Origin of the sequence: Caproicibacterium lactatifermentans, from assembly GCF_013315815.1 — a bacterium.
Taxonomy (GTDB): domain Bacteria; phylum Bacillota; class Clostridia; order Oscillospirales; family Acutalibacteraceae; genus Caproicibacterium; species Caproicibacterium lactatifermentans.
The window spans coordinates 461,374-518,733 of sequence record NZ_CP046051.1 but is presented as its reverse complement, the minus strand read 5'-3'; the positions used below and the strand labels follow the sequence as shown (position 1 = coordinate 518,733).

Here is a 57,360-nt window from a genome sequence, read left to right as displayed (position 1 = left end):
GCCGGCCGAAACACGGGAGGCCAGCAGCCCCACCAAAATGGCGGCGGCAACACTGCCCAGCGTAAAGAGCAGCATATACAGCCCTTCCCGTATGATATAGTTTTGTTCGATTTGCGCTGTGTCAACACCCAGTTCCTGGTAGAAAGCCTTAACCAACACAGCGCCGCTCTGCAGCTTCATACTGTCCTGCACACCGGCGGCCTTTTTACGGGCGTCCGCAAAGGTCTGCTGTGGCACACGCGCCAGCATCGGCTCCATCTGGTACAGCTTGGAAAAATCGATATTGCTGACATCTGTCTGTGTGGAGCTGTCCTGCGTGGTGGAAGCCTTGCTGCCCATTTTGCTTTGCAGGAACTTCATTGTATTGATAAAAGTCCATGTCGTTTCACCGAACAGGTTACTGACCGCCTGACGGTCGGCGCTGTCCTTTAGTTCATAAATATCCTCGGTTTTGTTCTGCGGATAGCTGGAAGTATCCGTGCCCTTTTGAACCAGCTGATAACTGTTGTCAATCAGCGTTTTCTGATCCTGCGACATAAAATTTTTGAAAAACTGCAGTCCTTTTGTGCTGACAGCACTGGGGGCAGCATTGGTAATGCCGCCCTGCTGAATGCCGGTATTGACGATATTGCTCATGTAGTTTGGCAGAGACAAATCGCACATTGCCTGCGCAAACAGCAGCAGTACTGCCAGCAGAATCGGGCCGAAATAGGTTTTGAAATAGCGGGAAATTCGGCGCATAGTTTCCTTCCTTTCTGCGTGAAAAACGGTATACAGCACTGCCGTGGTTATGTCAGCTCGTCCTGCATGGCATCGGCCAGCTCGTTCAGCAGTGAAGTCAGCTGTTCTTCTTTTTCTTCGCCAAGGCTGCCCAGCACACGGTCCATTTTCTCTGCCATAACCGCGGTGAGCTCCTGGTAGCGGTCACGGCCGCTGTCCGTCATGCGAACATACACCACACGGCGGTCACGTTCGCTGTTTGTGCGCTCTATTAGACCCTTTTGTTCCAGCGAACGCAGCATTTGGCTGATGGCCGAGCGACTCATGTGTATCTGGCGGCCAAGGTCGCTGGCACGCACATCATGCTCCTGCTGTAAATGCAACAGATGGCACAATACAAACCACTCGCCGGGTGTAATGCCGGACAGTCGATGCATCCGCCCGCTGGTTTTGCGTACTCTGCTGGCCGCCGCAAACAGTCTGCTGTGTTTGGCATTCATCACGTTCTCGCCCCCTCTCCTGAAAATGACAGCACCGCAACTGTAAAGTAGCTTTAATAATTGCAGTACATGAATAATTAAGTATTATAAACAATTTTAAAACAAATGTCAACTGCTTTTTTCGGCATAGCGCATTTGCCGTACGTCCACGGTATTCATTTCGTCTGCAGCGAAATGCTATGTACTGAATCGTGTATAATGCATAGTGTTTCGGGAAATGCGCACTGTCAAGTCCCGTGTGGAACTTTTCCTGGGAGCACTCGTGTGTTAAGATAGAAGAAAAGGAGCGAAAGCGATGGAAAATGCCGTTGTCCGTGGCAGTATTCGCTGCGGCGAAATACAAATGCCTTATTTATTGGTACGGAAACCTGTCAAAAATATCAATATCCACGTCCGCACCGACGGCACCGCTGTTGTTTCCGCCGCAGAATGGGTGCCGGCGGCCGAAGTGGAACATATTTTGCAGAAAAAAAGCCGCTTCCTGCTTTCTGCACGGGAGCGGATAAAACAATGTGCGGTTCTGCAGCCTCCGGTCCATCAATATGAAAGCGGCGAGCAGTTTCGTGTACTGGGACAAATGTTGACACTACAGGTTCAAACCGGTTTTCCTGCCAGTGTACAGCGGCAGGGCGCGGCACTTTTCCTGCGGGTGCCGGCGGAGTCAACCGCCAAAAAGCGGAAAGCGCAAATGGACCGCTGGCTGCGGGATACCTGCCAAGCCATTTTTACACAGGCTGCCCTGCAGGCACAGGACCTGCTGGCAGACCGCTGTCTCCCACAAAACATTACCCTGCGGGTACGCCGCATGATTTCCCGCTGGGGCAGCTGCATTCCGACAAAGCATGTAGTCACATTCAGCACCCACCTGTTGGAAACACCTGCTTTCTGTGTGCAGGCAGTTGTCCTGCATGAATATGTCCATTTTCTGCATCCGGACCATTCCCGCGCGTTTTACGCGGAACTGGAACGCGTTATACCAGATTACCGGCAGCAGACACAGCTGCTGAAAAGTCCAGCTTACGCTGTTTTTTATAATGAATAGCTGCATTTTTGGCAAAAAGGCAACAAAAAAGCCCCGGCATACAGGAATGTAAAAACAGTTCCTCTGCCCGGAGCTTATTTCAGTTCGGAATAAGGACTTTTCCCGCCGCATAAATTGCCGCGAAACGGAAAAGTCTTTTCGTCAACAGCCAGATTGTCAGGTCGGCACAATCCGTCAGTGCTATACAGTTCTGCTATAATCAAATGTCCTGAAAACCCGCATAAACCAAAACCGCAGTACCTGCCGCCGCACTTTTTCGGGGAAAATCCAAGCTGCTGGTCTCCCCTTTCGGGGACCGTGCAAAAAGCCGGACTCTGCCGCAAAAGATGTGCAGGCAGGACACGTTTCGGCTGCCTACGAGCAGGACCTCTACAGCATTCGCTGTGTACCGAGGTGGGACGTACCGCCATTGGACAAGCCTTTCATGCTGCCGGCGTCCTGTACGGAAACCGTACCAGCGTTCGTCGTCTTTCCGTCTCTGCAGGGAAAAGCACCGCTGCCCGGGCCGACGATGGACAAGGCGGCCTAAAAACCTGCGCACGGAAAAAGGAAACCAAGTCCTTTATCTCCGTTCGCAAAAGGTCTGCCGCACTGTTGTCCGCCGCCGCAGCCCGCTGGAAACGTGCTTTTTGTAAAAGCCCGGACCGGACGATTCTGTAAAAGGAAAGGCGCCCATGTACAATATCTGTCATGAACGTCCCTGTCCTGCACTATAGTATAACCATATCTTTTTAAAAATGCAAGACGTAAATGTGCAATATTCGCTTTCAACAATAGGAGGAAAAACTGTATACATTGGGGAAAGCATTCTCTGCTTTTCTTTCAAAACAGCAAAAGCTGCCTTGGCATAGCTGATTCCCTACTTTTTACGGTAAAAATACGGAATTTTCGGTCTGATTTTTCGCTGAAAGCAGTGCCATGCTGAATGCCCGTATCAGGCTTTCATGGAAATTCCTTCTGCTTTTTTTGGTATTCCGCATTTTCACACAGCTATTTATGCATATTCCTTTTCTTTCCTGCAAAAGGATGACAACACTATTCTGTCCTTTAAAAAGCCGAACACAGCAGGAAAGACTCGCCGTTTCCAGAGCTATCCGAACGCTGTGGCTGACTCCGTCGCATCCGCTGTTCGCTGTTTTTTGTATGCCGGTTGTTATTCCCGTGTGTCGTTTCTGCGCTTTCCCCCGTTCCGGAATGCAAATTTCCTTCGGATTATTTGTATCCGCTTTGCATCGGCCGCTGATTTATTAAACTGTTTCTGTTGTTGGTTCATGCACCGAAAATACAGTCGCCAGCCTTACATTCATCCTGCTTCCATACTATAGTATGAGAGTGTAAAGAAATAGATACCAAAAAATCTCTGCTTCTTTTTTTATCTACCGCACCGAAAAAGGACATACACGGCGAAGGTTTAATGCTTACAATACAATTTGTGGAAAGTGAAGTCGGCTGTCCGGTTGCCAAGGGCCTGTTCGGTTGTTCACCGAAATTACAATTTTTGCATTTTTATCCGCCGAGTTATATAATAGGATAGGTATATTATAATATGGAAGAAGGAACAAGTATGGTCGACGGAAGAATTCACGTAGCGATTGGGTTCGCTACAGGACGCATTGGCTTTCAAAATGTTCTGCGCGCATATATCTATCATTTGCAGGAAACCAACTTTCTATATGACCACAACATGCTTATCTCCCTGTTTGTCGCTTACGACCCCTCTTACAGCAACACTACGAGAGCGGACTACGACAATCTGACGGAGGAAGAGCGGCAGACATTTCACATTTGCCGGTTTATCGGCCCGGAGGATATTCAGGCCGAAAAGGACCGTTTGGCAAAAGACACCGGTCTTTCCTCGAAAGAGGTTGGCCAGGCGTTCGGCACTGGCTATGCCGTACAGCGAAATATCATTTTATTTGAGGCACTGCGGGAAAAGGTGGACGGCCTGATTTTTCTGGACGATGATGAATATCCGCTTGCCGTAACGGAATCGGGCGGCGCTACCCTGTGGAGCGGCCAGCACGTTATGGAGGAACACATTAAGTACCTGCAGTTTTCTGACATTACCTATGGTTACCACTGCGGCTACCTAACGCCGGTCCCGGCGATTGAATTTGATGGTATTTTGCCGGAAAACATTTTCCACCAGTTCACCGACGCACTGAGCAGTGACGTCCTGAAATGGGAAGACGTCAGCCGGCTGATTCGCTGCGGCGGCGTCACTTACGCGGACAAAAATGTTTTAAGTACACATCAGGCAGAGCTGGTGCCGGAAGTAAACGGTGCCAAGTTCATCAGCGGCAGCAACATCGGCATCAACCTGACAAACCCGGAGCGGGTACTGCCCTTCTACAATCCGCCGGGCGCGCGCGGTGAGGACAGTATTTTAAGCACCTGCCTCAGCAACTATAATGTTAAGCGGATTCCCGTTTACACATTTCACGACGGCTTCTCTTTTTACGGCTCGCTGCTGAAAGGTGTTCTGCCGCTGTCGCTGGAAAAGATTTCTCTGTATGACTCGGTAGAAGTCAATAACCGCTTTTACAAAGCCTGCATCGGCTGGGCACGCTACAAGCCACTGTATACATACCTGACGCAGCCGGAAAACTTTTCAGAGATTATGAAAAATTCCCTGACCGGGTTGGAGCAGTCCCTCCCCTACGTCTGCTCCTATTTCAACAACAGCGATTTTCATAATCTGTATACGGACATGCATCACTATGCGGAAAAAGTGCCGGAGCACAACCGCCAGTTCCACAAAATGCAGCAGACATGGTCTGAAATCATTTCATTTATCTGCCAATAAAGTATACAAAAGCATCCCTTTTATCAAGTCTTTGCCTGTACGGTTCGCTAAAAAGCGGCGGCAGTTTCAACCACTGCCGCCGCTTTGCTGTTTTATTTAGTGAGTCACACTCTGTTTGGTAGTGATTGCCGTTAACAGATCCTGCAGCTTTGCCTGCGAATCTCCTTCACAGACAGCCACAATCTCGTCCAGCGGCTGAAAAATTGTTTCACCGTTTGGCACAACCATTTTTTCGCCCCGAACGACAGAAATAACCAATGAGCCATTCGGCAGCTTCAGGTTTTTCAGAGCGACACCGCGCAACCGTGTGTTTTTCGGCAGCGTCACCGCGCAGATAGCCGCACGGCCCTTGTTTAGGGTTGCCAGCAAACGCATTTCCGCCATGTCCACCTGCTGTTCAATCAGGTTTGTGATAATTTCGGTGCTGCTGACTACAATTTCTGTACCAAGTGTCCGCAGTACCGGCAGGTTCCGCGGGTCATTCGCGCGGGCAATGACCTTCTGCACACCAAATTCCCGCCGTGCCAGCTGACAGGCGACCAAGTTGTCCTGGTCACTGCCGCCGACCGCCAGAAAGCAATTGGCATCCTTGGTCCGGGCGCGCTGCAGGACTTCCAGCTCTGTACCGTCACCGCAGATAATCTCTATGTCCAGTTCATTCGCAAGGCACATACAGCGTGCCTTGTTTTTTTCAATCAAATGTACCGTGCATTTGCGGTCCAGCATATTGCGGGCCAGCTGACGGCCCAGTTTTCCGCCGCCCATGATGACAATATTCATCTTGCCTGCCCCCTTAGTCCGCTATAGACGCCAGAATGATATGGTCGCCCATGGTAATTTCCTGTTCTTTGCTGACAGCATCCGCCAGCTCCAGACGGCCGTTGCGGTGAACCACCGCAAAGACCGTTTCGTCTTGAAAATGTGGTACCTTTGACAGCGGCTGCCCAATGACCATATGGTCAGCTGCCCAAACACGGAAAGAAACGGTCGCTGTACCAAACGTAAGCTCCCGGCTCTCCCATGGTTCTGTCAGTGCATTGTAAAGCGACGCGCAGGCCATCTTAGTCGGACAGACTGTGTGCAGCCCAAACGCTGCAAAAACTCTTTCCCGCATAGGGTCACTGATGCGGGCCACTACATTATCAATGTGGAAAAATTCGCGCGCCACCTGTGAAATGGTAATGTTCAAATTATCATCCGGCGTAACCACCGCGACCGCGTCACAATTTTCAATGCCAGCACTTCTCAGGACACTCATGTCCATGGGCATTCCAGTAATGGCCTGTCCGCTGAAGCTATCCGGCAAGCGTTCCAATGCACCAGCGGACTCATCGACCACAACGACCTCATGGCCACGTTCGTCCAGCATGGCCGCCAGACGGACACCCAGGCGCCCACATCCGATTACCAACACGTTCATAGTTTTTGTTCATCCTCCCTGCCAGCCCGTAAAAGCCGTTCTCCTTTTTCAGGTATCTGAACGCCGCCGGGGACTATATACATTTTGATATACTATAACAACCATATGAAAGAAGAATGCCATTATCATAGCACAGCCTACCTAAAATGGCAAGATGGCCACCATACTTTCTATTAGGCACAAAAAGCGCCTCGCTTCCAAAAGGAAACGGGGCGCAGAAAATACAGATAAAGTAGGCCGCCCAGTGCTCCGTCTGTGGGGCAAAAAGCGACTCCTGCTCATTTAATTTTACGGTTCGCGTTTGTCGGTCAGCCCCAGCAGCCAATCTACTGAGACGTTGAAAACTTTGGCAAGCGCTACCAGTTCAAAATCCGTAACATAGCGCAGCTGGCCTTCCAGTTTAGAAAGGCCGGAAGCGTTCATATCTACCCCCTGCACCTGCAGCTGTGCCAGCAGCTCTTTTTGTTTCATCCCTTCGCTTTTGCGGGTTGCTTCCACGCGGGCGCCTACCAAATTGCGGCTGCCCAGCGCCTGCTTGCGTAATCTCAATTTCGTTCATCTCCTGTTTTCAGCAGATTGCCAAAGCAGCCGGGCACAGCTGACAGCCAGAGCGCACGGCCGCATACAATCAGATTTTAGTAGGAACACGGTCATAACAAATAAATTCATTTATAGTATAATCGAATTTTGGCCCCAATGCAAGGATATTAACAATATTTTTTCATAATTTGCACAAATAATGTCTACTATTATGACTATTTATATTGAAAAAATACGAAGTGACGTCTTTTTCTTCCTATTGCATGGCTTTTGTTGAAAAAATGAAAATTTGTTTGTTATTCTCTCTCGTTTTTGATATAATAGGGGCATTATCACTTCCTTTTTATAGTATGCAGCAATCTCACAAGATGACAGAATAGATAACCGTTTAAAACGAAAGGAAACATCATGGAAAAAACGAACCTGACCATGCTGACAGACTTTTACGAAATCACAATGGCAAACGGATACTTTAACAATGGTTTTAAGGACCGAATTGCTTATTTTGATATGTTTTTCCGTGAGGTACCGGACAACGGCGGCTTTGCGATTATGGCGGGTGTACAGCCGATGATGGATTACCTAAAGAACCTGCACTTCGAGCCGGAGGACATTGCCTACCTGCGCGGCTGCGGAATTTTTAGTGAAGGCTTTCTGCAATACCTGCAGGACTTCCATTTTGCGTGTGATGTGTGGGCTGTGCCGGAAGGCATGCCCATCTTCCCCGGTGAACCGATTTTGACCGTGCGCGGGCCGGTTATTCAGGCTCAGTTTGTTGAAACCATGATTCTGCTGACCATTAACCACGAAAGCCTGATTGCCACCAAGGCTAACCGAATTGTGCGCGCCGCACAGGGCCGCCCGGTTATGGAGTTCGGCTCCCGCCGGGCACAGGGTGCCGACGGCGCCACACTGGGCGCACGTGCTGCCTATATTGGCGGCTGCTGCGGCACGGCCTGCACCATCTGCGACCGTGACTTCGGTGTTCCGGCCATGGGCACCATGGCACACAGCTGGGTACAGCTTTTCGACAGCGAAGAGGACGCTTTCCGTGCCTATGCCCGGGAATATCCCAATGCCTGCACCCTGCTGGTCGACACTTATAACGTACTGAAATCCGGCGTACCGAACGCCATTAAAATCTTCAATGAAGAAGTGCTCCCGCGCGGCTACCGTCCTGCCGGCATTCGCATTGACAGCGGTGATATTACTTATCTGACCAAAAAGGCCCGGAAGATGCTGGACGATGCCGGTTTCCCGGACTGCAAAATCTGTGCCAGCAACTCTCTGGACGAGCATCTAATTCAGGATATGCTGATTCAAGGCGCACCGGTGGACTCCTTCGGTGTCGGCGAACGGCTCATTACCAGCAGCAGCCATCCGGTTTTCGGCGGCGTGTACAAGCTGTCCGCCGTAGAAGACAAAAACGGTAATATTACCCCGAAAATCAAGGTCAGTGAAAATGTCAGCAAAATCACCACACCGTGCTTTAAAAAACTGTGGCGCCTGTTCGACCGCACCAGCGGCAAGGCGATTGCCGATGTCATCACGTTGTACAACGAAACCATTGACGACACAAAACCGTATGAGATTTTCGACCCCGTGCACGTCTGGAAACGCAAGGTAATCACTAACTTCCATGCTGTCCCGCTGCGTAAGAAGATTTTCGACCATGGCAAGTGCATTGCCAAGGAAAAGACTCTGAAGCAGCTGCAGGATGAGTGCACAAAGCAGGTGGGTACCCTGTGGGATGAAGTGCTCCGCTTTGACAACCCGCACCGCTACTATGTGGACCTCTCCCGTCCGCTGTGGGACATCAAACAGAAAATGTTGGACGAATATACCTATTAACAAGAAAAACACCCCCCGCCTAATGAGGAGTATCTATGGAAAATCTTTTTGTCAGCCATATTGTTTGGTCACCGGAACTCTACCGGGAATATGTTAACGCAGTTTTCCGCAAAGGAGCAAAGGCTGTGGCACTGATTACAGCCTCCGTGCTGGCAGCCGTAGCGGTTTGCTTTTTCGCAGAACAAGAAACGGTTCCGTTCATTGTCTGTCTGGTTTTATCTGTGTTTATGTTCTTTTACACACCTCTTCTGCGCAATACGCTGGCGAAGCGCGGATATAAACAGCAGCTGCTTGTAAACGGTGGCAAGCCACGGGAAGTGACAACGTCATTTTCTGACCGTATTCGGGTAACGTCCTCCAACAGCGGTGAGTCATTCTTTGACTACACACAGATTACACAGATTAACGAAACGAAAAATCTTATTATTTTGGTTGTTCAGCAGTCTATCGCGGTTGTCGCCGCAAAAGATGGCTTCACCCTTGGAACGACGGAAACTTTTCAGCAGCTTATTTGTCAAAAATGCCCTCGTGTAAAATATATTTACCATTAAATTTCCAAAAGCCACCTGCTTTTTGGAAATTTAGCAGAAAGTGAAGAAAAAAGGCAGCCACATTTATCAACACATTGGTTTTCAGGAAGTCGGCGGCTATGGCATCCTGAGGTAACTGCCTGTCGGCCCTTGACGCGCCGTAAACTTTCTTCTATAATAAAGAAGTTGTGAGCAAACTGGACGGCCGCGGGGGATGCGCGAAAGCAAACTTCCGAGGAAAGTCCGGGCTTCATAGGGCAAGGATAACGGCTAACAGCCGCCGGGGGCGACCCCAGGGAAAGTGCAACAGAAAACGACCGCCGCGGTTTTCCGCGGTAAGGATGGAAAGGCGAGGCAAGAGCTCACCAGCGTCAGGGAGACCTGACGGCTATGCAAACCCTATCCGGAGCAACACCGCAGAGGGACACAAAGCGTCGGCCCGGCGCGTCCCGGGAAGGTGGCACTGAGCCGCGGCGGCAACGCCCGGCCAAGATAGATGACCGTCTAAACAGAACCCGGCTTATAGGTTTGGTCACAAAAACCGCTTGGGAATATTCCCAGCGGTTTTTTATTTTGCTTTTTTCTTTGCCACCCCTTCTTGACATCCCGTTTTTGCCGTGCTATACTCGGGAATGCAAATTATTTGCATTTAGAAAGTGTGTGTTGCTATGAAACAGTTCCTTCAAAAAATCACTACTGCATTTTTGGCGACAGTTTTGCTGCTGGGTACCTGCGCAGGCTGTGCGCGCCGCCCTGCGCAAAAGGCGTCGTTCCACATTATGGCTTCCTTTTACCCTGTATATATTATGTCCATCAATATTACAAATGGCATACAGGGCGTGCAGGTGGACAACATGGCCGGCCAGCAAACCGGCTGCCTGCACGACTATCAGCTGCAAAGTGCCGATATGCAGGCTCTGTCACAGGCAAACTTATTCATTATTAACGGTGCCGGCATGGAAAGCTTCATGTCCCGCGTAACCGACCAGCTGCCCCATTTGACCGTGCTGGACAGCAGCACCGGTGTATCTCACATCACGGATAAGACCGGTGAAGTCAACCCACACCTGTGGGTAAGCATCAGCAACTATATGCAGCAGGTACAGAATATCACCGCCGGACTGGAAAAGGCGGACCCGCCCCATGCCGCACAATACCGTGCCAATGCTGATATCTACCTAAAAAAGCTGCGAACCCTGCGCACCCGTATGCATACGGAACTGGACCACCTGCCGCACCGGGACATCATTACCTTTCACGAGGCTTTTCCGTATTTCGCCAAGGAATTTCACCTCAACATCGTACAGACCGTTCAGCGGGAACCGGACAGCCAGCCCAGTGCCAAAGAACTTGCGGAAACCATCCGCATGATTCGGCAAAGCGGCGTAAAGGCGGTTTTTGCGGAACCGCAGTACGAACAGTCCGCCGCACAGATTATCGCGCAGGAAAGCGGCGCCGCTTTTTATAAACTGGACCCGGCTGTGACCGGCAGTTATGACCGTGACGCTTATTTAAAGGCCATGGAGAAAAATACACAAACGCTGCAAAAGGCGCTGGCATAGAGCGGCGGGACCTTTCCCCCGCCCGATTGGCTATTTGTTCTGTACAAGGAGAGATTCTACCATGACAACCTGTAAATGCAACACCATCATTCGGAATTTGGGCGTACGCCGCCACGGTGCGCAGATCTTGCATGATGTGAATTTGGACGTACACCACGGCGAAATCATGGCCCTCATCGGCCAGAATGGTGCCGGAAAAAGCACCCTGCTCAAGGCGCTGTTGGGACGTATTCCCTACACCGGCACCATCACTTTCCACGATGCCGGTGGCAAAAAACTGACGGACCCGCATATTGGCTATGTCCCGCAAAACCTAGTATTTGACCGAGCCACACCTGTGACTGTGCAGGATATGCTGTGCGCCAACCTAACCCATTTTCCGGTATGGCTCGGCCACCGCAAAGAGCAGCGTGACTTTGCCGCGGAAATGCTGCGGCGCGTGGGCGGTTCACCGGACCTGCTGCCCAAACGGCTGGGCGCGCTTTCCGGCGGCGAACTGCAGCGTGTACTGCTTGCCTTTGCCCTGCACCCCATGCCGGACCTGCTGCTGCTGGATGAACCGGTTTCCGCTGTGGACCGCAAGGGCATCGAATTGTTTTACGACCTTGTTACACATATGCGCAAACAGCATGAAATGCCGATTATTTTGGTTTCGCATGACCTTTCCCATGTAATGAAATACGCAACCCGTGCCGCGCTCATCAGCCACACCATTGTGGTCAGCGGTCCGGTCGCTGAGGTAATGAAAACTGACGCTGTGCAGGAAGCGTTCGGTCTGAAACTGGCGGGAGGTGATTTCCATTGAATGCCATTTATTCATTTATCGACACCATCCTGCCTTTTGACTGGACAGAATTTGTCTATATGAAAAATGCGCTGCTGGCCATTTTGCTCATCACGCCGCTGTTCGGTCTGGTGGGCACCATGATTGTCAATAACAAGCTCTCCTTTTTCAGCGATGCGCTCGGCCATTCGGCCCTGACCGGTATTGCGATTGGCGTCCTGCTGGGTACGGACAACTACCTGCTGTCTATGATGGGGTTCGCCCTATTATTCGCGCTGGGCATTTCGGCGGTTATCGGCAGCGGCACTTCCAGCGCCGACACCATTATCAGCGTCTTTGCGTCCGTCGGCATGGCACTGGGCATTGTTCTGCTTTCCGCAACCGGCGGCTTTGCCAAATACTCCAGCTACCTAATTGGCGACATTCTGACGGTACAGCCGCAGGAAATCGCCCTGCTGGCTGTGCTGTTGGCCGCGGTCATTCTGCTGTGGATTCTCTTCTTTAACCCGTTTTTGCTGACCAGTGTCAATGCCGACCTCGCCGCCAGCAAGAACATCCCGGTCCGGCTCCTGCAGAACATCTTTGTTGTTTTGGTCGCCGTGCTGGTGACTTCCACCATTAAGTGGGTAGGCATTCTGCTTATCAACTCCCTTTTGGTGCTGCCGGCGGCAGCTGCCCGTAACCTCGCCCATTCCATGCGCAGTTATCACTTCTGGTCCATTGGCATCAGCCTGGTATCCGGCATTTCCGGCCTAATTATCAGCTACTACACCGGCACAGCTACAGGCGGCACAATCGTACTGGTCGCGGCCGTTATTTTCTTCCTTTCGTTTTTTATTGGAAAACGCTCCGAACGCGCCTAAAGGTACCAAAGTATATATTCAAATTCTAAAAGCAGGTGATAAAAATGAATGAAAGCTACACAAAATCAAACGCCGCATTCGTAGACAGATGGGTACACGACGGCTGGGAATGGGGACAGCCTATTTCTCATGAAGCCTTTGAGAATGCCAAAGCCGGAAAATGGTCCGTACAGCTCACCCCCATGAAAATGGTCCCCAAAAGCTGGTTTGGAAACCTAAAGGGCAAAAAAGTGCTCGGCCTTGCGTCCGGCGGCGGTCAGCAAATGCCTATATTTACAGCCGCCGGTGCGGAATGCACGGTGCTGGACTATTCCAGCGCGCAGCTGCAAAGTGAGCGCATGGTGGCACAGCGCGAACACTACGTCATTCAAGTGATACGGGCCGATATGTCACATCCTCTGCCCCTGCCGGACGATTCGTTTGACCTCATTTTCCACCCGGTTTCCAACTGCTATATTGAAAACATTCTGCCGCTTTGGAAAGAGTGCTTCCGTGTCCTGAAAAAGGGCGGCATCCTGCTGGCGGGCTTTGACAACGGCATCAATTATGTTTTCAATGAAGAGGAAACAGACTTTGCATGCAAACTGCCGTTCAATCCGCTGAAAGACAAGGCGCTTTACCAAACCTCCGTTGAAAACGACTGGGGAATTCAGTTTTCCCACACAATCGAGGAGGAAATTGGCGGACAGCTGCAGGCCGGTTTTACATTGACGGATATTTATGAGGACATCAACAGTGAAGGCCGCCTGCACGACTTCCATGTACCGACCTTTTACGCCACAAAAACTGTTAAATAAAAAGAACGGAGAACTCGCAGATACAAGCGATTCTCCGTTCTTTATTTGGCTATTTTTCCATTAGAAGTTTTTTCACCGCGGGCAGTTTAGCCGCAGCGTCCCGCCGGCCGAGATGATACACTTTCAGCAATTTTTCCGCGTCTTTCTCGCAACGCCCCAAGTTAATGGGAGAAGTCGGCCGGATAACGACCATGCGGCCCGCACGTTCCTGTTGGCGGATAACGGCCATCTGGCGGTTATAAACATCTCCGCGGCGTTCCAGTGTGCGGACAAAATTCGGATAGCCGCGGTAGTGCACATGAATCAAGCCACGCGGATAATCCGGTCCAAAGCGTTTCCGGTAGGAAAGGTCACGCGTCAGCACAACGACATTCTTCTCGTTTCCATCCTGCATGGAGCGCTCGTACGGGACCGGAGAAGCAAGGCCGCCGTCCATATACGGGTGGTTGTTTATCCAAACAATCGGCGACCAGAACGGCAGGGAGCTGGAAGCCTGCACCGGCAGAAAGCGGTCGTCCATATCTTTGTTGGAAAAATAGGATTCCGTACCGGTAATCAAGTCGGTTGTGCCGACCATCAGGTTTACTTTGGATTTGCGGAACACATCATAATCAAATGGGTCCAGCGTGTGGAACAGTTCTCCAAAAATGAAATCGAACCCAAACAGCGAACCCGTTGTACGCAGATTTTTAAAACTGACATAACGGTCATCCGGCACATAGCGGTAAAAAATATTTTTATTGCGCTCATACTGACCGGCCAGATAACTGAGGGAACAGCAGGCACCAGCTGAAACCGCATAGACCGACGGAAATTGAATCTTGTTTTTTATAAATTCGTCCAGCACGCCCGCCGTATAAACACCGCGCAGGCCGCCGCCTTCCAGCACCAGTCCTGTAGACACAGCCATTCCCCCTGTATTGTTTTTCTATTTTCATTTTTCTATTTCTATTATAGAAGAATACCCAAAGGAATACAAGCCGCGTCATTTCGTTTGTTTTTTGAAAAAAGCTTGCATTTTCCCGAAACATGAGATATAATATACAAGTGCTGTTGAGAAATGGACGTTTAGCTCAGCTGGCTAGAGCATCCGCTTGACGTGCGGAAGGTCACAGGTTCGAGTCCTGTAACGTCCACCAAAAATTGATAACAAGGCGAGTTGTTTTCACAACTCGCCTTGTTATTTATAGATGAGAACTGTTTTTAAAAATAAGATTACTCTAACTCCGAAGATGGTTTCGCCAGTGTGTAATAAGTGAAGTTGATGGAGATATGCTATGGAAGGCGTAGAGAGATATAAAGTAAGGCTACTTCCCCATAATGAAAAATGGGGTGGTGAATACCATCAAGTTAAAAGTGAGATTGAAGCGGTTTGGAGCGATAATATTATAGACATACAGCACATAGGAAGTACGGCAATTCATAATATTCCAGCTAAGCCTATAGAATAAGTATACAAGGAATTTCCATTACGCGCAACTCCTGTATCTATTCACACTTCACATATTTGCAACAAAAAAGCCCAGCTTTCGCTGGGTGAACTGCACCCCATTTGTTAGACAGTATGATATACTGAAAACAAATGGGGTGTTTTTATGCCAAAAGGTAAAGCAAAGAAACGATACACAGGAGAATTCAAACAGCAGGTTGTAGAAGCTATGCAAACAGAGAAACTCAGTTACAGTGAAGCAGCACGGCAGTTTCACGTGTCTGACCATAAAAGCGTTGCTCAATGGGAACGAATTTATCTGGAAGAAGGACCAGAAGGGCTATATGTGGAACGCCGTGGTCGAGCCAGTGCTGCAAGCGGCACTCAGAAAGAACGCAACCCAAAGCTGAACAAAAAGGTAGAAGAAGATTTGATTGCAGAAAACCAACGGCTGCGTGCAGAGGTAGATTACTTAAAAAAATTGAATGCCTTGGTTTTGGAAGAGGAACGCCGCGACAAAAGGCGCAAGTGATCTGGGAACTAAGGCATAAACACAAGATTTCACTACTAATTGAAGTATCCGGTTTGCCGCGATCAACCTATTACTACTATGCCAAGCGTAGAATGCAACCGGATAAATACAGCGAAATCAAAGAACAGATCACTGAAATCTACCATGAAAACAAGGGGCGCTATGGTTATCGCCGTACCACAGATGTTCTGCACAGTAGAGGATACTGCATCAATCACAAAACCGTCCAGAGGTTAATGAAGCAGCTTGGACTCGTATGCCGAGTGAGAATGAAGAAATATCGTTCTTACAAGGGTGAGGTGGGTAAAATTGCTCCAAATCTGCTGAAACGGGACTTTGAAGCAACGACACCAAATCAGAAATGGGTAACCGATGTGACCGAATTTAGCCTGTTCGGGCAGAAAGTGTATTTGTCACCGATTCTGGATTTGTGCAGCAGGGATATTGTCAGCTACACCATTTCGGACAGGCCGGTTTTGTCGATGGTAACGGAAATGCTGGACAAAGCATTTGAGAAAATTCCCGATGGTACACAACTTATTCTCCACTCCGATCAAGGCTGGCAGTACCAACACAAGCGGTATCGAAAAGTGCTTGCCGAGAAAGGAATTCAACAAAGCATGAGCCGCAAAGGGAACTGCCTTGATAACGCTGTAATGGAAAATTTCTTTGGCTTGCTTAAAAGTGAACTGCTGTATTTGCAGGAATTCGACTCAATCGACCAGTTCAAGGACGAACTCGTAAACTATCTGGATTACTACAACAACCGCCGTATCAAAGCAAAACTTAAGGGCTTGCCGCCCGCTTTACATAGGCAACAAGCCCTTTCGGTTGCTTGATTTAAAATATTGTCTAACTTTTTGGGGTCAATTCATGGGCTTTTTTCTCATGATTTATTCTTTGATTTCTTCTGCTTTTCTTCAGAAAATGTGCAGTGGCGTGCTTCATAAAATGGATGACACTTTGGCAGTTCCAATGGTGTTGCGCGCCTTAGGAAAAGCATTCCAAACGGCAAAGCCTGAGATTCTTAATTCCGATCGTCCCGGGCTGATTCATTTTGCCCTTGCTTGAATTGTTCCGAATGTTCTACGTATTGTTTTGCACCTGCCATCCATTATGGATGACAGCCGCAATGTCCCAGTTTTGATTCATAATGACGAGGTCAGCCCTTTTTCCTACTTGGATGCTCCCAATTTCTTGTTCCAGGCCAATTTCACGGGCTGGGTTCATCGTCGCAGACTTTATCGCCTGCCGCACTGGGATTCCGGACCGAATCAAGTTTTTCACTTCCTGATGAAGGTTCGCCGTCGAACCGGCAATCGTGCCGTCCACCAGGCGAGCCTGGCCATTTTTCACAAATACCTTTTGTCCTCCGAGTTCCGATTCCCCGTCCGGCATTCCTGCTGCGCGCATCGAATCGCTTATGATTACCGTTCGGTCTTCCCCGAGCTGACGGAAAGCAATCCGCAGCACTGCGGGGGCAATGTGGAACCCGTCGCAGATCAGCTCCGCCCGGACGCTACTGTCGTCAAACACAGCGCCGACCGCCCCCGGTTTCCGGTGGTGCAGCCCAGTCATCGCATTGAACAGGTGCGTCACATGGGTAATCCCGTTTTGAAACGCCTGCTTCGCCGTCCCGTAATCCGCTTCGGTATGCGCAAGAGACACCCTGCAATACGGACTGACGTACCGGATGAATTCCTGTCCGCCTTCGCATTCCGGCGCCATATCGATCAGTTTGATAATGCCTCCGCTCTCCTGATAAAGCTCCCGGAATTCCTTCCAGTCCGGCTTCCGAATGTCGGTCTCCTTCTGGGCGCCCCTCCGCTCAGCGGAAATATATGGGCCTTCCAGATTAGCGCCGCAGACAGCCGCGCCTTTCGGCGGATGCTCCATACAGTCCCGAACGACGGAAAGCACCTTCCGAATTTGCGTAAGCGGAACCGTCATGGTTGTCGGGCAGAAAGAAGTTACGCCCTCCGTCAGTAGATGGGCCGCCATTTTTCCAATGGCTTCCCGTGTTCCGTCGCAGGTATCGGCTCCTACGCATCCATGAATATGAATGTCGACGAAGCCGGGAGAAACCACACATCCGGAACAGTCGCGGCAGTCGTCTCCCTCCAGGCCATTTCCAATCCGGCTGATTCTGTCGCCGCAGACGGCAATATCCGCCTTTCTTAATTCAAAATTTTCATCAAAGATTGTTGCATTTTTTAAAATCATAGCTTATTTCCCCGAAGGATGCTTTTCATGGATGGCGCGCAGAGCTTCGCTGTCCGCCACAACGGTGACATCAGGGTGAAGCTGGAGAATCGATGCCGGAACTTCCGGCGTAACCGGCCCAAACAGTGCCTTTTCCAACACATCCGCCTTCTTGGGCCCGTTGGCAACAAGCAGAATCTTCTTTGCCTGCATGATGGCCTTAATGCCCATGGTCAGGGCATATTGGGGAACTTCGTCTGGACTTTTGAAAAAGCGCGAATTGGCCTCGATAGTTTTCTGCTTCAAGGCAACCTGGTGGGTCATTTTGTCGAAAGTATCATCCGGCTCATTAAACCCAATGTGGCCGGTCTCACCGATTCCCAGCAGCTGCAGGTCAATCCCTCCGAGGGCGGAAACTCTTTCGTCATATCGGCGGCATTCCTCCTCGAAATCCTCCGCAAGCCCATCCGGCACGAAAGTGTTCTCCGTGCGGATATTGATATGGCGGAAAAAATTCGTATTCATGTAGTACCGGTAACTCTGCGAATCGTCCGGCCCAAGGCCGCAGTATTCATCCAGGTTGACGCTCGTCACGTGGCTGAAGTCAATATCGCCCTTCTGGTACCAGTCAATCAACTGACGGTAAATGCCGAGCGGCGTGGAGCCTGTTGCCAAGCCCAGGACGCTGCGCGGAAACAGAATGACCTGAGCGGAAATGATATTGGCCGCCTTGCGGCTCATCCCCTCATAGTTTGATGCTTCTAATATCTTCATAACGTGTATTCTCCCTGTTGATATTGCCAAATTTCTGCCCGAACCGCAAAACCATGCGGCCTAGGAACGGACATAAGACAGCAGTACGGTATTGCCCGCCTCGGTTTTGCCGGTATAGGACGTCAATTCTCGGACGCATTCCATATTGGTAATAATACACAGAGTCACCGGGTTAAGCCCGGCGCTCCGAATCTGCTCCACATCCATTTCCATCAACAAAGTGCCTGCCTTGACGTGCTGGCCTGTCTGGACATGGCACTGAAAGCCTCTTCCCTTCAGATTGACGGTATCAAGACCCAAATGAATCAAAATGTCAAGGCCGTCATCACTCTCCATGCAAATTGCATGGAGAGTGGAAGCAATCTGGACAACAGTCCCCGTGACAGGCGCAAGCACTTGACTGCCGCACGGAATCACAGCAGCACCATCGCCCAGGACTTTGCCGGAGAAGACTGGATCCGGAATTTCCGTAAGTGCAACAGCCCTCCCTGTCTGCGGTGCTAAGATGACATGGGCGGACTGTGACTTTTGAAACAATTTCATCTGACTGTTCATCCTTTCCAACTGTTTTCTGAGTGTTTTTAAAGGACTGTATGCCGTATCCCGGCATACGCATAAATTGGAATTCACACGATATTAGCTAATTTTTGAGGAAGACGGCAAAACGAATTGGAATCCCATGCCATCTCGGATATAGGAAAGATATGGCAAACATGCAGAATTCACAGTGCCAACCTGATTTACTTTCGCCTCCGGCGGCAGATCTCGCCGTGCGATTTGAAGTTCGCCAGCATATCTCAGGTAGTCTGCATTTGCTACAAAAATGCTTCCCTTCTTTCTCGGCCTGCATAGCGGTTCGGCGGGAAACGTCCTGCCTTCTGAAACATATTTTCTCGATTCCTGGGACCGGATCACATAATCACTGGAATCCGGACGGTCATGATGAAGCCTCTCGGTAAGGAAACAATATTCCGGCTTTATTTCGGCCTGCAGACTGATATATCCTTCCGCAAGCTCCTGAATCTGCCGGTATGCCATGTCGCTTACATCGATATCTCCCACGAGACAGATGTCCGTGTCGCACTCCTGAAAAAGCTGGAGCATATTCAGCAGTACATGGCTGTTGCGCTGCTTTTCAAGAGTAGGGAGCCCTTGATACAAAGGTCCCCTTAGCGAACTGTCCCCCGCTACAAAAGCCATCGTTTTCATTCCGAGGCTGTGCATACGTTCGTTGGTTTTTTTCACCCGTTCGGCCGATAATCCGGTCAGCGGCTCAGGATAAAAGTTGTGGCAGGCGCTGAATTTTGTAAAATCAGCGTGCAGTCGTTGCAGCTCAGCAATTTCGTCGTCCTTGAGCGTGCTGGCATTAAAGACCAGGTGAAAATCTTTGGAAAGTCCCACCAGCTCCTCACACGAAAAGCCATAGTCCACTCTGAGATAAGAAATGGCTGTTTTTTTCAGCTTCTGAAAGCTGCTACACCCCATTTTTTTCAGCGTATACGGACTGACATCCGCAATCAGCGAAATCCCGGATGCCTTGCAGAGTTTCAGGAGGCTGTTGACTTCTTCCATTTTATTTTCCGTATTTTCTTCGGAAATCTGCAGGGAAGTGAAAGCATACTGCATATGGGCGCGGTGCGCTTTTTTTAAAATTGCCGCATTGCGGTCCAAGCCAGTGCTAAGATATAAGGAAATTCCAAAGCCATTCATGACTGACACTCCATTGAAATGAATTTTTGATTCCGTAGGCATTCCCGCTGTGCGAAACAAGCTATGTACGGAAAACGCCCGGGGTCCCGGCAACCAGGCCCAGGGTCTTGCCGCCGACTTCCGTTGCCGCACAGTCATTGGCTGTAAAGCCTTTTTACAGCGGATTGTAGCAGCTAGTCCGTCACTCTTTTCACTATGTTGACAAAAAACCCCGCGCTTTTCAAGTCCTTGCACGTGATATACCTTTCGCCCTGGCCTTGATACGCCTTAAAGCTGTAGATATTGTTCATTGTCCCATTCACATCTTTCATGATTTTAATCTGCAGGCTTATACCAATGGATACGGGGCTTACTCTTTTCCATAGACCTCGTTGATGCGGCCTTCATCTACACCGAACAGCCATGTGAGAATAAATCCTCCCGCATAAGCGACCAGCATGGAAAGCACATATTCCAGCTGCTGCCCAGGAACAACAATCAGAAGTCCGAACAGGCCAGATACGCCCTGGGAAACCGTGCCGATGTGGAACAGCGAAGCCAGGATGCCTCCGAAGCCGGCACCGAGGCATGCCGTGACAAACGGTCTGCCGAGCGGAAGGGTAACGGCATACATCAGAGGTTCACCAATGCCGAGAATTCCTACCGGAATCGAATCGCCAACCACCCTTTTGAGTTTCTTATTCTTTGTCTTCAGCAGAAGTGCAAGTCCGGCGCCTACCTGGCCGCCGCCTGCCATCATAAGAACCGGCAGCAGATAATTGATGCCCTTCGTCAGTCCGGCTGGGTCATTCAGCATAGCATGAATTGGTGTCAAAGCCTGGTGCAGTCCAACGGCAACCATCGGGAGGAATCCGGCCGAAAGGATATATCCGCCAATAGCGCCTACATCCTTATAGAGGAAGTCGAGTACGAAGTAAATTCCATTGGTAAGCCATGTGCCAATCGGCTGCAGCACAATGACGGTAATCAAACCGCCGATAATCACAGTCAGCAGCGGGGTAAAGAACGTATCCAGAATATTCGGCATAATCTTGCGGATTCATCTTTCCAGAAAAGCAAAAAGGATACCGGCAATCAATGCGGAAATCAGGCCGCCGTTGCCTGGGTTAAATACTTTATCAGTCAGCGGGAGCAAAATCTGCGACCCGTCTTTTGCTTTGGCAAGAAGAGGCATCAGCGGATGAGCAACGAAATAGGCACCTGCCAGCGCGCCTAAAATTGCCGAGCCTTTAAATTCCTTTGCTGCGTTCATGCCCACAAAGATTGGCAGGTACAGGAACAGTGCCCAGCCTATTACATGAATCACCTGGTACCACCAGACCGTGGCCATCGCATTGTTGGTGGAAACATTGATGACATTGATAATGCCATTGATAAGGCCTGCCGCAATAATGCCCGGAAGAATAGGAATAAAGACATTGGCGATATGTTTTAGGAACCTTTGAACCGGGCCATTGTATTTCGCCTTGTTTGCAGCTTTGTTTTCTTTTGCAACCTCCCTGACATCCTTCATCTCGCCACTCGCTTCATCGGACCCGAGTGCAAGGCCTGTCAGTTTTGAAAATTCCATGCCAACTTTGTTGACTGTGCCGGGACCGAAAACGATTTGCACCGTGTCGGAGTCGACCACTCCCAGCACCCCGTCGATTTTTTTCAGTGCGGGGGTATCGACCTTTCCGTGGTCAGATATGCTGATGCGCAGACGTGTCATACACGTCATGTTAGCGGCGACATTGCTTTTTCCGCCGACCGCCGCAAGAACCTGTTCAGCAGTGTTTTGATAGTTCATAATACTTTCATGCTTCCCTTCCCTTTGAGATTAAAATCAAACGATCCGCTGCTTGCTCTGTCTGCCTCTCATTATACGCATTAAATTTTATATGTCAATATTATTTCGTAAAATTTATATATTTTATGAAATAATATTTTACTTTATTTTATGAGGTTTTCTTTTAAAACGTATGTCCTCCTGCAAAGTTGATACTATTTATATGTTTTTATAGATAAACGAATTATAATATTGTGTTTATTGTTGATCATTTTTAAATCAGCAAAGCAGCATCAGGATAGATTTTTAAAATATTTTTGAATTAATATTTTATAAATTATAAAGTAATGTTGAAATTTAGTTTCAAACTGATATAATAGTGATGGAAGCTCACAGACTGCATCGAAAGACAGGGCCTGAAAAATCCCCCGCTCCGGACACCTGGATGCCGGGTGCGGGAAAAATTAAGGAGAAATCAATATGTCGATTAACTTAAATATGCTCGAAACAGAACAAGTGAACCCGAACAGCCAGAACATCGACGTAATGGACACCATCGATATTCTGCACGTTATTAACGAGGAGGACCAGACTGTTGCCCTTTCGGTAAAAAAAGTCCTTCCCAAGGTTGCAGAGCTCGTCGACCGCATCCATGTTCGAATGATGAAAGGTGGGCGGGTTATTTATATTGGCGCCGGTACATCGGGACGCCTTGGCGTGTTGGATGCAAGCGAATGCCCCCCAACCTACGGCGTTGACCCGTCTCTGATTCAGGGGCTGATTGCCGGGGGATTCGGAGCGCTGCTGAAAGCGCAGGAAGGCGCCGAAGATGACACAGAGCTCGCAAAAGGCGACCTCCAAAAAGCCGGTCTCACCACAGATGATACCGTCATCGGCCTTGCCGCAAGCGGAAGGACCCCCTATGTAATCGGCGGCCTCGATTATGCCAATTCCATCGGCGCGCTGACCGGAGCCATCAGCTGCGTCCACAATGCCAAGATTTCCGAACATGCAGACACCAAAATTGAGGCAATCGTCGGGCCGGAAGTGATTACCGGCTCCACGCGCATGAAAGCCGGCACCGCGCAGAAAATGATTCTCAATATGATTTCCACTTCTCTGATGATAAAATACGGAAAAGTTTACAAGAACCTGATGGTCGACGTTCAGCCGACAAATGAAAAACTGGTGGAGCGCGCCAAGCATATCATCATGTCCAGTAGCAAATGCAGCTATGAAGAAGCACTCCGCTATCTGGAACAAAGCGGAGGCAAAGTAAAAATCGCGATTTGTATGGCAATCACTCACCTGCCGAAAGAAAACTGTGGTATAATATTAAAAAATGCAAATGGAAATATTTCGAAGGCGATTCGTTCTTTGAAACAGCATTCTGAGAAAGAGCAATAAAGAAAGTACAGAACAGGGGAAGCAGCGAATGAGTTGTATTTATAAAATGCAGGAAGGAATGGCGAGCTACACTTCGACTGAGAAAAAAATTGCGAAATACATCCTGCAGAATCCCAACGAGGTTGTCCAAAGCTCCGCGCAGGCCCTGGGCGGCATGGTTGGAGTTTCCGCCGCCGCTGTCATTCGTTTTTCGCACAAGCTCGGGTACCGCGGCTTTACCGCTTTGAAAGTGGATCTTGCGCGCGACAGCAGCAAAGCGGCCATAAACTTCGACGACGTCATCAAGGAAGAGGATTCCATGGAAACCGTCGTGAACAAATCCAAAGGCCTGAATATGATGCTCCAGGATCAGGCTTACCGCCTGCTGAATACCGAAAATCTCGACCGGGCCGTTCAGGCGCTTTTAAAATGCCAGACGATTTACCTGTTCGGAGTAAGCGGATCCGGCATTGTCTGCATGGATTTCATGGAAAAGCTCTCGCGCATCAACCGCCGCGTCGTTTACCACAACGACTTCCATGACCAACTCGCTTCCGCCGCCCATATGTCGAACCGGGACGCCGCCATTGCCATCAGCTACAGTGGGAGAACGCATGAAGTGAATACCGCTATGAAGTTTGCCAAAGAAATCGGTGCCATGACCATTGCTATCACTCAATTCCGCAAGACACCGCTGTCAAAGCTTTCTGACATCCTGCTGTATATTCCCACCACGGAACGCGAACTGCGGCTCGGCGCTATCGCTTCCCGAAACGCTTCTCTTATCGTCACCGACCTTCTTTATCTCGGCCTTGCGAAAAGCGACATGAAGCAGACCAAAGAATATATAGTAAAAACGCGCAATGCCATTAACAGGCTGAAATAGGATGGAGATTCGATGTGAACATCAAACTGATTGCGCTTGATATGGATGGTACCGTCCTGATTGACGACCACCGCAGCATAACGGAAAGTACTGCAAAAGTCATCGACCAAGTGGTCGCCGAACATATCCTGGTCGTTCCCACAAGTGGAAGAATCATTTCCGCCATGCCGGAAGCTGTCATGGCTCTGCCCGCCGTGCAGTTTGCTATAACGTCAAACGGTGCTCTCGCCTATCGCCTCAAAGACAAGAAAATCATGTATTCCAACTGTATTCCGCGGGAAAATGCTGCCGCCGTTTTCCGGACGATTCCGAAAAAACTGTGGGCCGAACTGTGGGCTGATGGAAAGATTTACGTCGAGCGCGAAAAACTTCTGCACCAGTCTGATTTCTTGTTGAATCCATTCCATGCGGAAGTTGTCGAAAAGATCGGCACGGAAATCAGCAGCCTTTCATTCGGTGATGCACTGCCAGGTCCCATTGAAAAAATCAATCTTCCAAATATCCCCTCCACTTTCAAACAAAAGTTGTGGGCAGAGTTCTCCTCGTGGGGCATCTTCTCCCTGGTTAACACGCCGAATGGCTTTGAAATCATGAACCGCGGAACATCAAAAGCAGCGGGGCTCTTGGGTTTTTGCCGTTGCCTGCATTCATCTGGAACAAAAATACAGAATCAGAATATCATGGCCTTCGGTGACAGTGAAAACGATATTGAGATGCTCCGGGCCAGTGGATTCGGCATTGCCATGGGCAATGCGTGCGAACGTGTAAAAGAAGCGGCAAATGCCGTGACGCGCCGAAACACCGAAGACGGCGTGGCTTTGGCCATTGAAACATACATCCTGCGGCCTGCCGCCATCTCGACCGACTGTTCAGAAAAGCTGGGGCACTCCCCTCTGGACTGCCCCTGATGGACAAATCAAAGTGATTTGGAAACAGCTTGAAGCAAACATAATGGCCTTGTTCCTCATAAAAAGGAGCAAGGCCATTTTTTGAGTAAATTCATTCACAACCCATTTTCGGGACAGATTTCCAGCACAAAGGCAGCATTTGAGGATGTTTCCCAATACAGAGATATTGAAACATGCAATGCATACCGGGACTTATGTAAAAAACATCCCGGACAAAACGAAAAAGTCATGCGTGCCATCCACTTTAAAAGCCGCGACAACGCACGACCCCCCATGCAATAGGATAACACTAAAATGCTGGATTTTTAGATGGTGAGCCATGGATTGAGGTAAATCCAAATTATCACGCCATTAATGTACAGGAAAACTCACATGGCAGAAAAGCGGTTCCTCATGCACTCTCAAAAAAGGGAATCGTTGAAAATTGACAAAAACCATGCTAAAATTGTACTGTAAAAATTGTTGTAAAAAGGTGGAGATTTTATGAAATGCCCAAATTGCGGCAGAGATGTACCTGACCATGTGCATTTTTGCCCAGGCTGTGGATACCCCCTGCAGGAGAAAGCCATTGAGCAGGAAAACAAGTCCAATGAAGGCCGGTATGCCGTACAGCAGCACAGCGGAAACAATCGTCATCTGATGCCAATTCTCATTTCCGTATTGGTGGCAGTCGTGCTGATTGTGCTGATTATCTGTGTCACAATGCTGAAAAAAGGGGATCAAAATCTGGCAGCACAAACAGCCCAGCAGACACAATCTTCCTCTATGCGAAGCAGTGCGGAATCCTCCGCGGTATCTTCTGCGGTGTCGTCCGCCGCACCGACTTCCTCCAGTCAGGCACCATCATCCGCTGTTTCTTCCAAGCCGCAGGTCGTGAATAACTACTATTATTACGCTTCCGGTGCGGGCCTAGGCAAAGGGAATGTGCAGGACTATTACAACAATGTTTCAGATTCCGGCTATCTGTGGCCGACCGACACGGCTTGCATTTCCGTGGAGCAACTGCAGTACTTTGATAAAGACCAAGTGAATGCAATTCTCAATGAAATTTATGCGCGGCACGGATACAACTTTCAAACAGCGCACTGGAGCAATTATTTCAATAATAAAACGTGGTATGTCCGTGACCCAAGCTGTAACGAATCTAATGTCCGCAGCCGGCTAAACTCCATCGAGCTTGCCAACGTGGACACAATCGTCAAGTATCAGCAGAGCCACGGATGGCGGTAACGTCTTTAAGTGCAAATAAAAAAGGTTTTGGAATAGGAAAAGCTGTCATTGGAGCTGCTATTGTTGGACTTATAGTTTGGCTGCCGAAAATATTCATGCGAAAGGTGTTTGGGTTACATGCTTAAACTGTGAATATAGATGGAAAATGTGATTCTTTGTTTAGAATATATACCTATACAAACATAAAAACACCCCCAAGTAGACAGCCGCGAAAGTCGTCCACTGGGGGTGTTTTTTATTTGTGCGATTACCCTTTTTACATATAGATAAAGCAGTATACTTATGATAAAAAGTTCGCACAGTATTTGATTGGTGGAGATGAGGAGAGTCGAACTCCTGTCCGAAAGCCGTTTGCCTCGGTTTTCTACGAGCGTAGCCGGTGATTTCATTCTCCCGGTGCACAGCGCCCACTGGCAGGCTCAGTGTACCGGCAGCCCCTAAATCATGACCGAACGAGGGGCATCGTTCGGTTCACGTTCACCGCTTAGGTTACGCCCTCAGCCGGGCCGCGGTATTCCCAGTGAGGACGGCAGCTTTTATTTAAGCTGCAACAGCCATCCCATAATTGTTAAAGTTAACGTTCATGACATTGCTGTTGTTTTTAGAAGATTTCTCATCTAAATTTAAGGTACGGATTGATGAAGCGGTCCCGCCCCGCTGCTCGCTTGCCGGGGTTCCCAGCCCCCGTCGAAACCTTTACATCCCCATAAAATTGGCCGCTGTTCCGGCCATCTTCAGTATACTATGGTTCTTTTATAAATGCAAGACCATAAATGGTCGTTTACTGCAGGTGTGCTTTCATGGCGCGGTCAATGTCCCGCTTTGCGGCACGGGCAGCTAAATCAGCGCGCTTATCATACAGCTTTTTGCCGCGGCACAGGCCCACCTGCACTTTAACAAGGCTGCCCTTAAAGTAGACGGACAGCGGAATCAGCGAATACCCCTGCTGTTTTACCTTACCAAACAGGTGCATAATTTCCTTTTTATGCATCAGCAGCCGGCGGGTGCGCACCGGGTCGCGGTTATAGATATTGCCGTGCTCATACGGGCTGATATGCATTCCGTGAACGACCAGTTCGCCATCGTCTACCGAACACCATGCGTCCTTTAAGTTACACCCGCCGCCGCGCAGAGATTTTACCTCTGTGCCGCACAGTTCGATACCCGCCTCAAAAGATTCTTCCACAAAGTAGTCGTGGTATGCCTTTTTGTTGCGGGCAATCGTTTTAAAGTTTTCTTTCCGCATCGGTTCACCCCCGTTTCCAGTCGTTACAGCTCACTGCGCCCTTCCAGCGCACGCAGCAGCGTCACCTCATCCGCATATTCCAAATCGCCGCCGACTGGAATGCCGTACGCAAGGCGTGTTACTTTAATGCCCAGCGGCTTAATCAGGCGCGATATGTACATGGCAGTGGCTTCGCCCTCTACTGTCGGGTTGGTTGCCATAATAACTTCCTTCACTTTTCCATCGTGCAGGCGGGCCAGCAGTTCCTTAATGCACAGCTGGTCCGGACCAACATCCGACAACGGCGAAATGGCACCGTGCAGGACATGATAGGTTCCGTTGTACTCATTGGTACGCTCCATGGCGGCAACGTCGCGCGGGTCTTCCACTACGCATATAACGGAATTATCCCGGCGTTCGTCCCGACAGATAGGACACAGCTCCTGGTCGGTCAAGTTACAGCACACTTTGCAGTAATGAATTTTATCGTGTGCTTCCAGCAGGGCATCCACAAAGGCCTGCACCTGCTCGCGGCTCATGCCCAGCACATGGTACGCAAGGCGCTGAGCACTTTTGTGCCCAATGCCCGGCAGCCGCTCGAACTGCTCCACCAGACGTGCCAGCGGCGCAACCTGATACCCCCCTGCCATTAAAACAAGCCCGGCATATTCAGTCCGCCGGACAGTGACTCCATCTGCTCTTCTTTATCCTTAGCGGCAGCGCGCAGCGCCTCATTGACGGCAGCCATGACAAGGTCAGACAGCATTTCCACGTCCTCCGGGTCAACGACTTCCGGCTTGATGTCAATGCTTTTTACTTCCATTTTGCCCAGCACTGTTGCCTTGACCGCATCGCCGCCGGCAGTAGCCGTATATTCTTTTTCGTCCAGCTCCTGGTTCAGTTCGCTCATCTTTTCCTGCAGTTTCTGTGCCTGCTTGGCAATCTGCTGCAGGTTCTGCGGACTTTTGCTCTGGGGAACCCTTGCTTTCATATTGAAGACCTCCGAATATGTCCTATTTTCCTGAATCTTTATGTTGTCCTGCGTCAAATCATATAACATTCCACCCGAAAAGGTCAAGGGGAAATGTCATGATTTTCACTTTATTTTTCAATGACCGGAATGCCTTCTGCACGCGCGCGCTGCTCCAGCTTTTTTAACGGGTCAATTTCTTCTTTTTGTTTTTGTGCGGGGCGGTACGGCCCCAGCCGGTACGTTCTGCCAGTCACCTGCTGAATGGCACGGCGCATACTGTCCCGCTGGGAAGATTCCCGCAGCAGCTGAAACGCCAAATCGTTATGCGCATCAATCAGTACATAGTCGCCGCTGACGTAGGCTTTGGTGCCGCGGAATGCGGTGGCGATAGACTTGGAGTACTGCTGCAGTGCCTGCACAATTTCCGGCCACTCGGTCAACGGCACCGCGTTCTCCGCCAGCTGAGCCGCCGTCTGCCGGGCGGAACTCTTCCGGGGAACAATCGCTGTTTGTGGGGAGGCTGTCTGCGGCACAGCCGGAACAGGCGTCTGTTCTGTCGGCTTTACCGGTTCCGGAATGACAGCGGCCGGTGGTGTCTGCTCCGCTGTGGGCACTGGTTCTGCCGCGGTATCCTGCCGCGGCACCTGCACCGGCTCCACCGGGGCAGGCGCGGCGGCGGCCGTAACCGGTGCCCGCTTTTCCAGTGCATCAATGCGCCGAACCAGCGCAGCCCGGCTGTCATCAAGCTCCGGACAGCACAAGCGCAGCATACTCATTTCCATTTCGGTACGGCGGTCCGTGCCACGGTATATACGCTCCAGCGCATCCTGCAGTGTATCCAGTCCGTGTAGGATAACTGGCAATGGAATTTTCAGCGCCTGCTGTTCCAACCGCGTATATTCGTCCTCGGTTACGGCAACCAGCGGACGGGCATTCTGCATGGTCTTAATCAGCATCAAAGAACGAAAATGGGCGGAAAGTTCCTCGCAAAGGCGAGCCATGTCTTTGCCATCCCTGTGTGCCTTATCTACCACAGACAGCGCCGCAGCGCTGTCATGCTGATAAACCGCATCTGCCAGCTGAAACAAATGGTTCCGACTGGTTAGACCTGTTGCTTCATTGACAACCTGTACCGTCACTTCCCGGCTGCGGCCAAGGCACTGGTCCAGCAGAGAAAGCGCGTCACGCACAGCGCCGTCCGACAAACGTGCCAGCAGCATTGCCGCTTCCGGTTCCAGCGAGGCGCCTTCCTGCCCTGAAATATAAGTAAGACGAGCCGCAATCTCTTCCGGCGGAACGCGGTGAAAGTCAAAACGCTGACAGCGTGAAAGAATGGTGGCAGGCAGCTTTTGTACTTCTGTGGTTGCCAAAATAAAAATGACGTGTGCCGGCGGCTCCTCCAACGTTTTCAGCAGAGCGTTGAATGCACTGGTGGAAAGCATATGCACTTCATCAATAATATACACACGGTACTTGGCGGCTACCGGTGTGAAGTTTGCCTCTTCCCGCAGCGTGCGGATACTGTCCACGCCATTATTGCTGGCGGCGTCAATTTCCACAATATCCATCAGGGTGCCATCCTGTGCGGCGTGGCAGATATCACACTTTCCGCATGGCTCACCATCCTGTGGGTCCAGACAGTTGACCGCTTTCGCCAGAATCTTGGCACAGGTGGTTTTGCCGGTGCCATGACAGCCGGTAAACAGGTAGGCATGCGCCACCCGCCCGGCAATGAGTTCGTTTTTCAGCGTTTTGGTGACCTGCGGCTGTCCAACTACGTCCGCGAAAACCTGCGGACGCCACTTGCGGTAAAGCACCTGATACATACGCAACACTCCTTTCCGACAGCGGAACTGCCCCATTTTTTGCCTCTTTCGGTGAATATATGCGTATATATAACAAAAAAGCAAGACAGGCGCCTTCGCGCCGCCGTACTGCCGGATATACAGATGGACAGACAAACCTGCATCGCACAGGGCCACTCCGCTTAATGCTGCTCGGTTCCCCGCCTGACATGGTTCACGGCGCCCCGCCGCACAGAGCCCGCCCATCTGCATATCCTGCCGCACGATTTCTGCCTTGCTTTTTCATTCTCTGTACAGTACAGAATACAATATTTATTATATCCGTTTTTCAGAAAAAACGCAAGTATTTTCTGAATTTTCCTGCCTGCGAATGCGTTTTTGTGTTATACTGTAGAAGTGTCCCTGCTTCTGCTTTCCGGCCCTGTGCCTTGCCGCAGAAACGGGGCAAAATTTCTCTTTTCCTGGGGTTCTTTCCACTCGCCAAAGAATGCGGATACCCACGGAATAAAATTAAAAACAAAGGAGTTTTTACTATGCTGTTTGCAGAACATATTCTGCCCTATAAAGAACAGATGCACCAAACGCTGAAGACAATGGTGGCAATCCCCTCGGTTGTCGACAGCCCGCTGCCCGGAAAGCCGTTCGGTGAGGAAAGTGCACGCGCACTGCAGACCATTCTGCGTATTGCGGACGACCTTGGACTGGAAACCAAGAACGTCGGCAACTATGCCGGCCATGCTGTGTACGGTGAAGGCAACGAATACGCTGATGTGCTGTGTCATGTAGATGTTGTACCCGCCGGTGACGGTTGGGAAACTGAGCCGTTTGATACCGTGGAAAAAGATGGCCTGCTGTACGGCCGCGGCACCGCGGACGATAAGGGTGCCGCGGTGGTAGCCCTGTACTGTCTGAAGGCCCTCAAGGATGCGGGCGTAAAAACCAAGCGCCGTATCCGCGTTATTTTCGGTGCCGGTGAAGAAGTGGCCAGCAACGACATTGAAACGTATTACCAGTCGGAACCTATGCCGGTCTTTGCCTTTACGCCGGACAGTGACTACGGCATTTGCAACCGGGAAAAGGGCATTCTGCGTATAGATTTGTCCGGTGGAAAAGAGTCAACCGCTGTACGGCTGTTTACGGCCGGCGACGTAGTAAATGCGGTCCCCGCAAATGCTTCCGCTGTTGTGGTCTGCTCCGAGGACCAGGCCAATGCGCTGCTGGAACTGACGGCGGACGAGGACACCCTGCGCTGCACCCGTACACCGGACGGCCTGTGTATCGATGCGGTCGGTGTGGCGTCCCATGCTATGCAGCCACAGGAAGGCGTCAATGCCGCCGAAAAGCTGATTATGCTGCTCTCCAAAGTGCTGGACAAGGACCAGATGGGCAGTGTGCTCTTGTTCCTCGCCGACAAGGTAAAAACCGAATATGACGGCGCTTCCGCCGGCATTCAGCAGAGCGATGAGCCTTCCGGTCCGCTGACACTAAACCTCGGCTTGGTACGTATTGGAGAAGGTACCCCCAGCGCCGGCCTTGATATCCGCTACCCAGTTACAGCCAGCGGTGATGACATTCTGGAACATCTGGAAAGGATTTCCGCTCCCTACGGCCTCACCTGCGAACGCACCTGCGAAAACCGTCCGCTGTACTTGCCGGAAGACAGCGACCTTATCCGCCTGCTGAAAGGCGCGTATGCTGCTGTCATGGGTGAAGAACCCACTGTATACGCAACCGGCGGCGGCACCTACGCGCGGGAACTGAATGGCCGCGGCGTTGCGTTTGGACCTTTCTTCCCAGACGAGCCGGACCGCCGCCTGCATAATACCAATGAAAGCATTGACCTTGCCCGCTTTATGCAGCACGCCCAAATCTGCCTGCAGGCAATGTACGATATGGCAACCAAATGAGTTGCAGACTGCACACATCTCTGTGTAAAAAGGGGGGTTCCCTATCATGAATATCGCAATTCGTTATTACACCAAAAGCGGGAATACCAAAAAGCTGGCGGAAGCCGCGGCGGAGGTGGCCGGCGTGCCTGCCCTGCCGGTATCCACCCCGCTGACCGAACCGGCGGACCTGTTGTTCCTCGGCAGCTCCGTTTATGCCGGCACCGTAGACCGGGAAGTGAAACAGTTTATTGCCTCCCTTGACAGCACACAAGTAAAAAAGGTAGTCAATTTTAGTACAGCGGCACTGCCCACTTCCACCTATCAGACGGTGGAAAAGCTGCTTGCTGCCCGAAATATTCCGCTGGACCGCCGGGAATTTCACTGCCGCGGCCGCTTCCACTTTCTGCACCGCACCCACCCGGACGAGGAGGACCTTGCCCGTATGAAAGCTTTCGCCCGCTCCGTACTGGTGTCCGGCTGAATGCGGCGGGAACTGGGACCAAAACAGACGGTCCTGATTACCGGCGCGTCGTCCGGCATCGGCCGAGAACTGGCAATCCTGTTTGCCGCACACGGTTTTCGGCTGGTACTGACCGCGCGCACACAAAGCCGGCTGGAACAGCTGGCGCAGCTTTTGCGGCAAACTTTTCACGTCACTGTTGAAGTGTTGCCAGCCGACCTTTCCAAAGCGGAAGCAGCTCAGCAGGTATATGACACCTTACAGGAAAAAGGAATCGTTGTGGACCAGTTGGTCAGCAACGCTGGCAGTGCCCGCCATCAGGAAGTCATTGAGGCGGATATACAGGGAATGGCCGACACCATTGCGCTGAACGTAACCAGCACCACACTGCTGACACGTCTTTTTGCGGCAGATATGGTCTGGCGCGGCCGCGGCAGAATTTTGATTACCGCCTCTACCAGCGCCTTTGCGCCGGACCCCTGCTTCGCTGTATACAGCGCCACCAAAGCGTATGACCTGCAGTTCGGCGAAACGCTGTGGGCGGAGCTAAGGTACACGCCGGTGAGTGTGAGTGTTCTGTGCCCCGGCCCGACAAAGACCGGCTTTTCCGCAGCTGCCGGACGGCAGGACGCGTCTTTCGCGGCGAATCCTCGCCGGGTGGCACTGGCCGCTTTCCGCGGAATGCAGGCGGGAAAACTGCTGATTTTTTCCCCGCCGCTGTACGGGCCTGCCTGCTTTTTGTCCCGCCTATTGCCGCCGCAGGCTGCAGCAGTCATTCCGTCACTATACCAGCAGGTACTTTCTCATCATACAAAAGACATATTTAAAAATAAGGATTCACAGAAGGATTGACAGAAAAAATATGAATTTGGCAGAAGCAATCCGCGCGCGGCACGCCGTGCGCAGCTATACAGACCGGAAAATAAGCAGCAGTATTCTGGAACAGCTGCAGATTGAAGTGGATACCTGCAACCGCGAAAGTGGGCTGCACATCCAGCTGATTACAGATGAACCGGAAGCATTTGGCGGGCTGACCGCCCGTTTTGGTAACTTTTCCGGTGTAACCAACTATCTCGGGATGGTCGGCAAAGTATCTTTTGACCTTGGTGAGCTTGCCGGATATTATGGGGAACGACTGGTCCTAAAAGCTCAGCAGCTGGGATTAAACAGCTGCTGAGTGGCCGCTTCATTCCGCAAATCCAAGTGTGCTGCCAAGGTAGTACCCGGTGAAAAACTGGTCTGTGTTATTCCCATCGGTTACGGAAAAACACAGGGTGTTCCCCACAAAAGCAAACCCATGCAGGAACTCTGCAAGGTTGAGGGACCCATGCCGGACTGGTTCCATGCCGGTATGGAGGCTGCCATGCTGGCGCCTACCGCGCTGAACCGGCAAAAATTCTGCTTCACCCTAACAAATGGCAAAGCTGACGTTGCCTCCAACGGCGGATTCTACTCCGACATTGACCTCGGCATCGTGCGCTACCACTTTGCGGCAGGTGCCGGACGTGAACACTGCCGCTGGTAAATTTCCGATACGTCTTTCCTAAAATCAAATCTATAAAAAGGCATTTTCGCTGTACAGATGTACAGTGAAAATGCCTTTTTTCTGCCGGTGACATCCGGCCTGCCGGCGCATATTATGGAGTGTACACAATTAAAAAATTTTTGTACCCCTGCTGATAGATTTTGAGGAGGAAATGAATCGATGAAAACCACTTATGAAAGCGGCGATACCTGGAGCAGCCAGACCCATGATCCACCGCTGCCGCCTGTAATACGTCCCTCCGGTTCCTGCCAGACAGTCGGCCGCCACACGGTCGAAGTCAGCCTGCCAGTCGCACTGAAACCCCATACACAAATTGGCCGTGTAGAAACAGAATGCTGTGGGGACCCCACCGTTCTCTGCCATGAAAACCGCTGCACTCATCTGTGTGAATTTCTTATCTGCCAGAAAATCTGTGTAAAAATTCCTGTCACTTACTCCACCCGCGCTTGTGCCGGAGACCCGTCCATTTTTTGCCACCACTGCTGCCGTCCGGAAGAGTGCCATTGCTGCTGTGAAGAAGAATAATTGCCATTCCACAGAAAATTCCTGCCAATGACAGTATCGGTCCACGGCCGTCCGACACTGTAATCCGTAAAAAAGCCCGTACCTGTCGGAAAACAATGTTCCGGCGGATATGGGCTTTTCTGTCTTTTATTTTTTCAGATGTTCCTGCATAACGTCCAAAAACTGTTTTGCCAGCGCGTCATACTCGTGATACTTTAAAATATAGGCATGACCGCGGGCACCCATAGCGGCAAGCTCCTCTTTCGGCGTAACCGCTAGCTTTTCGGCGGCATCGGCGATTGCCGTGCTGTCCTCCGGCGGAACCGATATGCCGCACCCGGCCTCGGCGACCATATCATTGCCGGCCTCAATGGCAAAGATAACCGGCTTGCCCGCCATCATATAATCCATCAGCTTGTTCGGCGAAATGCCGAAGCGGAACAGCGGCTGCCGCTGCAATCCGACATACAGTGCGTCCATCTGTGCCAGCAGCTCTGGCACCTGGGTACGTCCTACCGGCTCCAGCAGGTCCACGTTTTCCAGCGAAGCAGCCTTTTTTTTCAGACGCTCGCGCTCTGGGCCGGGGCCAATCAGCAGCAGCTTGATTTTTTTGCCTTTTAGCTTTTCGCCCGCTTCCACAAAGCTGTCCAGCGCATTGGCAACACCATGCGCACCGGTGTACGCAATGAGAAACCAGCCCTCTTCATGCCAGCGCTTCAGCTGCTGCTCGTACACAGGGTGTTCCGGCAGCGGCTTTTCCCAATCCGCCTTGACGATGCCGTTGGGGATACAATAGAATTTTTCCGGCGCCATGCCGTGTTCCACAAAGTGCTCTTTGGAACACGGCAGCAGGCTGACGATTGCGTCCGCCGACCGGCAGCATTTGTTTTCCGCATGCTGCATAACCATGATGAACGGGTGGTGCGCACTCATGTGTCCCAGCTCCATAGGGCTTAAAGGCCACAGGTCATGTACTTCATAAATGACCTCCGCATGAAAGCGTTTTGCGATAGATACTGCCGGATAAATGTCCAGCGGATAGGTACTGGACGCAATGATAACGTCCGGTTTCCCCACCGCGCAGATTTCGCTCTGGTATTTTTTTACGCCGTGCAGGAAGGAAAGAATATTGCGGATACGGCCCACACCATTGCCTTCATACGACGGTCCAGCAATCCAAAACCAGCGAATGCCGTTCTCCATTTCTATAAGATACGGCCGTCCCTTCATGTCCGGATTTTTGGTACGCAGGTGGCTGTAGGAACTGGCGACAATGGTCACGGTATGACCGGCCGCCACCCAGCGCTGTGCCATAAAATAGGGACGAAACTCCATACCGAATTTCGGGGAACCCGCGTAATGTTCCAGGTAAATGATATTCATCGGGGAACTCACCCTTCCCGCCCGCAGACAGCGCGGGCAATCCGCTCGCTGGCATGTCCGTCACCGAAGGGCTGTGCAGCACGCGCGGCCGGGTCCGGCACTGTGTTCAACGCTTTGCTCAGAATGTCCTCAGTCGTCAGCTTTGCCAGCACGTTCCAGCCGCCGACAAGGGTTTCCACCCATTCTGTTTCGCTGCGCAGCGTGACACAAGGCACCTCCATAAACCATGCCTCTTTCTGCAGTCCGCCACTATCGGTCAGCACCTGACAGGCACCATTGGTCAGCAGCAGCATCTCCAAATAGCCGACCGGGTCAATCAGCTGAATGTTCCGGTAACCGCGGTCTGCAAGGGCCTGTTCGGCCAGTGAACGGGTACGCGGGTGAATCGGAATTACCACACGCTGCGGCAGCTGTTCAAACGCGTCAAAAATACGCTCAATAGCGGGCAGACCGCCGTCCGTTGTTTCCGCACGATGCAAAGTTGCCAAACGGTAGTGTTTGGGTTCAATGCCCAGCTGTTCATGAATTTTTCGCTTTTCGGGGTTATCCATTGCGACCTTGCGGAAGTGCAGGACACTGTCCAGCATAACATCGCCGGAAACCGAAACGCCCTCGGTAATGCCCTCTTTCTGAAGATTCTGCCAAGCCGTCTGCGTTGGGCAGAACAGCTGGGTGGAAATGTGGTCCGTCAAAACACGGTTCTGCTCTTCCGGCATACGCCGATTGTAGGAACGCAGGCCTGCTTCGACGTGTGCCACCGGGATGTGCAGCTTGCTGGCGGCCAGCGCGCCCGCCAGTGTGGAATTGGTATCGCCGTACACCAGCATGACATCTGGTTTTTCCTTAAAAAGCACCTGCTCAATGCCAATCAACATTTCGCCGGTCTGGCGGCCGTGGGTGCCACTGCCGACACCCAAATTATAGGCTGGGTGTGGAATCTGCAGTTCTTCAAAAAAGACTGCAGACATATTTTTATCATAATGCTGTCCGGTATGCACCAGAACTTCCTGGCACAGGGGTGCCAGCGCGGCGGAAACCACACTGGCCTTAATAAACTGCGGCCGGGCACCGACTACTGTAACCACTTTCATTGTCTGTTTGGGCCTCCTTTACTGGTTTGCCTCAGCGTACTTTCACGTCTTCGCTGCACATATCTGTGGTGGCAAAGGACAGGCCGTCAAACTTAACCGCTTTGCCTGTCTTCTGGCTTTGATAAGCAGCCAGGATAATCTTCAGTGCTTTAATGCCCTCGTAGCCGGAAACCAGCGGACGGGTGTGCGTGTTGACCGCGTGAATATAGTTTGCGTAAAGGGCATTATGGCCGCTGCCGTATACATCCTTCGGGTCCTTGCCGACCAAAGTCTTAACGACCTCGTCCTGCGGGGCAGGCTCTGCAAAATTCCAAGTTTCAATACGGTTCACAGCCAGTCCGCCGATAACGGCACAGCCGGTTTCACCAAAAACGGAGAGCGTTTCTTCCAAGTTCTTCGGGTATACACAGGCGGTGCCCTCTACAATGCCGATGGCCCCGTTCTTAAAGCGAATGAGGACAGCGCCAAAATCTTCCGCCTGGATATCACGCAGGTAGTTGCCGGTCATAGCCATCACCGTGTCCGGCTCACCACCGAGGCTCCACTGCAGCAAATCAATATTGTGAATGCACTGGTTCATCAGTGTGCCGCCGTCCTGTGCCCATGTGCCGCGCCACGGTGCCTGCTGATAGTAGGACATATTGCGGTTCCAAAGAATGCGTGCTGTGCCGCTGACCAGCTTGCCGAAGCGGCCCGCGTCCAGTGCGGCGTGCAGCTGCTGGATAGGTGCGTTGAAGCGGTTCTGGTGGCAGACGCCCAGCGTCAGGCCTTTTGCTTCCGCGGTGGAAATCATCTTTTCAGCGTCCGCGGTGGAAAGCGCCATGGGCTTTTCAGTGAGGACATGCTTGCCGTGTGCCATGCATTCCAGTGCAATCTGTGCGTGGAAGCCGCTTTCGGTTGCAATGGCGCATACATCAATTTCCTGCTCCTGCAAAGCTTTTTTATAGTCTGTATAAATCAGCGGTTCATAGCCTGCCTGCTCCTTGAGCATGGCGGCCTTTTCCTCGGCGCGCGCGCGTACAACGTCACACACAACGGCCAGTGTCATGGTGTCCTTGTTGGCGGCAGCTGCCGCAATGTGGTTTTTGCTGATTCGGCCGCAGCCGATAAGCATAAAGCGTAATTTAGCCATAATGATAAAACTCTCCTTTACATAAATTTTGCGCTCTTCCGTGGGAAAAGCGCAAAACCAAAGCGCCGTGTACGGCGGCGCTGTCCTGTTTATTTTACAGCAGCTCGATGTTGCTGCGGTCCTTTACGTCCTTCATGGCGTTGCGGGTATCGAAGACTTCTTTTGCAGTCTTCTGGATATGGTCATAATCGAAGCAGGAATGAGCGGTGCAGATAACCACGATGTCCGCATTGCGCAGCATATCGTCGGTCAGGGCCGGCTCACTCTTGTGTACAACGCCCTTATGGGTGTACTGCGGAATATAGGGGTCATAATAAGTTGTGTTGGCGCCCTGCTTAATGAAGTTTGAAATGACGTTGATGGCCGGGCTTTCACGGCAGTCGTCAATATTGTTCTTGTAGGCAACGCCCAGTACAAGGACCTTGGCGCCGTTTAGGGCAACCTTCTTTTTGCTGAGGACCTTCATAACACGGTCCACCACATATTCCGGCATGGAGGTGTTAATTTCACCGGAAGTTTCAATCAAGCGGGTATGGTAATCATACTCACGCGCCTTCCAGGAAAGGTAAAACGGGTCCAGCGGAATGCAGTGTCCGCCCAGGCCAGGGCCAGGATAGAATGCCTGGAAGCCGTACGGCTTGGTCTTTGCCGCGTCGATGACTTCCCAGACGTTAATGCCCATACGGTTGCAGATAATGGCCATTTCGTTTGCCAGACCGATGTTGATATTGCGGTAAGTGTTTTCCAGCAGTTTCTCCATCTCTGCCACAGCAGGAGAAGAGACCTCATACACGCCGCCCTCCAGCACGTTGCGGTACAGGGACGCCGCCACAGTTGTGGCGTCCTTGCCGATGCCGCCAACGACCTTCGGTGTATTCTTAGTCTTATACTGCTGGTTGCCGGGGTCCACACGTTCCGGGGAGAAGGCAAGGTAGAAATCCTCGCCGCACTTCAGGCCGGATTTTTCAAGGATTGGCTTCAGCAGTTCCTCGGTTGTGCCCGGGTAAGTGGTGCTTTCCAGAATGATAACCATACCGGGATGCACATACTCGGCAACGCTTTCGGTGGAGCTCTTCACATAGCTGATATCCGGCTGCTGATGAGCGTCCAGCGGCGTAGGCACACAAATGGCCACTGCGTCTACTTCCTTAATAAAGGAGAAGTCGCTGGTAGCGCGCAGCTTGCCGGTTTCTACTTCTTTTTTCAGGGTGTCACCGACAATATCGCCAATATAGTTGTGACCAGCGTTGACGGAATCCACTTTTTTCTTCTGCACATCGAAGCCAATGGTGGTGTACCCTGCGCGGGCAAACTCAACCGCCAGTGGCAGGCCGACATACCCAAGGCCGACAATACCGACCTTGGCGGTTTTGCTGTTAATTTTATCAAGCAGGTCTGCTTTTACATTTGCCATAATTTTCCCTCATTTTTGATAGAATTGAAGAACTATATAAAATGCAAATTTTCTTACAGGATTGTCTTATGCCTTCTGCAGCACACCGCATACGTAATCGATGGTTTCATCGGTGATATAGCCGTGCATCGGCAGACTAAAGACGGTCTTCGCAAGGCTCTCTGCCACCGGCAGGTCGCCCGGCTTGTAACCCAGCGGCGCATAGACCTTCTGCAGGTGCAGCGGGCAGGGATAATAAATGATAGACGGCACGCCCGCTGTCTTCAGGGCATCCATCACACGGGTGCGCTGCGCTTCGTCCGCGGCGCGCAGGGTATAGTACCCAAAGCTCGAGTGGTAACCCGGCAGCACGGTTGGCGTCTGGAACTTGTCCTTCAAAGCATCCGTGTAACGCTGGGCGGCACGGATGCGATGTGTGTTCTCGGTATCAAAGGCGTGCAGCTTTGGCAGCAGAATCGCCGCCTGCAGGGTGTCCAAACGGGAATTTACGCCGATACGGACATTTTCATACTTCATGCTGCCCTTTCCATGTACACGGATGGATTTGAGCACCTTGTACAGTTCCGGGTCGTCCGTAAAGACAGCGCCGCCGTCGCCGTAACAGCCCAGCGCCTTGGCCGGAAAAAAGCTGGTGGCAGAGGCATCTCCGAAGGAGCAGGCGCACTTTTCGCCAATGCGCCCGCCAAAACCCTGCGCACCATCTTCCAGCACTTTCAGGCCATTTTCCGCGGCAATCTTTTCGATTTCCGGGAACTGTGCCGGCTGGCCGAACAGGTCCACCGCAATGACCGCGCGGGGTATCAACTTGCCCTCTGCCTTCACGGCAGCGATTTTCTTTTTCAGGTCCTCGGGGTCCATGTCAAAAGTATCCGTGCGGCTGTCCACAAAGACCGGTGTACCGCCGCACAGGCTGACAACCTCGCTGCTGGCAAAGAACGTGAAGGCAGGAACAAAGACGGCGTCCCCTGCTTGTATGCCCCAGGCCATCAGCGGCATACGCAGTGCGTCCGTGCCGTTGCCACAGGTCACACAGTACCGGCGGCCCGTATAGGCGCACAGTTCCTTTTCCAGCTGCTCTATCTGTGGACCGGAAATGAAGTGTGTACCCGCAATAACGTCCGCAATCCCCGCGTCAATCTCTTTTTTCAGCGCGTGGTACTGGGCGCCAAGGTCATTGAACTTTATTTCATCCATACTATTTGTTTCCTCCTGAAAACAGTCGGCCCAAAAGGGCCGTTCTCCGCATTCAGCCATTCACCTCATGCAGGCCGTCTTTGCCTTCCGCGTACTGCCGCCCGCATTTGGGGCAGTGCAGATGCTCGTCCAGCTTGGCACCGCACTCACAGGCCCAGCCGTGCTGCCGTGCCGGCACGCCCATCATAATGGCATGGGCGGGTACGTCCGTTGTGACCACGCTGCCGGCGGCGATGAATGCATTTTTTCCAATGGTGTGGCCGCACACAATGGTTGCGTTTGCACCAATGGAAGTGCCGTCGCCAATGGGTGTGGGCTTGTAAAATTGAGCGCCGCGCTGCGGGTAACGGCACCGCGGGCGCGACACGTTGGTAAAGACCATGCTCGGCCCGCAGAAAACGTAATCGCCCAGCTGCACGCCCTCATAAACGCTGACATTGTTCTGGATTTTGCAGTGGCTGCCGATGGTAACACCGTCCGCCACAAACACGTTCTGCCCCAGTGTGCAATCCTCCCCAATGCGGGCACCGCCGCTGATGTGGGAAAAGTGCCAAACCTTTGTACCGTTTCCAATCTGGGCGCCGTCATCAACACAGGCGCTGGGGTGGACAAAGCAAGACTCACTCATTTGCCATAACCTTCTTTAGCGAAGCAATCTAAACAGTCTGTGCCAAAAAGCCCAGCAAAGGGTGGAAACACATACTGCCTTAACTTAAGTATTATAGTATAAACAGGCGGTATCGTCAAATGTTTTATAGGGTACACAGTCCTTTTCCGCATTGACTTTGCAGGTATTATAGATTATCATGTATTTAGAACTGCAAAAGTGTCTGCACGGCGCTGGTGCAGGTTTTTGTTCTAAAAATTTATTATATAAAATAAGTAAGAAGGACAAACTATGAGTAACTTTCGCGTCAGAGAGAACTTTATTCCCTATAACCGTCCGGACATCACCAATGCTGAAATTGGTGAAGTTGTTGATACACTGAAATCCGGCTGGATTGCCAGAGGACCGCGCACCCTGCAGTTCGAGCAGGCCTTTGCAAAATATGTAGGTGCAAAGCACGCACTCGCACTCAACTCCTGCACTGCTGCCCTGCACGTTTCCCTATTAAGCGCGGGCATTGGCCCCGGCGATGAAGTCATCACCACTCCCATGACCTTTGCCTCCACCGCAAACACGGTCATTCACTGCGGCGCAAAGCCGGTTTTTGCAGATATTGACTACCGCACCGGCTGCATTGACCCGGCAGAAGTGGCAAAGAAAATCACCCCAAAGACCAAGGCAATCGTTCCGGTACACTACAGCGGCCAGGTCTGCGACCTTGACCCTATCTATGCACTGGCGGACAAGTATCATTTGTATGTCAGCGAGGACGCTGCCCACGCGCTGTGGAGCCGCTATAAGGGCCGCCTGATTGGCAATCATCTGAAGGGCTCTGCCTGCTACAGCTTCTACGCCACCAAGAACCTAACCACCGGCGAGGGCGGCATGCTGGTAACCGATAATGATGAGATTGACGCAAAAGCACGCATCTGGGCCGGCCAGGGTATGAGCAAAAACGCATGGAACCGCTACGCCAAAGGCGGCAGCTGGAAGTATGATATCTGCGAACCCGGTTTCAAATATAATATGTTTGATATTCAGGCCGCACTGGGCCTGCGTCAGCTGGACCGTCTGGAGGAAATGCAGCAGAAGCGCCTGAAGATTGCCGCACAGTATCAGGCCGCCTTCAGCAAATGCGACGCACTGGACCCGCCGTTCGTACCGGAATACACCACACACTGCTGGCACCTGTATGTGCTGCGCATTGTGCCGGAAAACCTCACCATTGACCGCGACCAGTTCATTGTGGAACTGAACAACCGCAACGTCGGCACCAGCGTTCACTTCATTCCGGTCACCAACATGAGCGCCTACACCAGCCGTTATGGCTTTAAGCCCAGTGACTTCCCGAATACAGAAAAGCACTATCAGCGCATCATCAGCCTGCCGCTGTACCCGACCATGACGGACGAAGAAGTACAGTATGTGATTGACGCCGTTCTGGATATTGCTGAAAAATTCCATAAATAAAACGGATTCCCGTTTTCCGCATTTTCTGCAGTATCCATTTTCGGGGAGGAACTTTTTATGAACTGCAAACGAACAGCCGCCGCTCTTCTGGCGGCTCTGCTGACGGGCCTTTCGCTGGCCGCCTGCACCGGTATGGGCGGCACAAATTCATCCGCCACTTCTTCGTCCAAAACACCGGCTGTTTCTTCGGCGGCTTCCGACAGCACAGCGCCATCTTCCCGCAGCAGCCTGCCGCAGATTAAATTAACGCTCGCTGTGGATTCCGAAACCGCGGCTCCTTTGCTGGGCGGCATTTACGCGGCAGACAAGCAGGACTATTTCGGCCGGTACGGGCTGAATGTAACCATTCGCACAGCGGACACTTCCGCTGCAGCGCTGGACCTCACCAGTTCCGGCACCGCCCAGTTCGCTGTCGCCAAACAAAGCACTTCCTTTGCGAACGCACTCTGTTCCGGCAAAGCCGTAACTGCGGTAGCCGCTGTGCTGCAGCACAGCGATGCCGGTATTCTGACATCTGCCGCTAAAAAGACGGTACGTCCCAAGCAACTGGAAAACACCACCTGCCAGATAGCTGCGGACATCCCGCTGACAGGGGCCATGCTGAAAGAAACCGTTGCCGCGGACGGCGGCAAGGCCGCGTTGGTAAAGACCGGCATCGCTTCGGCGGACGCCGCTGCCGCGCTGAAAGGCGGCGCTGCTTACTGTGGCAGCTACAGCTGGGACGGCCTTGCGTGCAAGCAGGCCGGTGTAACCGCGAATTTTCTGTTTTACCGTGACACCGTCCCCGCGCTGGACGAGTACCCCTGCCTGCTGGCTGGGAACAACACGTTCCTGAAACAGCACCCACAAACGGCAAAAGATTTTCTTTCGGCTGTACGGGAAGGATACCTGTATGCGGCAGCTCACCCAGACACCACGGCAAAACTGGTGTGTGCGGCCGTGCCCGCTGTGAAAAATCAGCAGCCGCTGGTACAGCGCTCGCTCACATGGTTGGCCGGCAAATATACCGATGGTGCCGCTGTATGGGGACAAATCGATACCGTACGCTGGAACCGCTTTTACAGCTGGATGAACCAGAAAAAGCTGACCAGCAAAGCGGTTCCCCTAGGGACTGGCGTTTCACAGAGCTGCCTGCCGCAGCCGACAGACAGTACCCTTGCACAGGCTTCTTAAAAATTCAAAAACAGCAAAATCCGCCGAGGCGAAATGCCCCGACGGATTTTTTATATTCATTAAGGAAATCATAGCACCGCCGCTGCTTTTTAGGATAATCATTACCAAAGATATAAAAGTAATAATGTTTTTATCAAAACCTATTGACATCCACCGCAAAAGCAGCTATACTCTAGCCATACAAGCAAATCAATACAAATCGTATATGAATTATATGAAAGTTCCGGTGGGCCAAACCGCTATACAAACTACAACATAATTGATGGAGGGAATTTATCATGGCAAACATTCATAAAAGCCTTACAGAACTCATTGGCAACACCCCGCTGCTGGAGCTGACCAACTATGAAAAGAAACATGACCTGAGGGCAAAGGTCGTTGCGAAGCTGGAATATCTGAACCCCGCCGGCAGTGTAAAGGACCGTATTGCACTTGCCATGATTGATGACGCCGAAAAGAAGGGCCTGCTGAAGGCCGGCTCAGTCATTATCGAACCAACCAGCGGCAACACCGGCATCGGTCTTGCCAGCGTAGCTGCCGCCCGCGGCTACCGCATTATTCTGACCATGCCTGAAACCATGAGCATTGAACGCCGCAACCTGCTGAAGGCTTACGGTGCAGAAGTGGTGCTGACAGACGGTGCCGCCGGCATGAAGGGCGCTATCGCTAAGGCCGACGAGCTGGCAAAGGAAACCCCCAATTCCTACATTCCCGGCCAGTTCGTCAACCCAGCTAACCCGGCTGCCCATAAGGCAACCACCGGCCCCGAAATTTGGCGTGACACCGACGGCAAGGTCGACTTCTTTGTGGCTGGCGTTGGCACCGGCGGCACACTGACCGGCACCGGCTCCTACCTGAAAGAGCAGAACCCCAACGTCAAGGTAATCGCCGTAGAACCCGCAACTTCTCCGGTTCTGAGCAAAGGCCATGCCGGCCCGCATAAGATTCAAGGCATCGGTGCCGGTTTTATCCCCAAAACACTGGATACCAAGATTTATGATGAAATCATCGCTGTAGAAAACGACCCTGCTTTTGTGGTTGGCCGTGAGCTGGCAAAAGTGGAAGGTTTACTGGTCGGCATCTCCTCCGGTGCAGCTATCTGGGCCGCAACCGAGCTGGCAAAACGTCCGGAAAATGAGGGCAAGACCATTGTCGCCCTGCTGCCGGATACCGGTGACCGTTATCTCTCCACTGCCCTGTTCCAGGACTAATTCCTGTTTTTCTTTGATAGAACCATCTTTCTTCCTCCTGTTGGGATTCGTTTTCTTTGTTAATAACAGCCCCTGCTTACTGGTGTACGGAAAAAGGCTTCAGGAACCGTTTGGTCCCTGAAGCCTTTTTTTGTTATGTCCGCCGTCAAAAAAGAGCAGCTGCCAGCGTGCTGAGCGCAATCAGTACCGCACAAACCAGCGCAACCACGCGAATGACGAGTTTTCGCTTCTTTTCACGCATGAAAAATCCCTTCTTCTTCGTAGCATCAGCAAACAGGAGCTTTTTACTTCTTCAGTCAAGTTTACCACATTTTCCGGAAAGAAGGAACCGCTGTAGGCGCGGTTACAGAAAGTTTACATAACTTGACATTCCCATAGGTGCTCGGTAAAATGAGGGTACAAAATTTTTTACAGAAAACGAGGTTTTTAAAACCAATGTCCAATTCACCGCAGAACGGCGGTTCCCGCCGTCCACCGCAGCGTGACCCATATACGCAGCGCAGGCAGCAGGACCGCCCCCCGGCAGACAACCGCAATATTTACTCCCACTCTTCCCGCCGGCCGCGGACGGACGAACCGCTGGTGGACGCTTCCGCCTACAGCGCCCGCCGCCGGCGCGCAAATGCCCGCCGTACCCGCCCAACACAGGTACGCTACCACGATGGCTTTGACCCGGACGACCAGGCCACGACCGTAGACCGCCGCCGGTCTGTCTCTCCATCCGGTTCCGGCCGCCATACCCCTTACGGCAGTACAGCCCGCCGCAAACGCGGTGGACATCACATTTTCCGCAACGTTATCTGCATCCTGCTGGCGCTGCTGGTGCTCTCCTTTGCGTGGCTTACCGCGCTGTTTTCCAACATGAACCGCACCCACAACACCGTCAGCCAAAGTACTTATGTGCGTACCCCCGAACACGCGCCCGACTGGAAAGTGATGTCCAGTCCATTGGTGACCAATGTCCTGCTCATCGGCATGGACCTCGCTTCCGGCGATGTGCACCGCAGTGACTCGCTGATTCTTTTGTCCTTTGACCATACGCACAACAAGATAAAAATGACCTCTTTCCTGCGTGATACCTATGTAGAAATTCCAAACCACGGCCGTCAAAAGCTGAACGCCGCCTTTGCCTACGGCGGCCCTGCCCTGACCATGCAGACGCTGGAAAACAACTACCGCATTAAAATTGATAAGTATCTGGCCGTGGACTTCGACTCTTTCTCGACCATTATCAGCGATGTCGGCGGTATTGACGTCACACTGGACCAGGGACTGTGCATTGAGTTCAACAAAAACCTTGCCACCCACTTTACCCCCGGCAAGTACAACCTGAAAGGCGTACAGGCACTGTACTACACCCGTATCCGCAACTATGGCAATGACTACGGCCGTGCCCAGCGTCAGCGGGAAGTGATTGGTCAGCTGATGAAAAAGCTGGCGCTTTCCGGACCTTTCAAGCTGACCGCTACGATGAACAAGTTTCTGCCGCTGGTGTGGACAAACATGTCGGCTAGTTCCCTTGCCGGTATATCCATCACCAGCCTGCCTATGCTGCTTTCCAAACAGAAAACGCAGCAGATTCCCGCGGATGGCACTTTTAAGGGTGAAACGCTCCGCTCGGTCGGCTGGGTGGAAGTCGCCCAAATGGAAAAGAACTGCCGTCTGCTCCGGCAGTTTATTTATGAAACCAACAGCACCAGTTAAACCAAGCAAAACAAAGAAAGACCGCTTTCCCGGAAATGGGGAGGGCGGTCTTTTGTATCTGTAGGAAAACTGCACAAAGAAACAGGTCAGGAATTGTAATCGACCTGAAATGCGTGTATAATGAATAGATAAATCTGTTCAAAATATAGCGGAGGCAGAAACATGGAGAAAAAGACTTTTTACATCACAACGCCCATTTACTATCCTTCCGGCAAGCCGCACATCGGTCACAGCTACTGCACCGTGGCCAGCGATGCCATCGCCCGGTACAAGCGAATGCAGGGCTATGATGTCATGTTCCTGACCGGCACCGACGAGCACGGCCTAAAAATCGAGCAGAAAGCGGAAGCCACCGGCATTACCCCGCAGGAATATGTAAATGGCACAACGAAGGTCTTTCAGGACCTGTGGAAGCTGCTGAATATTTCCAATGACCGCTTCATTCGCACCACTGACAGCTATCATGTGAAAGGCGTGCAGGAAATTTTCCGGCAGCTGTACGATAAAGGGGAAATTTACAAGGGCAAGTATAAGGGTTGGTATTGCACAGACTGTGAATCTTTCTGGACAGAAACACAGCTGAAAGACGGCAAATGCCCCGACTGCGGCCGTGCCGTCAACTGGGCTGAGGAAGAAGCGTATTTCTTCCGCCTTTCCAAGTACGGTGACCGGCTGCTGCAGTACTACAAGGACCACCCGGACTTTATTCAGCCGGAAAGCCGCAAAAACGAGATGATTTCGTTTATCAACCAGGGCCTGCAGGACCTGTGTGTTTCCCGTACCAGTTTCAGCTGGGGCGTGCCGGTTGACTTCGACCCCAAACACGTGGTATATGTGTGGGTGGATGCCCTGCCGAACTACATTACGGCACTGGGCTACGGCAGTGATGATGACAGCGACTTTAAAAAATACTGGCCGGCCGATGTGCACTTTGTCGGTAAGGAAATTGTGCGGTTCCACACTATTATCTGGCCGGCGATACTGATGGCGCTGGACCTGCCGCTGCCAAAGCAGGTGTACGGCCACGGCTGGCTGCTGTTTGGTGACGGCACAAAGATGAGCAAAAGCAAAGGCAATGTTGTGGACCCGTATGTGCTGTGTGAACGCTATGGCGTTGACGCTATCCGCTACTTCCTGCTGCGTGAAATTCCCTTCGGCAGCGACGGGCTGTTCACAAATGAAGCATTGATTAACCGTATCAATTCCGACCTGGCAAACGACCTCGGCAACCTTTTGTCCCGCACAACCGCCATGGTACAGAAGTATTTCGGCGGCACGATTCCGCAGGAACAGGAAACCGCCGCACCGGACAATGAGCTGGAGGAAATGGGCAACGCTCTGCGCAGCAAATGTAACGCCGACATTGACGCCTATCAGTTCAGCCGAGCACTGGAGGAAATTTGGCGCTTTATTGCCCGCACCAACAAATATATTGATGAAACGGCACCCTGGACCCTGGGCAAAGACGAAACCAAAAAGGCCCGCTTGGCCGCTGTGATGGACCACCTGTGCGAAGCACTGCGCATTGTATCCATTCTCCTGACACCCTTCATGCCCAGCACGGCACCAAAGATTCAGGAACAGCTCGGCCTTTCCAAAGAGGACTGCACCTATGCGCGTGCCGGCAGCTTCGGCCACTTCCCGGCAGGCTGCACCGTAACAAAGGGCCAGCCCCTGTTCCCGCGCATTGACGTTGAAAAGGAAATTGAAGAACTGAACCGCCTGATTCCCAACCCCGCCGCCAAAAACACACAGGACAACGCAGGCAAAGTAAAGGAAGAACTTGCGGGTGTTGCACAGATTGGCATTGACGATTTTGCCAAGGTAGAACTTCGCGCCGCAAAAATCATGGACTGCGAAAAAATCAAGCGCGCCAAAAAGCTTTTAAAGCTGACACTGGACGACGGAACCGGGACACCGCGCACTGTCTGCAGCGGTATTTCCCAGTGGTATAAGCCGGAGGACCTCGTTGGCAAAACGGTTGTGCTGGTGGCAAACCTCAAACCCGCCAAGCTCTGCGGAGTGGAAAGCCAGGGCATGATTCTCGCGGCAGACGCCGGTGAAAATGACGTAAAGGTTGTTTTCTTAGACGGTGTGCCGGCCGGCAGCAAAATTCGGTAAGGGGATTTTTTATGAAGCACATCGGTACACAGGAAATGACGACCTACCGTCTGCGGCTCAGGCGCTTTACCATAGAGGACGCTGCGGCCATGTACCAAAATTGGGCCAGTGACCCGCAGGTGACACAGTATCTGACTTGGCCGCCGCACCGATCGGTTTCCCAAACAGAGCAGTTGTTGTGTATGTGGGTCATGCAGTACGCCAAATCCGAAACTTACCGGTGGTGTATTGCCGACAAACGAACCAACGAACCCATTGGCTGCATTGACGCTGTAGGACAGGACGACAAGAACCTGCGTGCGACAATCGGCTACTGCATGGCGCACCGTTTATGGAGCCATGGTTTGATGACGGAAGCGCTGATTGCGGTGGAGGATTTCCTGTTCGCAAAGGTCGGCTACAACCGTATTGATGCCTATCACAATATCCGAAATCCCGCCTCCGGTAAAGTCATGCAGAAAAGCGGCATGCAGCGGGAGGGCGTTCTGCGGCAGTTCCTTTTGAATAGACAGGGACACCCGGTGGACGTTGTTCTGTGGTCCATTCTGCGCTCAGAGTGGCAGGCAATGGACCGCGGCTAACCTCGACTTTCATACAGACAAAGATACAAAAAGCAGGACTGTTTGCTCTGGTTGGCGGCAGCCCTGTTTTTCTGCAAAGGAGGAAACTTATCTTTATGCCTTATCAGCATATTTTTGACAGTCACGCACATTACGATGACACCGCCTTCAACACGGACCGCGATATTTTGCTGCACACACTGCCCCAGCAGGGCATTTGTCACATTATTAACTGCGGCGCTACACTGGAAGGCTGCGGTAATGCGGTGCGGCTGGCAAAGCATTATCCATACATTCACGCGGCAGTCGGTATTCACCCGGAGGAAATCGGCTCCTCCGCGGACGCATGGCTGCCCCAGCTGGAAGCATTGCTGCAGCACAAAGAGGAAAACCGCATTGCCGCTATGGGAGAAATCGGGCTGGACTACCATTTCGAGGGCAACCCGCCGCACGACGTGCAGAAAGCAGCCTTTGCCGCTCAGCTGCAACTTGCTGCCCGCTATGACCTTCCCGTTATCGTCCACGACCGCGACGCACATGCCGATACACTGGAGCTGCTGCAAAAATATCGGCCGCGCGGTGTTGTCCACTGTTTTTCCGGCAGTGTGGAAACCATGCAGGAAATTCTGAGGCTCGGTATGTACATTGGTCTGGGCGGTGCGGTGACCTTTAAAAACGCCAAAAAGCCGCTGCGTGCGGCGGCCGCGGTTCCGCTGGACCGTCTGCTGAACGAAACCGATTGCCCCTATATGGCACCGGTGCCGCTGCGCGGTGCCCGCTGTGACTCTACCATGATTCCCTATTCCGCGGAGGTCATTGCCGCTGTGCGGGGCATTTCCGCACAAGAAGTTCTGGACGCCGGCTGTCATAATGCAGAAAAGTTGTTTGGCATTTCTGTCTAACATCAGCATAAAAAATGAAAGAAGCACTGTTTCCGGCGTCCATTCACCGAAAACAGTGCTTCTATTTTATTCCATTTCGCGTCTTCGTTTTTGCTTTTTATAAACGACAATGACGATATAGGCTGCCAGAAACGCGCACAGCACCAAAATGAGTGTCAGCGTGTCACCGGAACTGCCCATTTTGACCTCGGTCCACAAATTATCAATTAGCGTCAGCGTGCTGTCCGGCAAGTTCGTGAACACTTCCGATTTTTCCAGGATTTCCTGCGGCGGATAGCAAATGGTGCTGTCCGCCATTTCTTTTGGCAGCAACTTTCGAGCAGCTGTTTCCGGTGTAGAGTAGCCGATGGCTTCCATATTGGCCGCGGAAACTTCGGGACTGCACAGGAAATTGATATACGCCTCGGCCGCCGCCTTATTTTTGCTTCCTTTCGGAATACAAATGGTGTCCACAAAGAAATTGGTGCCTTCTTTTGTGGGAATGGTAAAGCCAATATCGGGATTTTCCCTCATCAAAGATTCGCCGTCGCCGGCATAGTACGGCGCCACCCACGCCTCACCGGAATCCATTTTGTCAAAAATCTGATCCATTACATAGGACTGCACCAGCGGTTTCTGCTGTTTCAGCAGTGTAGCGGCCGCCTCCCAATCATTGGTGTCCGTGGTGTTGTAGGAAAGGCCCAGCTTTTTCTGGGCAATGCCGAAGGCATCCCGCGGATTATCAAACATCAAAATCTTGCCCGCATATTTCTGGTTCCACAGCACGTCCCAAGACTTGGTTTCTTCTTTTTTAACGTGCTTTTTGTTGTACAAAATGCCTACCGTTCCCCATGTGTACGGCACAGAATACTGGTTCTGTGGGTCATAGGAAAGGTTTCGATACTGTTTATCGATATATTTGTAATTCGGGATATTCCGGAAATCAAGCTTTTCCAGCATATTCTGTTTAATCAGCTTGTTAATCATATAATCTGACGGAATAATGACATCATACTGTGCGCCGCCACCCGCCAGTTTGGAATACAGCGACTCATTGGTATCAAATGTGGTGTAATCCACCCGAATACCGGTCTTTTGGGTAAACGCGGCGTTGACGTTCATGCTGCCGTCCGCACCGCTGCTGATATACTCGCCCCAGTTATACACATGAATAATTGTACCGGACGCAGCATTCGTTTTTTGCGTACCTTCGGACGCGGCAGAGGCCGGCAGTACAGCACTGCCGCAGGTCAGAATTCCCGCCAGGAGCAGGGACAATACCCGTTTTTTCACAGTACTTCCGCCTCCTCCTGTGCCGCCCGGCGGCGGGCCGCACGCGCGGCGCTGCCAGACTGACCGATGTTCACTGCCAGCAGCAGCACCAGAATCACCACAAACAGCATCGTAGAAAGCGCGTTGATTTCCGGGCTGATGCGTTTGCGTGTCATGGAGTAAATATAAATGGACAGCGTCTGTGTGGTGCCGCTGGTAAAGTAGCTGATAACAAAGTCATCAATCGACAGCGTAAATGCCATAATGGCGCCGGAAACAATGCCCGGCACAATCTGCGGCAGCACGACCCGGAAAAAGGCCTGCGCCGGTGTACAGCCAAGGTCCAGTGCCGCTTCGTACAAGTGTGGGTCCATCTGCAGCAGTTTTGGCCGTATAGAAAGCAAAACATACGGCAGACAAAACGTGATGTGCGCAATAATCAGGCTGCCCATGCCAAGGCTGGTGCCCAGTGCACGGGTAGCAATAACAAACAGCAGCATCATAGATACACCGGTGACAATCTCGGGATTGACCATCGGCAAGTTCGTCACGTTCATGGTCATGCGACGTGCCCATTTGCTTTTCAGGCTGTTGATACCAATTGCGCCCAGCGTGCCCAGCACCGTGGAAGCTGCCGACGCCACTACGGCGATAATCAGCGTGTTGCGCAGTGCTTCCAGAATCATGCTATCCCCAAAAAGCTGCCGGTACCAGCGCAGTGAAAAACCGGAAAATACCGAACGGCTCATCGCGCTGGAATTATTGAAGCTAAATAGGATAAGGACAAAAATGGGCGCATACAGGAACAGAAAAATCAGGAACATATAAACTTTAGAGGCCGTTTTCACAGCAGCACCGCCTCCTGTTCCTCTCCCTCATCGAACTGATTCATAATGCCAAGGCAAATGATAATCAGCAGCATCAGTACCAGCGAGATAGCCGAGCCGAGGTTCGGGTTGTAAGCCGAGCCGAGAAACTGCATCTCTACCACATCGCCAATCAGCAAATTGCTGCCGCCGCCCAGCATCTTACTGATAATAAAGGTGCTGACTGCGGGCACAAACACCATGGTAATGCCAGAAATGACGCCCGGCATACTCATGGGCAGCGTTACCCTGCAGAAAACCTGCGTCCGGTTGGCGCCAAGGTCCTGTGCCGCCTCCAGTACAGAGGTATCAATGCGGGTAAGAACCGTGTAAAGCGGCAGAATCATATACGGAATATAGTTGTACACCATACCCAGCACCACCGCACCGGCGGTGTTTATCATGTGCACTTTCGGCAGGCCCAGCGCCGCAAACATGGTGTTGAGAATGCCGTTGTCCTCCAAAAGAGTCATCCACGCATAAGTGCGCAGCAAAAAATTCATCCACATGGGCAGCATAATGAGCAAAACTGCCGCGCTTTGTGATTTTAGTTTCATGTGTGCAATGATATAGGCCAGCGGATATCCCAGCAACAGGCAGATAACTGTAGCCAGCGCTCCCTGCCAGATGGACCGCAGAAAGACGTTGCTGTACTGCCCCACCTGCTGTAGGTTTTTCAGCGTGAAAGCACCGCTGTGGTCCGTGAAGGCAAAGTACAGCACCAGCAGCATGGGAACAACTGTGAACAGAATCATCCACACAAGGTACGGAGACAGCGCTTTTTTGGACTTCATGGCTGTGCCTCCTCTTTCCCACCGGCCTTTTCTTCGGCCTCCGCTTCCTCCGAGGTAAGGATATCCTCTTGCATTTCGTCGCTGAACGTACTGTAGTCGCCGAAAGAACCGGAATAGCTGGACTTGTGCATAATGTGAATATCGTCCGGCTCTATTTCCAAACCGATGTGTTCCCCCACACCCGTATAGTGAATGGACTGTATCATCCACTTAAAGCCGCCGACGTCCACAATAATTTCATTGTGCATCCCTTTAAAGGTAACATTGGTGACGACCCCGTGCAGCGGGCTTTTGTCCGGCGCAACAACATCGATATCTTCCGGACGAATGACCACGTCCACCTGCTCCATAGGGGCGAAGCCTTTGTCCACGCAGTGAAAACGGCAGCCCGCAAACCCCACCAAATAATCTTCCATCATCACGCCGTCCAGTATATTGGACTCCCCAATAAAGTCGGCGACAAAGGCGTTCTTTGGTTCATTATAAATGTCCTGCGGTGTGCCTATCTGCTGGATACGGCCGGCATCCATAACAACAACCGTATCGCTCATGGAAAGGGCTTCTTCCTGGTCGTGTGTGACAAAAAGGAACGTAATGCCGGTTTGCTGCTGAATCTTTTTCAGCTCCACCTGCATATCCTTGCGCAGCTTCATGTCCAGTGCGCCCAACGGTTCGTCCAGCAGCAGAACCTTTGGGTGGTTCACCAGTGCCCGCGCAATGGCCACACGCTGCTGCTGCCCGCCAGAAAGGCGCTCCACGCTGCGGTGCTCAAAGCCGCGCAGGTTCACCAGCTCCAGCATACTGCGCACAGCGGTGCGTATCTCTTTTTCCGGACGTTTGTGTACACGCATACCAAAGGCGACATTGTCGTACACGTTCAGGTGCGGAAACAGCGCATACTTTTGAAAAATAGTGTTGACCTCCCGCCGATAGGGCAGAACGTCATTGATGCGCCGGCCGTTAAAGAAAATGTCGCCGCGGTCCGGTTTGACAAAACCGCCGATAAGGCGCAGTGTGGTGGTTTTGCCACAGCCGGACGGTCCCAGCAGCGTGACGAACTCTCCGTCCCGAATACTGAGGTTGAAGTCCTGCAGGACCGGTTCGCCGTCAAAGGCAACGGCAATGTCCTTTAGTGCAATGATTGGTGCTTTTTCCAATAGAAATGCATCCCCTTTGCGGTTGTTTAGTTACGTTGAGCCAGGCATGGTTAAACGCTACCCCCGGAGCTGTATCTCCGCTGCGCCCCGCAAAGGATTTTTCGCAGTCGAGAGGCTTTCACGCTGCGGCAGCAGAACAGGACCGGATATTCGTCAGATGCAAACGCAACAACAGATATAATAGTGTTTAATTCGTAATCTGTCAATCTATTTCTGAAAATTCCATCAAATTTCAACAGAAATGATATTGGGCGCCATAATGCACAAGCCACGTGTGGGTTTTTCTCGTCCATTCTTCCGTTTTCTCGCTTCTGTTTGCATTTTCTGTTTATTCACTGCCCACATACGTTTACAAACCGGCACACGTGGGGTATACTGGAAACAGCACAAAAAAGGAGAAGATGCCCGATGAAGGGAAAAAAACTGAAAGGACTTACCGGACTGGATGGAAAATGTGTATGGGTAGAGTTTGAGGACCCAGACGAAGCAACCTGTGAAAACTGCGGCGCATGTGGTACGTCACGGCTGGCAAACGCTGTTTATCAGGATGGTGTTTACCGCGTAGAGGGCCATTTCCTCGTTTCACCGCAAAACCCAAAGCTGTTTTTTCACGAGTTTATCCCGCGCATCTGCGGCATTTATGAGTGGCTGCCGGAGGACTGATTCATGCATTTTGGAATGTCCGCTGCACCGTAAAATCCACCTTTGTGCGGAAAAAGCTGTTTTTCTGCGTGGGTTCTGCAAATTTGTGAACTCCGCCATGCAAAATGGCTGAATGTTAAATTTCTTAATTAAAACGCTTGACAAAGCAGACCGAAATGTGTACACTGTTACCATGAAATCTATACTAAATTGATAAAGTTTATAGATAATAAAGGTTTTGCAAAGGAGGAAGTCGCATGATGTGCTGTATGTGTGCCACACTGTACTGCCGCAGAACTGTCAGCCGATGTTTCCTCTGCAAAAAACCCGTGTGTTTTCTGTAACTGAAACAGACTTTCTGCGGAGCAGCTTTTTTGCTGTGCCGCTTTTTTATTATCTGCTGGTACATCTGCTCTGTCCTGCGGAGCTGGGAAAGAGGAATCGTATGGAAGAAAAACCTATTCTGGAAATTCACGACCTGTGTAAAACCTACACTACGCGTGACGGTACCGTAAACGCCCTGCAGCATGTGGACCTAACCGTTCAGCGCGGTGAAACTTTTGGCATCATCGGCATGAGCGGTGCCGGAAAAAGCTCGTTGGTGCGGTGCATTAACTTACTGGAGCAGCCGACCAGCGGCAGTATCCTGTTCGATGGACAGGACATGCTGACTGCCTCCCCTGCTGAGCTGCGCAAAGCACGGCGCTCCATTAGCATGGTGTTTCAGCAGTTTAACCTGCTTATGCAGCGAACTGCACTGCGCAATGTAAGTTTCCCGTTGGAAATTGCCGGTGTGCCCAAGCAGAAGGCACGGGCACATGCGGCAGAGCTGCTGAATACTGTTGGCCTTTCTGAGTGGGCCGGCAGCTACCCCAGCCAGCTTTCCGGCGGACAGAAACAGCGTGTGGCCATTGCGCGCGCACTGGCCACCGAGCCGAAAATGCTGTTGTGTGACGAGGCAACCAGTGCGCTGGACCCCGCGACTACCCTGAGTATTCTGCATCTGCTGAAAAAGATAAACAATGCTTACGGTATTACAATTTTGGTCATTACGCACCAGATGAACGTCATTGAGGAAATCTGCGGCCGTGTGGCTATCCTTTCCGGCGGCCGTGTTGTGGAGAGCGGGCCTGTGCGCGACATTTTTGCTAACCCGAAAACGGACGCCGCCAAAAAACTGGTGCTGCCCTCTTCCGGACGGAAAGGGCAGATGCTGGGCCGCCGGCAAATCCGCCTTGTGTTTGACGGTGTGGATTCTCATGAACCGGTGCTGGCACAGCTGGTGCTGCACTTCCAAACGGAAGTCAACATTATGTATGCGGACACACGCGACCTAAACGGCAAGGCGGTTGGTCAAATGATTCTGCAGCTGCCTGAGGACCAAGAACTGGGCGACCAAATGGTCACCTTCTGTCGAGCACGCGGCCTGACTGTAGAGGAGGTGACAACAGATGAGCAGTGATATGCTTCCCATTTTTGGGCAAGGTATTCTAGAAACGCTGTATATGGTTCTTTTCAGCACCCTGTTTGCCTATGTCATCGGTCTACCGCTGGGTGTACTGCTGGTCGTGACCGCCAAAGACGGCATCCGGCCAAACGCTGCTGCCCACAAGGTCATTGATGTGATTGTCAACATTACGCGCAGCGTTCCATTCCTGATTCTTCTGGTAGCAATTATACCGTTTACAAGGGCCATCGTTGGTACTTCCATCGGCACCAACGCGACGATTGTCCCGCTGACCATCAGTGCGGCGCCGTTCGTCGCGCGTCTGGTAGAAAGCCCGCTGGCCGATGTGGACGGCGGCGTGGTGGAGGCGGCCCAGTCCATGGGCTGCACCACTTGGCAGACGATTTGGAAAGTGCTTCTGCCGGAAGCAAAGCCCGGTCTGCTGCGCAATGCGGCAATCGCCACGACCACCATCCTCGGCTACTCGGCCATGGCGGGCTTTGTCGGCGGCGGCGGCTTGGGTGCCATTGCCACCAACTATGGCTATTACCGCTATGACAGCATTACCATGCTGTCAACGGTCGTGCTGCTGGTCGTCA

Annotated in this window: 55 protein-coding genes, 1 tRNA gene, 3 other RNA genes and 2 pseudogenes (2 of these 61 cut by a window edge); 34 read left to right on the top strand and 27 right to left on the bottom strand. The window is 51.7% G+C overall.

What is annotated here, in order from left to right; translation table 11 throughout:
* Positions 1–741, bottom strand: partial view of an ABC transporter ATP-binding protein gene (locus GJQ69_RS02560; RefSeq protein WP_174192842.1) — the beginning only. It extends 1,482 nt beyond the left edge of the window; only the first 741 of its 2,223 coding nucleotides appear in the window; it begins with the start codon at positions 739–741; its stop codon lies beyond the left edge, outside the window.
* 47 nt (positions 742–788) lie between these two features.
* Positions 789–1,220, bottom strand: a complete 432-nt coding sequence (locus tag GJQ69_RS02555; RefSeq protein ID WP_086036342.1) for a MarR family winged helix-turn-helix transcriptional regulator — start codon at positions 1,218–1,220, stop codon at positions 789–791.
* Between the two features lie 295 nt (positions 1,221–1,515).
* On the opposite strand from GJQ69_RS02555, the gene GJQ69_RS02550 reads away from it, so the two are divergent.
* The 3 genes from GJQ69_RS02550 to GJQ69_RS02540 all read left to right on the top strand — a co-directional run bounded on the left by GJQ69_RS02550 (position 1,516) and on the right by GJQ69_RS02540 (position 5,068).
* On the top strand, positions 1,516–2,262 hold the full coding sequence (locus GJQ69_RS02550; protein WP_086036344.1) for a M48 family metallopeptidase: 747 nt from the start codon (positions 1,516–1,518) through the stop codon (positions 2,260–2,262).
* A gap of 328 nt (positions 2,263–2,590) precedes the next feature.
* Complete coding sequence (locus GJQ69_RS02545) at positions 2,591–2,791, top strand: hypothetical protein (RefSeq protein WP_157658978.1); 201 nt, start codon at positions 2,591–2,593, stop codon at positions 2,789–2,791.
* A gap of 1,035 nt (positions 2,792–3,826) precedes the next feature.
* A complete protein-coding gene (locus GJQ69_RS02540) occupies positions 3,827–5,068 on the top strand; it encodes a hypothetical protein (RefSeq protein WP_174192838.1) in 1,242 nt (413 codons plus the stop codon).
* A gap of 96 nt (positions 5,069–5,164) precedes the next feature.
* On the opposite strand, the gene GJQ69_RS02535 is transcribed toward GJQ69_RS02540, so the two are convergent.
* From GJQ69_RS02535 to GJQ69_RS02525, 3 genes are all read right to left on the bottom strand, one after another.
* The gene (locus GJQ69_RS02535) at positions 5,165–5,848 is read right to left on the bottom strand and encodes a potassium channel family protein (protein ID WP_086036351.1); all 684 of its coding nucleotides are present in this window, start codon (positions 5,846–5,848) and stop codon (positions 5,165–5,167) included.
* Positions 5,849–5,861: 13 nt separating this feature from the next.
* Entirely contained in the window at positions 5,862–6,488 is a 627-nt protein-coding gene (locus GJQ69_RS02530) for a potassium channel family protein (RefSeq protein WP_174192836.1), read from the bottom strand.
* Positions 6,489–6,776: 288 nt separating this feature from the next.
* Entirely contained in the window at positions 6,777–7,037 is a 261-nt protein-coding gene (locus GJQ69_RS02525; RefSeq protein ID WP_086036355.1) for a helix-turn-helix domain-containing protein, read from the bottom strand.
* A gap of 399 nt (positions 7,038–7,436) precedes the next feature.
* Between GJQ69_RS02525 and GJQ69_RS02520 the strand changes: the two genes are divergently transcribed.
* From GJQ69_RS02520 to GJQ69_RS02490, 7 genes are all read left to right on the top strand, one after another.
* Entirely contained in the window at positions 7,437–8,879 is a 1,443-nt protein-coding gene (locus GJQ69_RS02520; protein ID WP_086036357.1) for a nicotinate phosphoribosyltransferase, read from the top strand.
* 35 nt (positions 8,880–8,914) lie between these two features.
* A complete protein-coding gene (locus GJQ69_RS02515; protein ID WP_086036359.1) occupies positions 8,915–9,430 on the top strand; it encodes a YcxB family protein in 516 nt (171 codons plus the stop codon).
* Between the two features lie 168 nt (positions 9,431–9,598).
* Positions 9,599–9,948: RNase P RNA component class A (rnpB, locus tag GJQ69_RS02510), an RNA gene on the top strand.
* Positions 9,949–10,077: 129 nt separating this feature from the next.
* Entirely contained in the window at positions 10,078–10,971 is an 894-nt protein-coding gene (locus GJQ69_RS02505) for a metal ABC transporter substrate-binding protein (RefSeq protein ID WP_086036361.1), read from the top strand.
* A 61-nt stretch (positions 10,972–11,032) separates the two neighbouring features.
* Positions 11,033–11,776 carry a metal ABC transporter ATP-binding protein gene (locus tag GJQ69_RS02500; RefSeq protein ID WP_086036363.1) on the top strand — a complete coding sequence of 248 codons (744 nt, stop codon included), beginning with the start codon at positions 11,033–11,035 and terminating at the stop codon, positions 11,774–11,776.
* Positions 11,773–12,618 carry a metal ABC transporter permease gene (locus GJQ69_RS02495; RefSeq protein ID WP_174192835.1) on the top strand — a complete coding sequence of 282 codons (846 nt, stop codon included), beginning with the start codon at positions 11,773–11,775 and terminating at the stop codon, positions 12,616–12,618. The genes GJQ69_RS02500 and GJQ69_RS02495 overlap by 4 nt, the downstream gene beginning before the upstream one ends.
* A 44-nt stretch (positions 12,619–12,662) precedes the next feature.
* Positions 12,663–13,415 (top strand): class I SAM-dependent methyltransferase, encoded by a 753-nt coding sequence (locus GJQ69_RS02490; protein ID WP_086036365.1) that lies wholly within the window; start codon positions 12,663–12,665, stop codon positions 13,413–13,415.
* Positions 13,416–13,464: 49 nt separating this feature from the next.
* Here the strand turns inward: GJQ69_RS02490 and GJQ69_RS02485 are convergent, their stop codons facing one another.
* Positions 13,465–14,319, bottom strand: coding sequence for a patatin-like phospholipase family protein (locus GJQ69_RS02485; protein ID WP_157658979.1), 855 nt, complete (start codon positions 14,317–14,319; stop codon positions 13,465–13,467).
* 158 nt (positions 14,320–14,477) lie between these two features.
* Here GJQ69_RS02485 and GJQ69_RS02480 point away from each other — a divergent pair.
* The 5 genes from GJQ69_RS02480 (at position 14,478) to GJQ69_RS02460 (ending at position 16,447) form a co-directional block, all read left to right on the top strand.
* A tRNA-Val gene (locus GJQ69_RS02480) sits at positions 14,478–14,554 on the top strand.
* Positions 14,555–14,692: 138 nt separating this feature from the next.
* A complete protein-coding gene (locus GJQ69_RS02475) occupies positions 14,693–14,866 on the top strand; it encodes a GrpB family protein (protein WP_174192833.1) in 174 nt (57 codons plus the stop codon).
* Positions 14,867–15,010: 144 nt separating this feature from the next.
* The gene (locus tag GJQ69_RS02470) at positions 15,011–15,376 is read left to right on the top strand and encodes a helix-turn-helix domain-containing protein (RefSeq protein WP_086035182.1); all 366 of its coding nucleotides are present in this window, start codon (positions 15,011–15,013) and stop codon (positions 15,374–15,376) included.
* Positions 15,325–16,215: an IS3 family transposase gene (locus GJQ69_RS02465; protein ID WP_236849741.1), complete on the top strand. Its 891-nt coding sequence runs from the start codon at positions 15,325–15,327 to the stop codon at positions 16,213–16,215. The genes GJQ69_RS02470 and GJQ69_RS02465 overlap by 52 nt, the downstream gene beginning before the upstream one ends.
* Before the next feature lie 49 nt (positions 16,216–16,264).
* Complete coding sequence (locus GJQ69_RS02460; protein ID WP_174192831.1) at positions 16,265–16,447, top strand: hypothetical protein; 183 nt, start codon at positions 16,265–16,267, stop codon at positions 16,445–16,447.
* A 15-nt stretch (positions 16,448–16,462) separates the two neighbouring features.
* Here GJQ69_RS02460 and nagA read toward each other — a convergent pair whose 3' ends face one another.
* From nagA to GJQ69_RS02435, 5 genes and pseudogenes are all read right to left on the bottom strand, one after another.
* Complete coding sequence (gene nagA / locus GJQ69_RS02455) at positions 16,463–17,599, bottom strand: N-acetylglucosamine-6-phosphate deacetylase (protein WP_086036373.1); 1,137 nt, start codon at positions 17,597–17,599, stop codon at positions 16,463–16,465.
* Positions 17,600–17,602: 3 nt separating this feature from the next.
* Entirely contained in the window at positions 17,603–18,352 is a 750-nt protein-coding gene (nagB, locus tag GJQ69_RS02450; RefSeq protein WP_174192829.1) for a glucosamine-6-phosphate deaminase, read from the bottom strand.
* 60 nt (positions 18,353–18,412) lie between these two features.
* Positions 18,413–18,895: a PTS sugar transporter subunit IIA gene (locus tag GJQ69_RS02445; RefSeq protein WP_157658980.1), complete on the bottom strand. Its 483-nt coding sequence runs from the start codon at positions 18,893–18,895 to the stop codon at positions 18,413–18,415.
* Positions 18,896–18,988: 93 nt separating this feature from the next.
* On the bottom strand, positions 18,989–20,062 hold the full coding sequence (locus GJQ69_RS02440) for a MupG family TIM beta-alpha barrel fold protein (RefSeq protein ID WP_086036379.1): 1,074 nt from the start codon (positions 20,060–20,062) through the stop codon (positions 18,989–18,991).
* A gap of 349 nt (positions 20,063–20,411) precedes the next feature.
* Positions 20,412–21,851: pseudogene (locus GJQ69_RS02435) on the bottom strand (PTS transporter subunit EIIC).
* 459 nt (positions 21,852–22,310) lie between these two features.
* Between GJQ69_RS02435 and murQ the strand changes: the two are divergent.
* The 4 genes from murQ (at position 22,311) to GJQ69_RS02415 (ending at position 26,240) form a co-directional block, all read left to right on the top strand.
* Complete coding sequence (murQ, locus tag GJQ69_RS02430) at positions 22,311–23,237, top strand: N-acetylmuramic acid 6-phosphate etherase (RefSeq protein WP_086036384.1); 927 nt, start codon at positions 22,311–22,313, stop codon at positions 23,235–23,237.
* 28 nt (positions 23,238–23,265) lie between these two features.
* Positions 23,266–24,102, top strand: coding sequence for a MurR/RpiR family transcriptional regulator (locus tag GJQ69_RS02425; protein ID WP_174192827.1), 837 nt, complete (start codon positions 23,266–23,268; stop codon positions 24,100–24,102).
* A 14-nt stretch (positions 24,103–24,116) separates the two neighbouring features.
* A complete protein-coding gene (locus GJQ69_RS02420; RefSeq protein WP_086036388.1) occupies positions 24,117–25,010 on the top strand; it encodes an HAD hydrolase family protein in 894 nt (297 codons plus the stop codon).
* A gap of 483 nt (positions 25,011–25,493) precedes the next feature.
* Positions 25,494–26,240 carry a YARHG domain-containing protein gene (locus GJQ69_RS02415; RefSeq protein WP_086036888.1) on the top strand — a complete coding sequence of 249 codons (747 nt, stop codon included), beginning with the start codon at positions 25,494–25,496 and terminating at the stop codon, positions 26,238–26,240.
* A gap of 310 nt (positions 26,241–26,550) precedes the next feature.
* Here GJQ69_RS02415 and ssrA read toward each other — a convergent pair.
* From ssrA to ffs, 6 genes are all read right to left on the bottom strand, one after another.
* Positions 26,551–26,946, bottom strand: a transfer-messenger RNA (tmRNA) gene (ssrA, locus tag GJQ69_RS02410).
* A 75-nt stretch (positions 26,947–27,021) separates the two neighbouring features.
* A complete protein-coding gene (smpB, locus tag GJQ69_RS02405; RefSeq protein WP_086036392.1) occupies positions 27,022–27,486 on the bottom strand; it encodes an SsrA-binding protein SmpB in 465 nt (154 codons plus the stop codon).
* Positions 27,487–27,509: 23 nt separating this feature from the next.
* Positions 27,510–28,115: a recombination mediator RecR gene (gene recR, locus GJQ69_RS02400; RefSeq protein WP_086036394.1), complete on the bottom strand. Its 606-nt coding sequence runs from the start codon at positions 28,113–28,115 to the stop codon at positions 27,510–27,512.
* A complete protein-coding gene (locus tag GJQ69_RS02395) occupies positions 28,115–28,456 on the bottom strand; it encodes a YbaB/EbfC family nucleoid-associated protein (RefSeq protein WP_086036396.1) in 342 nt (113 codons plus the stop codon). The genes recR and GJQ69_RS02395 overlap by 1 nt, the downstream gene beginning before the upstream one ends.
* Before the next feature lie 110 nt (positions 28,457–28,566).
* A complete protein-coding gene (dnaX, locus tag GJQ69_RS02390; protein WP_086036889.1) occupies positions 28,567–30,264 on the bottom strand; it encodes a DNA polymerase III subunit gamma/tau in 1,698 nt (565 codons plus the stop codon).
* Positions 30,265–30,392: 128 nt separating this feature from the next.
* Positions 30,393–30,487: signal recognition particle sRNA small type (ffs, locus tag GJQ69_RS02385), an RNA gene on the bottom strand.
* Positions 30,488–30,776: 289 nt separating this feature from the next.
* Between ffs and GJQ69_RS02380 the strand changes: the two genes are divergently transcribed.
* The 5 genes and pseudogenes from GJQ69_RS02380 to GJQ69_RS02360 all read left to right on the top strand — a co-directional run bounded on the left by GJQ69_RS02380 (position 30,777) and on the right by GJQ69_RS02360 (position 34,663).
* Positions 30,777–32,150, top strand: coding sequence for a Sapep family Mn(2+)-dependent dipeptidase (locus tag GJQ69_RS02380; protein ID WP_086036398.1), 1,374 nt, complete (start codon positions 30,777–30,779; stop codon positions 32,148–32,150).
* 46 nt (positions 32,151–32,196) lie between these two features.
* Positions 32,197–32,613, top strand: coding sequence for a flavodoxin family protein (locus GJQ69_RS02375; protein WP_086036401.1), 417 nt, complete (start codon positions 32,197–32,199; stop codon positions 32,611–32,613).
* Entirely contained in the window at positions 32,614–33,444 is an 831-nt protein-coding gene (locus tag GJQ69_RS02370) for an SDR family NAD(P)-dependent oxidoreductase (RefSeq protein WP_086036403.1), read from the top strand.
* A gap of 10 nt (positions 33,445–33,454) precedes the next feature.
* Positions 33,455–34,117 (top strand): annotated as a pseudogene (locus tag GJQ69_RS02365) (nitroreductase family protein).
* A 180-nt stretch (positions 34,118–34,297) separates the two neighbouring features.
* Positions 34,298–34,663 (top strand): hypothetical protein, encoded by a 366-nt coding sequence (locus tag GJQ69_RS02360; protein ID WP_086036407.1) that lies wholly within the window; start codon positions 34,298–34,300, stop codon positions 34,661–34,663.
* A gap of 126 nt (positions 34,664–34,789) precedes the next feature.
* Here GJQ69_RS02360 and GJQ69_RS02355 read toward each other — a convergent pair whose 3' ends face one another.
* From GJQ69_RS02355 to GJQ69_RS02330, 6 genes are all read right to left on the bottom strand, one after another.
* The gene (locus tag GJQ69_RS02355) at positions 34,790–36,025 is read right to left on the bottom strand and encodes a glycosyltransferase family 4 protein (protein ID WP_086036409.1); all 1,236 of its coding nucleotides are present in this window, start codon (positions 36,023–36,025) and stop codon (positions 34,790–34,792) included.
* A gap of 8 nt (positions 36,026–36,033) precedes the next feature.
* Entirely contained in the window at positions 36,034–37,116 is a 1,083-nt protein-coding gene (wecB, locus tag GJQ69_RS02350) for a non-hydrolyzing UDP-N-acetylglucosamine 2-epimerase (RefSeq protein ID WP_086036411.1), read from the bottom strand.
* A 31-nt stretch (positions 37,117–37,147) separates the two neighbouring features.
* The gene (locus GJQ69_RS02345; RefSeq protein ID WP_174192825.1) at positions 37,148–38,248 is read right to left on the bottom strand and encodes a Gfo/Idh/MocA family protein; all 1,101 of its coding nucleotides are present in this window, start codon (positions 38,246–38,248) and stop codon (positions 37,148–37,150) included.
* A 94-nt stretch (positions 38,249–38,342) separates the two neighbouring features.
* Entirely contained in the window at positions 38,343–39,662 is a 1,320-nt protein-coding gene (locus GJQ69_RS02340; RefSeq protein ID WP_086036415.1) for a nucleotide sugar dehydrogenase, read from the bottom strand.
* 66 nt (positions 39,663–39,728) lie between these two features.
* Positions 39,729–40,856 (bottom strand): DegT/DnrJ/EryC1/StrS family aminotransferase, encoded by a 1,128-nt coding sequence (locus GJQ69_RS02335; RefSeq protein ID WP_086036416.1) that lies wholly within the window; start codon positions 40,854–40,856, stop codon positions 39,729–39,731.
* Between the two features lie 52 nt (positions 40,857–40,908).
* Positions 40,909–41,484, bottom strand: a complete 576-nt coding sequence (locus GJQ69_RS02330) for an acyltransferase (protein ID WP_086036417.1) — start codon at positions 41,482–41,484, stop codon at positions 40,909–40,911.
* A 270-nt stretch (positions 41,485–41,754) separates the two neighbouring features.
* Between GJQ69_RS02330 and GJQ69_RS02325 the strand changes: the two genes are divergently transcribed.
* The 7 genes from GJQ69_RS02325 to GJQ69_RS02295 all read left to right on the top strand — a co-directional run bounded on the left by GJQ69_RS02325 (position 41,755) and on the right by GJQ69_RS02295 (position 50,604).
* Positions 41,755–42,933 (top strand): DegT/DnrJ/EryC1/StrS family aminotransferase, encoded by a 1,179-nt coding sequence (locus tag GJQ69_RS02325; RefSeq protein WP_086036418.1) that lies wholly within the window; start codon positions 41,755–41,757, stop codon positions 42,931–42,933.
* A gap of 57 nt (positions 42,934–42,990) precedes the next feature.
* Positions 42,991–44,106: an ABC transporter substrate-binding protein gene (locus GJQ69_RS02320; RefSeq protein ID WP_086036419.1), complete on the top strand. Its 1,116-nt coding sequence runs from the start codon at positions 42,991–42,993 to the stop codon at positions 44,104–44,106.
* Between the two features lie 278 nt (positions 44,107–44,384).
* A complete protein-coding gene (gene cysK, locus GJQ69_RS02315) occupies positions 44,385–45,317 on the top strand; it encodes a cysteine synthase A (RefSeq protein WP_086036420.1) in 933 nt (310 codons plus the stop codon).
* Between the two features lie 435 nt (positions 45,318–45,752).
* The gene (locus GJQ69_RS02310) at positions 45,753–47,021 is read left to right on the top strand and encodes an LCP family protein (protein WP_157658981.1); all 1,269 of its coding nucleotides are present in this window, start codon (positions 45,753–45,755) and stop codon (positions 47,019–47,021) included.
* Between the two features lie 162 nt (positions 47,022–47,183).
* Positions 47,184–49,142, top strand: coding sequence for a methionine--tRNA ligase (gene metG / locus GJQ69_RS02305; protein WP_086036423.1), 1,959 nt, complete (start codon positions 47,184–47,186; stop codon positions 49,140–49,142).
* 11 nt (positions 49,143–49,153) lie between these two features.
* Positions 49,154–49,723 (top strand): GNAT family N-acetyltransferase, encoded by a 570-nt coding sequence (locus tag GJQ69_RS02300; RefSeq protein WP_086036424.1) that lies wholly within the window; start codon positions 49,154–49,156, stop codon positions 49,721–49,723.
* Positions 49,724–49,818: 95 nt separating this feature from the next.
* Complete coding sequence (locus GJQ69_RS02295) at positions 49,819–50,604, top strand: TatD family hydrolase (protein ID WP_086036425.1); 786 nt, start codon at positions 49,819–49,821, stop codon at positions 50,602–50,604.
* Positions 50,605–50,670: 66 nt separating this feature from the next.
* On the opposite strand, the gene GJQ69_RS02290 is transcribed toward GJQ69_RS02295, so the two are convergent.
* The 4 genes from GJQ69_RS02290 to GJQ69_RS02275 are packed head-to-tail and all read right to left on the bottom strand — an operon-like array spanning position 50,671 to position 54,672.
* Positions 50,671–51,876: an ABC transporter substrate-binding protein gene (locus GJQ69_RS02290; RefSeq protein ID WP_086036426.1), complete on the bottom strand. Its 1,206-nt coding sequence runs from the start codon at positions 51,874–51,876 to the stop codon at positions 50,671–50,673.
* Positions 51,873–52,679 carry an ABC transporter permease gene (locus GJQ69_RS02285; RefSeq protein WP_086036890.1) on the bottom strand — a complete coding sequence of 269 codons (807 nt, stop codon included), beginning with the start codon at positions 52,677–52,679 and terminating at the stop codon, positions 51,873–51,875. Before GJQ69_RS02285 ends, GJQ69_RS02290 begins: the two co-directional genes overlap by 4 nt.
* Before the next feature lie 20 nt (positions 52,680–52,699).
* Positions 52,700–53,515 (bottom strand): ABC transporter permease, encoded by an 816-nt coding sequence (locus GJQ69_RS02280; RefSeq protein ID WP_086036427.1) that lies wholly within the window; start codon positions 53,513–53,515, stop codon positions 52,700–52,702.
* Positions 53,512–54,672, bottom strand: coding sequence for an ABC transporter ATP-binding protein (locus tag GJQ69_RS02275; protein ID WP_174192823.1), 1,161 nt, complete (start codon positions 54,670–54,672; stop codon positions 53,512–53,514). Before GJQ69_RS02275 ends, GJQ69_RS02280 begins: the two co-directional genes overlap by 4 nt.
* A gap of 408 nt (positions 54,673–55,080) precedes the next feature.
* On the opposite strand from GJQ69_RS02275, the gene GJQ69_RS02270 reads away from it, so the two are divergent.
* The 3 genes from GJQ69_RS02270 to GJQ69_RS02260 form a co-directional block, all read left to right on the top strand.
* Complete coding sequence (locus GJQ69_RS02270) at positions 55,081–55,335, top strand: hypothetical protein (RefSeq protein ID WP_086036429.1); 255 nt, start codon at positions 55,081–55,083, stop codon at positions 55,333–55,335.
* 424 nt (positions 55,336–55,759) lie between these two features.
* On the top strand, positions 55,760–56,776 hold the full coding sequence (locus GJQ69_RS02265) for a methionine ABC transporter ATP-binding protein (RefSeq protein WP_086036891.1): 1,017 nt from the start codon (positions 55,760–55,762) through the stop codon (positions 56,774–56,776).
* Positions 56,766–57,360, top strand: the 5' portion of a protein-coding gene (locus GJQ69_RS02260) for a methionine ABC transporter permease (RefSeq protein ID WP_086036430.1). It continues 65 nt past the right edge of the window; 595 of the gene's 660 nt are visible here — the first part of the coding sequence; the start codon lies at positions 56,766–56,768; the stop codon falls past the right edge of the window. The genes GJQ69_RS02265 and GJQ69_RS02260 overlap by 11 nt, the downstream gene beginning before the upstream one ends.

Bases quoted from the DNA above. Each gene is read 5' to 3' on its own strand.
- GJQ69_RS02555 (WP_086036342.1), bottom strand. From the start codon at position 1,220: ATGAATGCCAAACACAGCAGACTGTTTGCGGCGGCCAGCAGAGTACGC.
- GJQ69_RS02550 (WP_086036344.1), top strand. From the start codon at position 1,516: ATGGAAAATGCCGTTGTCCGTGGCAGTATTCGCTGCGGCGAAATACAA.
- GJQ69_RS02540 (WP_174192838.1), top strand. From the start codon at position 3,827: ATGGTCGACGGAAGAATTCACGTAGCGATTGGGTTCGCTACAGGACGC.
- GJQ69_RS02535 (WP_086036351.1), bottom strand. From the start codon at position 5,848: ATGAATATTGTCATCATGGGCGGCGGAAAACTGGGCCGTCAGCTGGCC.
- GJQ69_RS02530 (WP_174192836.1), bottom strand. From the start codon at position 6,488: ATGAACGTGTTGGTAATCGGATGTGGGCGCCTGGGTGTCCGTCTGGCG.
- GJQ69_RS02520 (WP_086036357.1), top strand. From the start codon at position 7,437: ATGGAAAAAACGAACCTGACCATGCTGACAGACTTTTACGAAATCACA.
- GJQ69_RS02515 (WP_086036359.1), top strand. From the start codon at position 8,915: ATGGAAAATCTTTTTGTCAGCCATATTGTTTGGTCACCGGAACTCTAC.
- GJQ69_RS02505 (WP_086036361.1), top strand. From the start codon at position 10,078: ATGAAACAGTTCCTTCAAAAAATCACTACTGCATTTTTGGCGACAGTT.
- GJQ69_RS02500 (WP_086036363.1), top strand. From the start codon at position 11,033: ATGACAACCTGTAAATGCAACACCATCATTCGGAATTTGGGCGTACGC.
- GJQ69_RS02490 (WP_086036365.1), top strand. From the start codon at position 12,663: ATGAATGAAAGCTACACAAAATCAAACGCCGCATTCGTAGACAGATGG.
- GJQ69_RS02475 (WP_174192833.1), top strand. From the start codon at position 14,693: ATGGAAGGCGTAGAGAGATATAAAGTAAGGCTACTTCCCCATAATGAA.
- GJQ69_RS02470 (WP_086035182.1), top strand. From the start codon at position 15,011: ATGCCAAAAGGTAAAGCAAAGAAACGATACACAGGAGAATTCAAACAG.
- GJQ69_RS02460 (WP_174192831.1), top strand. From the start codon at position 16,265: ATGATTTATTCTTTGATTTCTTCTGCTTTTCTTCAGAAAATGTGCAGT.
- nagA (WP_086036373.1), bottom strand. From the start codon at position 17,599: ATGATTTTAAAAAATGCAACAATCTTTGATGAAAATTTTGAATTAAGA.
- nagB (WP_174192829.1), bottom strand. From the start codon at position 18,352: ATGAAGATATTAGAAGCATCAAACTATGAGGGGATGAGCCGCAAGGCG.
- GJQ69_RS02445 (WP_157658980.1), bottom strand. From the start codon at position 18,895: ATGAAATTGTTTCAAAAGTCACAGTCCGCCCATGTCATCTTAGCACCG.
- GJQ69_RS02440 (WP_086036379.1), bottom strand. From the start codon at position 20,062: ATGAATGGCTTTGGAATTTCCTTATATCTTAGCACTGGCTTGGACCGC.
- murQ (WP_086036384.1), top strand. From the start codon at position 22,311: ATGTCGATTAACTTAAATATGCTCGAAACAGAACAAGTGAACCCGAAC.
- GJQ69_RS02425 (WP_174192827.1), top strand. From the start codon at position 23,266: ATGAGTTGTATTTATAAAATGCAGGAAGGAATGGCGAGCTACACTTCG.
- GJQ69_RS02415 (WP_086036888.1), top strand. From the start codon at position 25,494: ATGAAATGCCCAAATTGCGGCAGAGATGTACCTGACCATGTGCATTTT.
- smpB (WP_086036392.1), bottom strand. From the start codon at position 27,486: ATGCGGAAAGAAAACTTTAAAACGATTGCCCGCAACAAAAAGGCATAC.
- recR (WP_086036394.1), bottom strand. From the start codon at position 28,115: ATGGCAGGGGGGTATCAGGTTGCGCCGCTGGCACGTCTGGTGGAGCAG.
- GJQ69_RS02395 (WP_086036396.1), bottom strand. From the start codon at position 28,456: ATGAAAGCAAGGGTTCCCCAGAGCAAAAGTCCGCAGAACCTGCAGCAG.
- dnaX (WP_086036889.1), bottom strand. From the start codon at position 30,264: ATGTATCAGGTGCTTTACCGCAAGTGGCGTCCGCAGGTTTTCGCGGAC.
- GJQ69_RS02380 (WP_086036398.1), top strand. From the start codon at position 30,777: ATGCTGTTTGCAGAACATATTCTGCCCTATAAAGAACAGATGCACCAA.
- GJQ69_RS02375 (WP_086036401.1), top strand. From the start codon at position 32,197: ATGAATATCGCAATTCGTTATTACACCAAAAGCGGGAATACCAAAAAG.
- GJQ69_RS02370 (WP_086036403.1), top strand. From the start codon at position 32,614: ATGCGGCGGGAACTGGGACCAAAACAGACGGTCCTGATTACCGGCGCG.
- GJQ69_RS02360 (WP_086036407.1), top strand. From the start codon at position 34,298: ATGAAAACCACTTATGAAAGCGGCGATACCTGGAGCAGCCAGACCCAT.
- GJQ69_RS02355 (WP_086036409.1), bottom strand. From the start codon at position 36,025: ATGAATATCATTTACCTGGAACATTACGCGGGTTCCCCGAAATTCGGT.
- wecB (WP_086036411.1), bottom strand. From the start codon at position 37,116: ATGAAAGTGGTTACAGTAGTCGGTGCCCGGCCGCAGTTTATTAAGGCC.
- GJQ69_RS02345 (WP_174192825.1), bottom strand. From the start codon at position 38,248: ATGGCTAAATTACGCTTTATGCTTATCGGCTGCGGCCGAATCAGCAAA.
- GJQ69_RS02340 (WP_086036415.1), bottom strand. From the start codon at position 39,662: ATGGCAAATGTAAAAGCAGACCTGCTTGATAAAATTAACAGCAAAACC.
- GJQ69_RS02335 (WP_086036416.1), bottom strand. From the start codon at position 40,856: ATGGATGAAATAAAGTTCAATGACCTTGGCGCCCAGTACCACGCGCTG.
- GJQ69_RS02330 (WP_086036417.1), bottom strand. From the start codon at position 41,484: ATGAGTGAGTCTTGCTTTGTCCACCCCAGCGCCTGTGTTGATGACGGC.
- GJQ69_RS02325 (WP_086036418.1), top strand. From the start codon at position 41,755: ATGAGTAACTTTCGCGTCAGAGAGAACTTTATTCCCTATAACCGTCCG.
- GJQ69_RS02320 (WP_086036419.1), top strand. From the start codon at position 42,991: ATGAACTGCAAACGAACAGCCGCCGCTCTTCTGGCGGCTCTGCTGACG.
- cysK (WP_086036420.1), top strand. From the start codon at position 44,385: ATGGCAAACATTCATAAAAGCCTTACAGAACTCATTGGCAACACCCCG.
- GJQ69_RS02310 (WP_157658981.1), top strand. From the start codon at position 45,753: ATGTCCAATTCACCGCAGAACGGCGGTTCCCGCCGTCCACCGCAGCGT.
- metG (WP_086036423.1), top strand. From the start codon at position 47,184: ATGGAGAAAAAGACTTTTTACATCACAACGCCCATTTACTATCCTTCC.
- GJQ69_RS02300 (WP_086036424.1), top strand. From the start codon at position 49,154: ATGAAGCACATCGGTACACAGGAAATGACGACCTACCGTCTGCGGCTC.
- GJQ69_RS02295 (WP_086036425.1), top strand. From the start codon at position 49,819: ATGCCTTATCAGCATATTTTTGACAGTCACGCACATTACGATGACACC.
- GJQ69_RS02285 (WP_086036890.1), bottom strand. From the start codon at position 52,679: ATGTTCCTGATTTTTCTGTTCCTGTATGCGCCCATTTTTGTCCTTATC.
- GJQ69_RS02280 (WP_086036427.1), bottom strand. From the start codon at position 53,515: ATGAAGTCCAAAAAAGCGCTGTCTCCGTACCTTGTGTGGATGATTCTG.
- GJQ69_RS02270 (WP_086036429.1), top strand. From the start codon at position 55,081: ATGAAGGGAAAAAAACTGAAAGGACTTACCGGACTGGATGGAAAATGT.
- GJQ69_RS02265 (WP_086036891.1), top strand. From the start codon at position 55,760: ATGGAAGAAAAACCTATTCTGGAAATTCACGACCTGTGTAAAACCTAC.